The sequence below is a fragment of the Photobacterium sp. 1_MG-2023 genome, from assembly GCF_030547945.1.
GTDB lineage: Bacteria > Pseudomonadota > Gammaproteobacteria > Enterobacterales > Vibrionaceae > Photobacterium.
In genome coordinates this window covers 1-57671 of the sequence record NZ_JAUORR010000023.1, presented here as the reverse complement: position 1 = coordinate 57671, position 57671 = coordinate 1, and the positions used below count along the sequence as shown (strand labels likewise).

General features: G+C 52.1%; 53 protein-coding genes, 2 tRNA genes and 1 other RNA gene. 44 read left to right on the top strand and 12 right to left on the bottom strand.

Translation table 11 applies throughout. The annotated features are described in order from the left end of the window. The first annotated feature begins 657 nt into the window (after positions 1–657). The 4 genes from epd to mscS all read left to right on the top strand — a co-directional run bounded on the left by epd (position 658) and on the right by mscS (position 5418). Complete coding sequence (gene epd, locus Q4579_RS17620) at positions 658–1734, top strand: erythrose-4-phosphate dehydrogenase (protein WP_303565982.1); 1077 nt, start codon at positions 658–660, stop codon at positions 1732–1734. Between the two features lie 45 nt (positions 1735–1779). Then, on the top strand, positions 1780–2943 hold the full coding sequence (locus Q4579_RS17615) for a phosphoglycerate kinase (protein ID WP_303565981.1): 1164 nt from the start codon (positions 1780–1782) through the stop codon (positions 2941–2943). Positions 2944–3068: 125 nt separating this feature from the next. Next, positions 3069–4145, top strand: coding sequence for a class II fructose-bisphosphate aldolase (fbaA, locus tag Q4579_RS17610; protein ID WP_303565980.1), 1077 nt, complete (start codon positions 3069–3071; stop codon positions 4143–4145). A 388-nt stretch (positions 4146–4533) separates the two neighbouring features. Continuing rightward, the gene (gene mscS, locus Q4579_RS17605; protein WP_211646248.1) at positions 4534–5418 is read left to right on the top strand and encodes a small-conductance mechanosensitive channel MscS; all 885 of its coding nucleotides are present in this window, start codon (positions 4534–4536) and stop codon (positions 5416–5418) included. A 58-nt stretch (positions 5419–5476) separates the two neighbouring features. Here mscS and Q4579_RS17600 read toward each other — a convergent pair whose 3' ends face one another. Further along, on the bottom strand, positions 5477–6106 hold the full coding sequence (locus tag Q4579_RS17600; protein ID WP_303565979.1) for a LysE/ArgO family amino acid transporter: 630 nt from the start codon (positions 6104–6106) through the stop codon (positions 5477–5479). Between the two features lie 128 nt (positions 6107–6234). On the opposite strand from Q4579_RS17600, the gene Q4579_RS17595 reads away from it, so the two are divergent. Both Q4579_RS17595 and Q4579_RS17590 read left to right on the top strand, forming a co-directional pair. After that, positions 6235–7131: a LysR family transcriptional regulator ArgP gene (locus Q4579_RS17595; protein ID WP_303565977.1), complete on the top strand. Its 897-nt coding sequence runs from the start codon at positions 6235–6237 to the stop codon at positions 7129–7131. Positions 7132–7291: 160 nt separating this feature from the next. Beyond that, the gene (locus Q4579_RS17590; protein WP_303565975.1) at positions 7292–7987 is read left to right on the top strand and encodes an oxidative stress defense protein; all 696 of its coding nucleotides are present in this window, start codon (positions 7292–7294) and stop codon (positions 7985–7987) included. Positions 7988–8060: 73 nt separating this feature from the next. Here the strand turns inward: Q4579_RS17590 and serA are convergent, their stop codons facing one another. From serA to Q4579_RS17565, 5 genes are all read right to left on the bottom strand, one after another. Next, complete coding sequence (gene serA / locus Q4579_RS17585; RefSeq protein WP_303565974.1) at positions 8061–9290, bottom strand: phosphoglycerate dehydrogenase; 1230 nt, start codon at positions 9288–9290, stop codon at positions 8061–8063. 254 nt (positions 9291–9544) lie between these two features. Beyond that, the gene (rpiA, locus tag Q4579_RS17580) at positions 9545–10204 is read right to left on the bottom strand and encodes a ribose-5-phosphate isomerase RpiA (RefSeq protein ID WP_303565973.1); all 660 of its coding nucleotides are present in this window, start codon (positions 10202–10204) and stop codon (positions 9545–9547) included. Positions 10205–10320: 116 nt separating this feature from the next. Continuing rightward, entirely contained in the window at positions 10321–10935 is a 615-nt protein-coding gene (locus Q4579_RS17575; protein ID WP_303565972.1) for a 5-formyltetrahydrofolate cyclo-ligase, read from the bottom strand. A gap of 64 nt (positions 10936–10999) precedes the next feature. Continuing rightward, positions 11000–11181: non-coding RNA, 6S RNA (gene ssrS / locus Q4579_RS17570), on the bottom strand. Positions 11182–11188: 7 nt separating this feature from the next. Beyond that, on the bottom strand, positions 11189–11491 hold the full coding sequence (locus Q4579_RS17565; protein ID WP_303565970.1) for a cell division protein ZapA: 303 nt from the start codon (positions 11489–11491) through the stop codon (positions 11189–11191). Between the two features lie 329 nt (positions 11492–11820). Here Q4579_RS17565 and Q4579_RS17560 point away from each other — a divergent pair, with 329 nt between their 5' ends. From Q4579_RS17560 to gcvH, 4 genes are all read left to right on the top strand, one after another. Next, positions 11821–12396, top strand: a complete 576-nt coding sequence (locus Q4579_RS17560) for a YecA family protein (protein WP_303565969.1) — start codon at positions 11821–11823, stop codon at positions 12394–12396. A 13-nt stretch (positions 12397–12409) separates the two neighbouring features. Beyond that, positions 12410–13612, top strand: a complete 1203-nt coding sequence (gene ubiH, locus Q4579_RS17555) for a 2-octaprenyl-6-methoxyphenyl hydroxylase (RefSeq protein ID WP_303565968.1) — start codon at positions 12410–12412, stop codon at positions 13610–13612. A 2-nt stretch (positions 13613–13614) separates the two neighbouring features. Next, positions 13615–14823 carry an FAD-dependent 2-octaprenylphenol hydroxylase gene (locus tag Q4579_RS17550; RefSeq protein WP_303565967.1) on the top strand — a complete coding sequence of 403 codons (1209 nt, stop codon included), beginning with the start codon at positions 13615–13617 and terminating at the stop codon, positions 14821–14823. 207 nt (positions 14824–15030) lie between these two features. Beyond that, entirely contained in the window at positions 15031–15426 is a 396-nt protein-coding gene (gene gcvH, locus Q4579_RS17545) for a glycine cleavage system protein GcvH (RefSeq protein ID WP_303565966.1), read from the top strand. A gap of 54 nt (positions 15427–15480) precedes the next feature. On the opposite strand, the gene Q4579_RS17540 is transcribed toward gcvH, so the two are convergent. From Q4579_RS17540 to ygfZ, 3 genes are all read right to left on the bottom strand, one after another. Next, on the bottom strand, positions 15481–15684 hold the full coding sequence (locus Q4579_RS17540; RefSeq protein WP_211646237.1) for a DUF1107 domain-containing protein: 204 nt from the start codon (positions 15682–15684) through the stop codon (positions 15481–15483). Between the two features lie 480 nt (positions 15685–16164). Continuing rightward, positions 16165–16638 (bottom strand): aminoacyl-tRNA deacylase, encoded by a 474-nt coding sequence (locus tag Q4579_RS17535; protein ID WP_303566011.1) that lies wholly within the window; start codon positions 16636–16638, stop codon positions 16165–16167. Beyond that, entirely contained in the window at positions 16629–17615 is a 987-nt protein-coding gene (gene ygfZ, locus Q4579_RS17530) for a tRNA-modifying protein YgfZ (RefSeq protein ID WP_303565965.1), read from the bottom strand. Before ygfZ ends, Q4579_RS17535 begins: the two co-directional genes overlap by 10 nt. Before the next feature lie 242 nt (positions 17616–17857). On the opposite strand from ygfZ, the gene Q4579_RS17525 reads away from it, so the two are divergent. From Q4579_RS17525 to Q4579_RS17515, 3 genes are all read left to right on the top strand, one after another. Continuing rightward, the gene (locus tag Q4579_RS17525; protein WP_303565964.1) at positions 17858–18118 is read left to right on the top strand and encodes a succinate dehydrogenase assembly factor 2; all 261 of its coding nucleotides are present in this window, start codon (positions 17858–17860) and stop codon (positions 18116–18118) included. After that, positions 18090–18500: a protein YgfX gene (locus Q4579_RS17520; RefSeq protein ID WP_303565962.1), complete on the top strand. Its 411-nt coding sequence runs from the start codon at positions 18090–18092 to the stop codon at positions 18498–18500. Before Q4579_RS17525 ends, Q4579_RS17520 begins: the two co-directional genes overlap by 29 nt. Positions 18501–18715: 215 nt before the next feature. Beyond that, on the top strand, positions 18716–20542 hold the full coding sequence (locus Q4579_RS17515; RefSeq protein ID WP_303565960.1) for a methyl-accepting chemotaxis protein: 1827 nt from the start codon (positions 18716–18718) through the stop codon (positions 20540–20542). A gap of 66 nt (positions 20543–20608) precedes the next feature. Here the strand turns inward: Q4579_RS17515 and nadB are convergent, their stop codons facing one another. Beyond that, positions 20609–22228 (bottom strand): L-aspartate oxidase, encoded by a 1620-nt coding sequence (gene nadB / locus Q4579_RS17510; protein WP_303565958.1) that lies wholly within the window; start codon positions 22226–22228, stop codon positions 20609–20611. Positions 22229–22536: 308 nt separating this feature from the next. Here nadB and rpoE point away from each other — a divergent pair, with 308 nt between their 5' ends. The 11 genes from rpoE to acpS all read left to right on the top strand — a co-directional run bounded on the left by rpoE (position 22537) and on the right by acpS (position 31596). Next, the gene (gene rpoE / locus Q4579_RS17505) at positions 22537–23115 is read left to right on the top strand and encodes an RNA polymerase sigma factor RpoE (protein ID WP_211646231.1); all 579 of its coding nucleotides are present in this window, start codon (positions 22537–22539) and stop codon (positions 23113–23115) included. Between the two features lie 24 nt (positions 23116–23139). Beyond that, a complete protein-coding gene (locus Q4579_RS17500; RefSeq protein ID WP_303565957.1) occupies positions 23140–23793 on the top strand; it encodes an RseA family anti-sigma factor in 654 nt (217 codons plus the stop codon). A 14-nt stretch (positions 23794–23807) separates the two neighbouring features. Continuing rightward, positions 23808–24779 (top strand): sigma-E factor regulatory protein RseB, encoded by a 972-nt coding sequence (rseB, locus tag Q4579_RS17495; protein WP_303565956.1) that lies wholly within the window; start codon positions 23808–23810, stop codon positions 24777–24779. Continuing rightward, on the top strand, positions 24776–25288 hold the full coding sequence (locus tag Q4579_RS17490; protein ID WP_303565955.1) for a SoxR reducing system RseC family protein: 513 nt from the start codon (positions 24776–24778) through the stop codon (positions 25286–25288). Before rseB ends, Q4579_RS17490 begins: the two co-directional genes overlap by 4 nt. Positions 25289–25361: 73 nt before the next feature. Then, positions 25362–27158 (top strand): translation elongation factor 4, encoded by a 1797-nt coding sequence (gene lepA / locus Q4579_RS17485; protein ID WP_303565953.1) that lies wholly within the window; start codon positions 25362–25364, stop codon positions 27156–27158. Positions 27159–27273: 115 nt separating this feature from the next. Further along, positions 27274–28179: a signal peptidase I gene (lepB, locus tag Q4579_RS17480; RefSeq protein WP_303565951.1), complete on the top strand. Its 906-nt coding sequence runs from the start codon at positions 27274–27276 to the stop codon at positions 28177–28179. Between the two features lie 10 nt (positions 28180–28189). Continuing rightward, entirely contained in the window at positions 28190–28864 is a 675-nt protein-coding gene (gene rnc, locus Q4579_RS17475) for a ribonuclease III (RefSeq protein WP_303565950.1), read from the top strand. Beyond that, positions 28861–29766: a GTPase Era gene (era, locus tag Q4579_RS17470; protein WP_303565949.1), complete on the top strand. Its 906-nt coding sequence runs from the start codon at positions 28861–28863 to the stop codon at positions 29764–29766. The genes rnc and era overlap by 4 nt, the downstream gene beginning before the upstream one ends. Positions 29767–29774: 8 nt before the next feature. Then, complete coding sequence (recO, locus tag Q4579_RS17465; protein ID WP_211646223.1) at positions 29775–30485, top strand: DNA repair protein RecO; 711 nt, start codon at positions 29775–29777, stop codon at positions 30483–30485. Beyond that, complete coding sequence (pdxJ, locus tag Q4579_RS17460; RefSeq protein ID WP_303565947.1) at positions 30482–31213, top strand: pyridoxine 5'-phosphate synthase; 732 nt, start codon at positions 30482–30484, stop codon at positions 31211–31213. The genes recO and pdxJ overlap by 4 nt, the downstream gene beginning before the upstream one ends. Further along, positions 31213–31596, top strand: a complete 384-nt coding sequence (gene acpS, locus Q4579_RS17455; RefSeq protein WP_303565945.1) for a holo-ACP synthase — start codon at positions 31213–31215, stop codon at positions 31594–31596. The genes pdxJ and acpS overlap by 1 nt, the downstream gene beginning before the upstream one ends. Before the next feature lie 77 nt (positions 31597–31673). Here the strand turns inward: acpS and barA are convergent, their stop codons facing one another. Then, the gene (gene barA / locus Q4579_RS17450; protein WP_303565943.1) at positions 31674–34445 is read right to left on the bottom strand and encodes a two-component sensor histidine kinase BarA; all 2772 of its coding nucleotides are present in this window, start codon (positions 34443–34445) and stop codon (positions 31674–31676) included. A gap of 156 nt (positions 34446–34601) precedes the next feature. Here barA and rlmD point away from each other — a divergent pair, with 156 nt between their 5' ends. The 13 genes from rlmD to rpoS all read left to right on the top strand — a co-directional run bounded on the left by rlmD (position 34602) and on the right by rpoS (position 48572). Then, the gene (rlmD, locus tag Q4579_RS17445; RefSeq protein WP_303566010.1) at positions 34602–35939 is read left to right on the top strand and encodes a 23S rRNA (uracil(1939)-C(5))-methyltransferase RlmD; all 1338 of its coding nucleotides are present in this window, start codon (positions 34602–34604) and stop codon (positions 35937–35939) included. A gap of 64 nt (positions 35940–36003) precedes the next feature. Next, positions 36004–38229: a GTP diphosphokinase gene (relA, locus tag Q4579_RS17440; protein ID WP_303565940.1), complete on the top strand. Its 2226-nt coding sequence runs from the start codon at positions 36004–36006 to the stop codon at positions 38227–38229. A 74-nt stretch (positions 38230–38303) separates the two neighbouring features. Then, a complete protein-coding gene (gene mazG / locus Q4579_RS17435; RefSeq protein WP_303565939.1) occupies positions 38304–39125 on the top strand; it encodes a nucleoside triphosphate pyrophosphohydrolase in 822 nt (273 codons plus the stop codon). Between the two features lie 163 nt (positions 39126–39288). Beyond that, on the top strand, positions 39289–40935 hold the full coding sequence (locus Q4579_RS17430) for a CTP synthase (RefSeq protein WP_303565938.1): 1647 nt from the start codon (positions 39289–39291) through the stop codon (positions 40933–40935). A gap of 81 nt (positions 40936–41016) precedes the next feature. Continuing rightward, complete coding sequence (eno, locus tag Q4579_RS17425; protein WP_303565936.1) at positions 41017–42318, top strand: phosphopyruvate hydratase; 1302 nt, start codon at positions 41017–41019, stop codon at positions 42316–42318. Between the two features lie 186 nt (positions 42319–42504). Continuing rightward, the gene (gene ftsB, locus Q4579_RS17420) at positions 42505–42786 is read left to right on the top strand and encodes a cell division protein FtsB (protein WP_211646216.1); all 282 of its coding nucleotides are present in this window, start codon (positions 42505–42507) and stop codon (positions 42784–42786) included. Between the two features lie 39 nt (positions 42787–42825). Next, positions 42826–43521 (top strand): 2-C-methyl-D-erythritol 4-phosphate cytidylyltransferase, encoded by a 696-nt coding sequence (ispD, locus tag Q4579_RS17415; protein WP_303565935.1) that lies wholly within the window; start codon positions 42826–42828, stop codon positions 43519–43521. Next, the gene (gene ispF, locus Q4579_RS17410; RefSeq protein ID WP_211646214.1) at positions 43521–43994 is read left to right on the top strand and encodes a 2-C-methyl-D-erythritol 2,4-cyclodiphosphate synthase; all 474 of its coding nucleotides are present in this window, start codon (positions 43521–43523) and stop codon (positions 43992–43994) included. Before ispD ends, ispF begins: the two co-directional genes overlap by 1 nt. A gap of 30 nt (positions 43995–44024) precedes the next feature. Continuing rightward, positions 44025–45089 (top strand): tRNA pseudouridine(13) synthase TruD, encoded by a 1065-nt coding sequence (gene truD / locus Q4579_RS17405; RefSeq protein ID WP_303566009.1) that lies wholly within the window; start codon positions 44025–44027, stop codon positions 45087–45089. Beyond that, positions 45070–45822, top strand: coding sequence for a 5'/3'-nucleotidase SurE (gene surE / locus Q4579_RS17400; RefSeq protein WP_303565932.1), 753 nt, complete (start codon positions 45070–45072; stop codon positions 45820–45822). Before truD ends, surE begins: the two co-directional genes overlap by 20 nt. After that, positions 45822–46451: a protein-L-isoaspartate(D-aspartate) O-methyltransferase gene (locus tag Q4579_RS17395; RefSeq protein WP_303565929.1), complete on the top strand. Its 630-nt coding sequence runs from the start codon at positions 45822–45824 to the stop codon at positions 46449–46451. Before surE ends, Q4579_RS17395 begins: the two co-directional genes overlap by 1 nt. Positions 46452–46454: 3 nt before the next feature. Next, a complete protein-coding gene (locus tag Q4579_RS17390; RefSeq protein ID WP_303565928.1) occupies positions 46455–47516 on the top strand; it encodes a peptidoglycan DD-metalloendopeptidase family protein in 1062 nt (353 codons plus the stop codon). A 54-nt stretch (positions 47517–47570) separates the two neighbouring features. Next, positions 47571–48572: an RNA polymerase sigma factor RpoS gene (gene rpoS / locus Q4579_RS17385; protein ID WP_303565927.1), complete on the top strand. Its 1002-nt coding sequence runs from the start codon at positions 47571–47573 to the stop codon at positions 48570–48572. A gap of 300 nt (positions 48573–48872) precedes the next feature. Here the strand turns inward: rpoS and mutS are convergent, their stop codons facing one another. Further along, complete coding sequence (gene mutS / locus Q4579_RS17380; protein WP_303565925.1) at positions 48873–51443, bottom strand: DNA mismatch repair protein MutS; 2571 nt, start codon at positions 51441–51443, stop codon at positions 48873–48875. A gap of 152 nt (positions 51444–51595) precedes the next feature. Between mutS and pncC the strand changes: the two genes are divergently transcribed. The 7 genes from pncC to Q4579_RS17345 all read left to right on the top strand — a co-directional run bounded on the left by pncC (position 51596) and on the right by Q4579_RS17345 (position 57671). Then, positions 51596–52084, top strand: coding sequence for a nicotinamide-nucleotide amidase (pncC, locus tag Q4579_RS17375; RefSeq protein WP_303565924.1), 489 nt, complete (start codon positions 51596–51598; stop codon positions 52082–52084). Between the two features lie 129 nt (positions 52085–52213). Beyond that, on the top strand, positions 52214–53281 hold the full coding sequence (recA, locus tag Q4579_RS17370) for a recombinase RecA (RefSeq protein WP_211646208.1): 1068 nt from the start codon (positions 52214–52216) through the stop codon (positions 53279–53281). 159 nt (positions 53282–53440) lie between these two features. After that, positions 53441–53908, top strand: coding sequence for a recombination regulator RecX (gene recX / locus Q4579_RS17365; RefSeq protein ID WP_303565922.1), 468 nt, complete (start codon positions 53441–53443; stop codon positions 53906–53908). A 179-nt stretch (positions 53909–54087) separates the two neighbouring features. Beyond that, positions 54088–56712 carry an alanine--tRNA ligase gene (gene alaS, locus Q4579_RS17360; RefSeq protein WP_303565921.1) on the top strand — a complete coding sequence of 875 codons (2625 nt, stop codon included), beginning with the start codon at positions 54088–54090 and terminating at the stop codon, positions 56710–56712. A gap of 345 nt (positions 56713–57057) precedes the next feature. Then, complete coding sequence (gene csrA / locus Q4579_RS17355; RefSeq protein WP_211646207.1) at positions 57058–57255, top strand: carbon storage regulator CsrA; 198 nt, start codon at positions 57058–57060, stop codon at positions 57253–57255. A 217-nt stretch (positions 57256–57472) separates the two neighbouring features. Continuing rightward, positions 57473–57564 (top strand) — tRNA-Ser (locus Q4579_RS17350). A 33-nt stretch (positions 57565–57597) separates the two neighbouring features. Then, positions 57598–57671, top strand: a tRNA-Arg gene (locus Q4579_RS17345).

The following is a 57671-nucleotide window of genomic DNA, read 5'->3' as shown; positions in this document are numbered from 1 at the left end:
TATTCTCACTATCTGAAAAAACTGAAAGAGATTGGAGGTGGAAATTTAGTCAGTCTGGTTGAATATTTACCAGTCTGTATGTATAGAGCTACCTCCGTCTAGACGGCTATAATAACTTGTATGGGATCAAAATCAACCTTATCTGGAAATTAGATATAGATAACCTCAATGCTTCAGTGGATCCGGTGTTTTATTCAACTCTTGGTGCTTTATGCTGGGTTTAATTCCAAACTTGGCCTTAAATGCTGGTTATTGCCTTCATTTTCTTTGAGGGCGGTCTGTGAATAATTGCCGTCGCCAGGTGAAAGACAAATGACAGTGCGTAGACATGCGTTTTGCTTTTGTGTGTCAGCCGGGAATCGGGGTGTCTCCCGAACCGATGGTTTCAACGGGTGAAAAGCAATTGTTATGGTTCAGTTGCAGAAAAATTATTTCGAAGGTTGAAAAAAATGGCACAGATTGTCGCCCTGATCATTCTATATCCGTTCAAAACAGGCTGTTGATATCAGGGGGAATCCGCTTGGAGTGGGCGTATTTACTGGATTTGTGGCGAGTTCACAGATAATCATTCTGGAGGGTGAGGCGGGTCACAATTAAGATGATTCTCGTTAACGCATGGTATACACTAGGGCGGCTTTTCACTTTTGTAGCATGGATATGACAGTACGAGTCGCAATTAATGGATTTGGCCGTATTGGCCGCAGTGTTCTGCGGGCCTTATATGAAAGCGGCAAACATCGCCAGATTAAAGTCGTGGCGGTCAATGAACTGGCTCAGCCGGAATCAATGGCGCATCTGCTTCAGTATGATTCCAGCCATGGGCGCTTTGGCCGTAAGGTGACACATGATCAGGAGCATCTTTTTATTGCCGGTGATGAAGGCGAAGACGCCATTCGCATCCTTCATCTGAGCGATATTGAGCTCTTGCCCTGGCGTGATCTGGACGTAGATATCGTGCTGGATTGCACCGGTGTCTTTGGCTCCAGAGCTGACGGCGAAGCCCATATTCGCGCTGGTGCCCAGAAAGTCCTCTTCTCCCATCCTGCTGCAAACGATGTCGATAACACGATTATTTTCGGCGTAAACCACCAAAGCCTGTCACCACAAGACAAGATCGTGTCCAACGGGTCCTGTACCACCAACTGTATTGTCCCTGTGATTAAAGTGCTTGATGATGCGTTCGGCATTGAATCCGGGACCATCACGACGATCCATTCAGCAATGAATGATCAGCAGGTGATTGATGCTTATCATACGGATCTGCGACGCACCCGAGCGGCCAGTCAGTCGATTATTCCGGTGGATACCAAATTACATTTAGGAATCGGTCGCATCTTCCCGAAATTTGCCGACAAGTTTGAGGCGATTTCTGTCCGGGTTCCTACAATTAACGTCACCGCAATGGACTTGAGTGTCACGGTGAAAACTAATGTCTCGGTTGATGATGTAAATCAAGCTTTGTCTGAGGCAGCACGGTGTACATTGACCAACATTGTCGACTACACCACAGCACCACTTGTTTCTGTTGATTTCAATCATGACCCCCACAGCGCCATTGTTGATGGCACCCAAACCCGTGTCAGCAACCAGAATCTGCTCAAACTGCTGATCTGGTGTGATAACGAATGGGGATTTGCCAACCGGATGTTGGATACGGCACTGTCGATGTCGGTCGTTCATCAGCAGCACAGTGATGTGACAGAATTTCCCAGCCAGGCAAAATCGCAGGGCTGACAGTATTTATTATTTACACAGTAAGACTATTTGAGAGGGCAAACCATGTCTGTAATCAAGATGACTGATCTGGATCTGGCCGGTAAACGTGTGCTGATCCGTGCCGATCTGAACGTGCCGGTAAAAGAAGGCAAAGTAACTTCTGATGCACGTATTTTGGCATCGCTGCCAACGATTCAGCACTGCCTGGCGGCAGGTGCGAAGGTCATGGTGACCTCTCACCTGGGTCGTCCGACCGAAGGCGAATATGCAGAAGAATTTTCGCTGCAACCTGTTGTGAATTATTTGCAGGGCGCACTGGATTGCGACGTGAAACTGGCCAAAGACTATCTGAATGGCCTGGACTTGAATGCAGGCGAGCTGGTGGTTCTGGAAAACGTTCGTTTCAACGCGGGCGAGAAGAAGAACGATGAAGCGTTGTCGAAGAAATATGCGGCACTGTGCGACATCTTCGTGATGGATGCATTCGGTACGGCGCACCGTGCTCAAGCGTCGACCCATGGTGTGGGGATGTTTGCTGCGGTTGCCTGTGCTGGCCCGCTGCTGGCTGCTGAACTGGAAGCACTGGGTAAAGCACTGGATAACCCGGCTCGCCCGATGGTGGCGATTGTGGGTGGTTCGAAAGTGTCGACTAAGCTGACTGTACTGGAATCTCTGGCGAAGATCGCTGATCAGGTTGTTGTCGGTGGCGGTATCGCGAACACCTTTATCGCCGCGGAAGGCTACGGCGTTGGTAAGTCTCTGTATGAAGCCGATCTGGTTGATACGGCGAAAGCGCTGATGGCGCAAACGGATGTGCCTGTGGCCACCGATGTGGTGTGTGCGAAAGAATTCTCTGAGTCTGCGGAAGCGACCATCAAAGCTGCAAATGACATCGCAGAAGATGACATGGTTCTGGATATTGGTCCGGATTCAGCAGCAGAGCTGGCTCGTATCATCAAAGATGCAAAAACTATCCTGTGGAACGGCCCTGTGGGTGTCTTCGAAATTGAGCAATTCGGTAAAGGCACGGAAGTGGTTTCGAAAGCCATTGCTGAATCTGCTGGTTTCTCAATTGCAGGTGGCGGTGATACGCTGGCAGCAATTGATAAGTACGGTATCAAGGATAAAGTTTCTTACATTTCAACAGGTGGCGGTGCTTTCCTGGAGTTCGTGGAAGGTAAAAAACTGCCCGCAGTTGCTATGCTGGAAGAACGCGCGAAAGCCTGATTCCTGCGCCATGAATAAGCGGCATGTGGCCGAACTTGCGCATCAAACAGAGCGCTGCCGGCCACATGGATTTGCAAACGAGTTTATCTTTAAACCCAGACAACAAAGCTAATAGGACTATTGTTATGTCTAAGATCTTCGACTTCGTAAAACCTGGTGTGATTTCTGGCGATGACGTTCAGAAAGTGTTTGAAGTGGCAAAAGAAAACAAATTTGCCCTGCCAGCAGTAAACGTGGTTAACACTGACTCTATCAACGCTGTACTGGAAGCGGCTGCAAAAGTGAAAGCGCCGGTTGTTGTTCAGTTTTCTAACGGCGGTGCTGGGTTCTTCGCAGGTAAAGGCCTGAAACTGGAAGGCCAGCAGTGCCAGATCATCGGTGCGATCGCCGGTGCAAAATATGTTCATGCGGTTGCTGAAACTTATGGCGTGCCAGTGATTCTGCACACCGACCATGCAGCGAAGAAACTGCTGCCATGGATCGACGGTCTGCTGGATGCAGGTGAAAAGCACTTCGCTGAAACCGGTAAACCACTGTTCTCTTCTCACATGATCGACCTGTCTGAAGAGTCTCTGGAAGAGAACATCGCGATCTGTTCAGAATATCTGGCGCGCATGAGCAAGATGAACATGACGCTGGAAATCGAACTGGGTTGTACTGGTGGTGAAGAAGATGGTGTGGACAACTCTCACCTGGATCAGTCTTCTCTGTACACGCAGCCAGAAGACGTTGCTTACGCATACGAGAAGCTGAACGCAATCAGCCATCGTTTCACGATTGCTGCCTCTTTCGGTAATGTTCACGGTGTGTACAAGCCAGGTAACGTTGTGCTGACACCAACCATTCTGCGTGATTCTCAGGCGTACTGTGCAGAGAAATTTGGCATTGCACCAAATGCGCTGAACTTTGTTTTCCACGGTGGTTCAGGTTCTTCTCTGGAAGAAATCCGTGAGTCTATCGGTTACGGTGTGATCAAAATGAACATCGATACTGATACTCAGTGGGCAACCTGGAACGGCATCCGTGAGTACTACCTGGAGAACGAAGGTTATCTGCAGGGCCAGATCGGTAACCCGACTGGTGCCGACGCACCAAACAAGAAATACTACGACCCACGCGTATGGCTGCGTAAAGGTCAGGATTCTATGGTGAAGCGCCTGGAGCAAGCCTTCTCTGATCTGAACGCTGTTGACACGCTGTAATTTTTAATTGCTGCATGGTCACAATGAAAGCCCGCATGATGCGGGCTTTTTTTGCCTGGGCTTCAAGGGTTCGCGATTGATACCAATCGCACTCAATCATTGGTCATCCTAGCTTATTCAAATGCTCGATAACTGCGTTATATTTTTTGATTGTAGAATCACGACTTATCTAAAAAATCCGCCTTGTTCTCAAACATTTTTCCTACGCTATTTCTGATCACTGACTTACTTTGATTGGTATGAGAGGGAACTTTGACGACGTGAATTGAGTAAAACGTCTCATAATGTGAGACAAATTCAGTAAATGTTGCTAGCTTTATGACGGTCGATTGAATGATATACAGATGCGTGCCTGGCTGCCGCATCATTCAACAGTAGAGAGAGTGCTATGACAGAAAGCGTGACAGATAAAGTGGTGGATACCATTTCAAATAATGAGTTGGCCGATGGCGTGAAGCAGGCGGGCAGCTGGCTGGTGGATAATCAGGATCTGCTGATTCAATATGGGGTGAATCTGATCTCGGCCCTGCTGATTCTTTTTATCGGTAACCTGGTTGCGAAAGGCGTATCCAGTGGTTTCGGCAAAATGCTGCGCCGCAAACAGATGGATGAAGCGGTTGTAAAATTCCTGCAATCTTTGGTGCGTTATCTGCTGTTTGTGATTGTGCTGATTGCAGCGTTAAGCCGTGTTGGCGTTCAGACAGCATCTGTAGTGGCAGTGATCGGTGCTGCCGGCCTGGCGATTGGCCTGGCCTTACAGGGTTCTCTGTCAAACTTCGCTGCCGGTGTGTTGATTGTTGCGTTTCGTCCTTTTAAATCGGGTGATTATGTCGAAGTGTCTGGTGTGGCTGGTTCTGTTGAGTCGATTCAGGTGTTTCAGACCGTACTGAAAACACCGGACAACAAAATGGTTGTGGTGCCGAACTCTGCGGTGATTGGTGGCCCGATCACCAACTATTCCCGCCACGAAACCCGCCGGATTGATTATGTGATTGGCGTCTCTTATAAGTCTGATCTGAAAAAAACCAAGGAAGTGCTGAAGCGAGTGGTGGATGCTGAGCCACGTTTGCTGAAAGATCCGGCACCGACCATTGGTGTGGTTGCGCTGGCAGATTCTTCGGTGAACTTTGTTGTTCGTCCCTGGGTGAAAACATCTGATTATTGGGCAGTTTATTTTGATTTGCTGCAGGCAATCAAAGAAGAGCTGGACAAAGAAGGGATTGAGATTCCATTCCCACAAATGGATGTCCATCTCAACAAAGTCGAAGACTGATCTTTTCGATGAAAAACAAACAATGGAGCCCGGGGCTCCATTGTTTTATTGGGGAGAGTCAGAGGTGTTCAGCCAGTAATCCTTTTGCAAGATGTGCCGCAATCACGAACATCATCAGTGCGACACCCAAATCAATGCCACGTTTCACACGGGATTTAGACAGTGTCGGTGCCATTTTGGCTGCGGCAACCGACAGGCTGAAAAACCAGGTAAAGGAGGCGAGGATGGTGCCGACTGCAAAAGCAATGCGATCCTGCCCTTCAAACTGTCCTCCGATGGAACCCAGAATCACCACAGTGTCCAGATACAGGTGCGGGTTCAGCACAGTCACCGCCAGTGCCCCGGCAATGACGGCTCGCCGTCCGCGGGCCAGCACTTGTGCATTGGCTTCTTGTTCAGATGCCGGACTGAAGGCACTTTTCAACGACAGGCTGCCGTAAAACACCAGAAAGGCAATGCCACCCAGTGTGACTGCCATCAACACGGTCTCGTTGCTGGACAGCAGGGCGCCGCCGCCAAAAACACCAAGACTGATAAACAACATATCCAGCACACTGCACACCGTCGCTGTAGTGAGGTGATGCTGGCGTTTGATGCCTTGGTTCAGGACATAAGCATTCTGGGCACCAATCGGAATAATCATACTGGCTCCAAGACCAAAGCCTTGGAGTAACGGCCATAAACTCATGTGGGGTGTGTCCTTATCAAAATGTTCAGAGAGAGTTTCAACTGGCTAAAGCTTAACGGCCTCGCTATGATTTAGTACAACTAATAATTTTTATGATTTATTAGACTTACTAATGTTAAGGGAGCCGCATGGAAGGACTCGATTACCGCTGGTTACAGGCGCTGGACGCTGTAGTGTCTCAGCGGGGCTTTGAGCGGGCAGCTGAATTGCTGTGTATCACCCAATCTGCCGTGTCACAGCGGATTAAGCAGTTGGAAAAGCATATGGCACAGCCGCTGCTAGTCCGGGAGCAGCCACCGCGACCAACCCCTGCCGGCCAAAAATTACTGGGCTTATATCGTCGGGTACGCTTACTGGAGCAGGAGCTCTTGCCGGATATTCGTCCCGGCGAACAGAGTCAGCCTCTGCAGATGTCGATCGCGTCGAATGCCGACAGTCTGGCCACTTGGCTGCTGCCTGCACTCAGCCCGCTTCTGAAGCGGCGTCGCATTGAAATCAACCTGATGCTGGAAGATGAAAGCCGTACTCTGGACAGACTCCGCAGTGGCGAAGTTGTCGGTGCCATCAGCATGGAAGCGACACCGATGCCGGGCTGTGTCGCGGACTATCTGGGGCGGATGGATTATCTCTGTGTGGCCAGCCCTGAATTTCAAACCACTTACTTTACCGATGGCGTCAATCGGGACAGCTTGCTGGCCGCGCCGGCTGTGGCTTTCGATCAGTATGACGACATGCACGAAGTCTTCATTCAGCAGCATTTTAATCTGCCACGTGGCAGTGTGCTGACCCATCGGGTGCGATCATCGGAAGCATTCGTCAAACTGGCATTACAGGGCGTGGCTTATTGCCTGATCCCGAAAGTTCAGATCGAAGAAGATCTGTCGAGTGGTGCGCTGGTGAATTTGACGCCTGGCATCATGCTGACCCGGCGAATCTACTGGCATCACTGGGCATTGGAAAGCGGCGTCTTCAGTGAAGTGACGGCACAGTTGCTCGATCACGCCCGGAATAAACTGCCGCAATAATCTGAATTTGTCGCTATTGATAGTCGACTCATCAATAAAATATTGTGCAAAATCTTTGTCAGGCCGGGATAAATTTCTCTGGTGTGATGTCAAAATCCGCACACAGCCAAACAGACATGGTCTGTGGCTCTTGATTGAATCAACTGATTTGGATGGTGTTATGAAGAAAACCTTGCTTGCTGCTTGTTTCACAAGTGTTGCTCTGGCCAGTCCGCTGGCGATGGCTGAGGACAGTTTCCCACGTCTGGAAACCATTGGTGTTGGTGAAGTCACGGCGCAACCGGATATGGCAACTTTCTCTGTTGCGGTCGAGGAAACCCGTAAGACGGCACAGGAAGCAAAACAAGCCGCGGATAAGGCTGTCACTGCGTTTATGGACCGATTGCAGAAACAGGGCGTGAAGCGTGCTGATATTGAAAGCGCCAATATCTATTTGCATCCGCAGTATCATCACAGCAAAGATAATTCGCCGGAGCTCATGGGTTATCAGGCGACCCGCCAGATCACTGTGACTGTTCGGGATCTGGAGCAGCTGAATACCTATCTGGACAATGCACTGGGTGACGGGATTAACCGGATTAACAACATTGAGCTGAAAGTGACTGATGAAGCCAAGTATCAGGAACAGGCGCGTCAGGCTGCGATTCAGGATGCTCAGGAAAAAGCAAAATCTCTGGCCAAAGGCTTCCAAACTGAACTGGATGGGATCTGGAATATCCGCTATTACGATTCGACACCTCGTCCAGTGATGGGACGGATGGCGATGGATGCTGCCGTTCAAACCAAAGCGACGTACCAGGATGCGGAAATTACTTTCCAAGATCGGGTTGAAGTGGTTTTTCGTCTTGAAAAGTAATGCTTTTCCTGACTAACGGCCTAAAAAAGCTCACCGGATGGTGAGCTTTTGGGTTGAATCGGCGGCGTCTGAATTAATGCAGAATACGGGCGCGAATGGTGCCATCAATGGCTTTTAGTTTATTCAGCGCTTCTTCAGAACGCTCTGTCTCGACATCAATCACCACATAGCCCAGCTCTGGGGTGGTTTGCAGATATTGTGCGGCAATGTTGATGCCTTCTGAGGCGAAAATGGTCGTGATCTGATTCAGAACCCCCGGACGGTTTTCGTGAATGTGCAGCAAGCGAGAGCAACTGCGGTGCTCAGGCAGCGACACTTCCGGGAAACCGACGGCTGAAACGGTTGAACCGTTATCAGAGTACTTCACAATTTTACCGGCCACTTCAATCCCGATATTTTGCTGTGCTTCCTGCGTAGAGCCACCGATGTGCGGCGTCAGAATAACATTGTCAAAGCGGGTCAGCGGCGATTCAAACCGATCTTTGTTCGTTTTCGGCTCGACCGGGAAAACGTCAATGGCAGCACCGGCAAGGTGTTTGCTTTCCAGTGCGCTGCACAGGGCATCTATATCCACCACAGTACCGCGGGCTGCATTGATGAAGATCGCGCCAGGTTTCATGCGGGCAAACTCTTCAGCGCCCATCATATTTTGGGTGTCTGCGGTTTCAGGGACATGCAGACTGATGACATCGGCTTTGTTCAGCAGTTCGCTGAGCGTGTCGACTTGCTTGGCATTGCCCAGCGTCAGTTTGTTCTCAATATCATAGAAATAGACATCCATCCCCAGATTTTCGGCCAGAATGCTCAGCTGAGTTCCGATATGACCGTAACCGATGATGCCCAGTTTTTTACCGCGGGCTTCATAGGATACATCGGCTGTCTTCTGCCATTCACCGCGATGCGCTTTGGCGTTTTTCTCTGGAATGCCACGTAACAGTAGCAGGATTTCCCCCAGTACCAGTTCAGCGACACTTCGGGTATTGGAGAAGGGGGCGTTGAAAACGGGAATACCACGGCGGCTGGCTTCAAGTAAATCGACCTGATTGGTGCCAATGCAGAAGCAACCGACAGCGATCAGTTTTTTGGCCGCTTCGAAGACTTCAGCGGTTAACTGGGTACGAGAGCGAATGCCAATGAAGTGTGCGTCTTGAATGGCTTCCAGCAGTTCATCTCCGGCAAGCGATCCTTTATGGTATTCGATATTCTCATAACCCGCTTGCGTGAGAACTTCCAGCGCAGAAGGGTGAACGCCTTCCAGGAGCAGAATTTTTATTTTGTCTTTTTCCAGAGAAACTTTGGCCATAGGTTCTTTTCCTTAAAAACAACGGGTATTCCATTCAGCTTGTAAGCTGCCTCAGCGATGCAAACCACATCCTGTGACATCCCACGATAACGGGTGAGCACCCTGTGTTGCTGTCTGGTGGGCTTAAACGATTGCGTTCACACTAAAGTATCAAAAAATTTGGCGGCGTGGCGAGAATATTACGAAATGGATAAGAAAAAACGGCATATATTATGCCGTTTTTTCATCAAACCGTAGGAAAAGCGACAAAGCTGTTATTGAGTAACAGTTTTCACGCCTTCCGGAGAGCCAACCAGCAGGACGTCCGCACCGCGATGGGCGAACAGACCGACGGTCACCACACCGGGTAGTGCATTGATTTGATCTTCCAAAGCTTTCGGATCGGTGATTTTAAGGCTGTGCACATCCAGAATAATATTGCCGTTGTCTGTGATCACGCCTTCACGATAAACCGGATCGCCACCCAGTTTCACCAGTTCACGACCAATAAAAGAGCGGGCCATCGGAATCACTTCCACGGGCAGCGGGAACTGGCCCAGCACGTCTACTTCTTTGGTGTTATCCACGATGCAGATGAATTTTTGGGCGATGGCTGCGACGATTTTTTCGCGGGTCAGTGCGGCACCGCCACCTTTGATCATGTCAAATTGCGGGTTGATTTCGTCGGCACCGTCAACATAGATATCCAGCGAGGCAACTTCATTGGCATCAAATACCTCGATGCCCAGTTCTTTCAGGCGCTGAGTCGATGCTTCGGAGCTGGAGACCGCGCCTTTGATTTCTTCCTTGCGGGTCGCCAGTGCATCGATGAAGTGATTGACGGTGGAGCCGGTACCGACACCGACAATGCTGCCTTTGGTCACATAGTCCAGGGCTGCCCAGCCCGCCGCTTTTTTCATTTCATCTTGTGTCATGCCTTTCTCCTCGTGATGGCCAACGGAATGCGAGCGCTGATTATAGCGGAGAGCGCTGTGGCTGACATGACAAAAACTTGATGGAGATCGCCGTTTGAAGATCCGGGGCGGGATGTTCACCAATGATGGTATGCGGAAGGTGTGAGAATTGCCGGTAGCGGGACATCCCAGGCTTCAGACGGTAAATGCCGGACTTGCTGACAGTCGTGTGCCAGTCCAAGTGGCTGGGGACCCAAACCGAATTGATGCCACTGGCTGAGAGTGCGGTCGTAGTATCCTCCGCCCATGCCCAGTCGTTGTCCCTGATCGTCAAAGGCCACCAAAGGCGTGCAGACGATGTCCAGTTCATGGACAGGCTTGACCTGGCGTACATCCAGCGCGGGTTCCGCAATGCCGTAGCGGTTGCATCGCATCGGACTGTCCGGGCGATAATGCAAAAACAGCAGGTGTCCTTTGCTGAACGGATGGAGTACCGGCAGGTAGACGTCTTTTCCCTGACGCCAGAGCCAGTCAATCAGCGGGCCGGTATCCAGCTCACCATCATTACTCAGGTAAATCGCAATATGCCGGGCGTCACGAATCGTTTTGAGTTGAGTGAAACGGGCCAGAACGGCTTTACCTGCTTGTTCTTGCTGATGAGGCGTTAAAGCCTGACGTTGAAGCCGGATTTGCTGTCGCAGTTGCTGTCGGGTCGACTGCGTAGCCGGTCCGCTGTGGTGGAGTGCATCCATGTCATGCTACCTGTCATTGCCCGCTCAGAACGAGAACTGCCGGTAAATGAGCAGGATAAAAAGGGAGTGCCCCAAGGTGCCGTTGCGAATTGTTGCCCTTGAACCAGACGTTCAAGGTGGATCGGCAGCATCAACCGTAGGCTTCTCAGTCGTGCTGAGCATGCTCAGTAGCTGATAAAAGCAGATCCTGGTTTTTTGCTTATCGGCTCGGGGACGTCGATTCGCTGACGCACACCCCAGGGTCAATTCATTATCAACGCTGTGATTGATTTTGCAATGCCTCATTCAGGCTTTCTGTCAATTGACCGATCCGGTCGGACAGAGTTTGGGCATTGTTGTTAAAATCTTTTCGTTCTTTATGCAGTTCACTGCACAGATTCAGGCCGGTGAACATCAGCAGTTGCTCAGGATTCGAAATCTTAGTGCGCTCTGCCAGTTCATTGATCCGGTCGTCAAAATCTGCCGCTGCACTACGCAGTGCGGCTTCCTGACCTGCCGGACAATTGACTTTAATGGTACGGCCTAAAATTTCAATTTCAACTGCCTGCGAGTTCATAGCTGCCTTGTTTCCGTGTCAGTCACTGATATGTGTTGAACCAAGCAAATCTCGCTGAACTCAGCCGCTTGAAGAGACTTGGATAAAGCTGCGGCTAATATAGAAAAAGCCTATTTAACATGCAAGCGCGTGGCTTCGCCAGTGAGGTTGAAATCTGTCAGCCAGACAGAACTTCATCAGTTCGGTTGTTTTTCTGCCAGCCACGTGGAAGCAAGCTTCAAAAATGAAATCTGAATCCACCGTCTTCTGCAATAGGTTAGCCTGAAACCAGCCTTAGTGGTAGCATAACACAAACCCATCTGACACCAACTGATTAAGGTGAAAAGCCCATGAGCGAAGTAAAGTTGCCGGCCTATGAAGCGGTTGATGCAGCCCTGAAAATTCAGTCTTTGGCGGTCACGCCCTCGGAACTTCACGGACTCTTAACCGGGATGTTGTGTGGCGGATTACCCGCGACAGGTGAGCAGTGGATTGGCCCGATTGCCGATTATGCCAACAATGGCGAGTCGCTCGGGGGGGAAGCGAGAGCAATGACGCAATCATTGGTGGAAATGACCGCCAAAGAGCTGGCAGGCACCGGGTTTGAAGTCAGTTTACTGATGCCGGACGATGAGGCGGCATTGCTGGATCGGGCTGAAGCCTTGAGCGAATGGGTGAATTGTTTTCTGTCTGGTCTGGGCCTGATGGGGCTCAACCATGAAAAATTGCCGGCGAGTGTGCAGGAAGCTTTGGGCGATCTCCAGGACATCGCACAACTGGGCATTGATGAAGAAGACGATATGGAAGAGCAGGCGGCATTGTTTGAGCAGGTCATCGAACATGTTCGGATGTGCGCGTTGACTTGTTTTTTTGAACTGGTGGCTAAACATCAGGGCGAACAGACCGACAAACCGACGTTGCACTGATCTGCAGATTGCCATGAGGTCAAACAAGGTGAATCAGTATGATGTGGTCATTGTCGGTGGGGCAATGACAGGTGCCAGTCTAGCACTGGCGCTCGATCGCTTGAGTCTGGGAACGTTACGTATTGCTGTTGTCGAAGCTGTGTCTCCGGCACAGTCCGGTCATCCGGGTTATGATGCCCGCAGTATTGCGTTGTCGCTGGGCTCGGTGAAGTTGATGTCCCAGTTGGGACTCTGGTCTGCGCTGGTATCTGAAGCCACTGCGATTTCCCGGATTCATGTGTCGGATCGGGGCCATGCCGGTTTGGCACGAATAGCGGCCCATGAGTATGGGACGCAGGCCCTGGGTTATGTGATTGAACTGGCCCATGCGGGCGCCGTTTTCCATGAACAAATGGCACAAAGTGATCAGATCGATCTGATTTGTCCCGCACACATTACCGCGATTGAACGGAATTCCGATCGGGTCACATTGCAACTCTCGACGGGTGATTCATGTCAGGCGAGGCTGCTGGTGGCGGCTGATGGCGGTGCATCCACCTGTTGCTCGCTGCTTGGGATGACGTCCCGCGAAACCGATTTTGGTCAAGTGGCGGTCATTGCCAATGTCTCGAGCGCTTTGCCCCATCAGGGGGAAGCATTTGAACGTTTCACCCCTTCCGGCCCGCTGGCTTTATTGCCGATGAGCCAGGGACGCAGTTCGCTGGTGTGGTGTTTACCCCCGGAACAGCAGCAGGATGTGCTGGGCTGGAGCGATGAAGAATTTTTAGCAAACTTGCAGTCGGCATTTGGCTGGCGGTTGGGTAAGCTGACCAAAACCGGGCAGCGGTATGTCTATCCGCTGTCACTGCGTCAGGCTGAGCGGCGGATTTCTCACCGTGTTGCCGTGGTCGGAAATGCTGCGCAGACTTTACACCCCATTGCAGGCCAGGGCTTTAATCTGGGGCTGCGTGATGTGATGACACTGGCAGAAGAAGTGATCGCCGGTGCGCAGCAGGGTCAGGATATCGGGGGGGCGGCTGTATTGAGCCGATTCAGGCAGCGTCGCGATCCCGATCAGCAGGCGACCATCCAGATGACCACAGGCTTGGTGACGATGTTCGCCAATGAACACTGGCCAATGGTGGTCGGACGCAATGCCGGATTAATGGCCATGCATGCCATGGAAACATTGAAATCCCCGCTGGTGAAGCGGGCTATGGGACAGGTGGACAGATAAGCATGATGCAAAGTGTAGACGTTGCCATTATCGGCGGTGGTATGGTCGGGTTAACGCTGGCGGCAGCGCTGGCGGAAACTGATCTCAGAATCGCTGTGATTGAAGGTCGCCTCCCCAATTCAGAATTGTCGGTGCTGCCGGATGTTCGGGTTTCAGCCCTGAGTCGGGCCAGCGAGCGAATTTTACGCCGTGTGGGTGCCTGGTCGGGAATGGAAGAGCGCCGAATCAGTCCTTATCAGCAGATGGATGTGTGGGAACAGGACAGTTTTGCACAGATTTCGTTTGATGCGGAATCTCTGGCGCAGCCTAATCTGGGCCATATTGTCGAAAACCGGGTGATTCAGTTATCGTTGCTGGAGCAGGTGCAGCAGCAATCTAATGTTACCGTGATGGCACCTGTACAATGTCAGCAACTGGCATTTGGAGAGCAAGAAGCCTGGCTGAGTCTGGATAACGGACAGCACTTAACTGCCAAGCTGGTCGTCGGCGCAGATGGTGCGAACTCCTGGGTCCGCCGACAGTTGAGTATTCCGCTGACGCACTGGGACTATGGTCATCATGCGTTGGTTGCCAATATCCGCACTGCGGAGCCGCACGGGCAAACGGCGCGTCAGATTTTTACTCCGGATGGTCCGCTGGCTTTTCTGCCGCTGGCTGAGCCTGATTTGTGCTCTATCGTCTGGTCAATCCCGCCTGAAAAAGCCGAATCTTTGCTGTCACTGTCTCAGGAAGATTTCAGCCATGCGCTGACCGCCGCGTTCGATTGCCGTCTGGGAATGTGCCGTCTGGAAAGCGAGCGTCAGGTGGTCCCGCTGAAAATGCGCTATGCCCGAGACTTTGTTCGTGATCGCGTGGTTCTGGTGGGTGATGCTGCACATACTATTCATCCGCTGGCAGGCCAGGGGGTGAATCTGGGACTTCTCGATGCGGCCAGCCTTGCCGAAACCCTGAGCCAGCTTTGGCGACAGGATAAAGACATCGGTGCCCGTCAGCACTTACGCCATTTCGAGCGCTGGCGAAAAGCTGAGGCTGCAAAAATGATCGCTGCGATGCAAATCTTCAGGGAGTTATTTGAAGGGCAACACCCAGCCAAGAAACTCTTGCGGGATATGGGACTCCTGTTCGCGAATCATACACCTGGGGTCAAAGATCAGTTCATTCGCCGGGCACTGGGCCTCAGTGGCGAGTTGCCGGTGCTGGCGAAAGCCTGACGGCTTGCCACCCCCACCGCAGATAAAGCTTTTGTCAGAAACCGCCATTTATCAGGCGGTTTTTTTATGCGGTTCTTAGCTTTCATTCTCATTTTTTTCTCCTAAAGTAATAACAGTTGGGCGAGGTGATGCGTGCCTCTCATGATATCTGACTGTCAACTTTCTCCGGCATGATGAATACCGGACCGCTTTGGAAAGGATAAATATATGGCTGATACTCCATCTGATTTGAAATATGCGCATACCCATGAATGGATCCGGGCGGAAGGCGGCGGAGTTTATACGGTTGGCATCAGTGATCAGGCACAGCAACTTCTGGGAGACATGGTGTTTGTCGAGTTACCTGAGGTGGGCAGCACTTATAGTCTGGGAGATGCATGCGGCTCTGCAGAATCAGTCAAGGCGGTTTCTGAAGTCTATGCGCCCTTGTCCGGCGAAGTGGTTGCCATCAATGAAGAACTGGAGATGGAACCTGAACTCGTTAACAGTGATCCTTATGGGGATGGCTGGATGTTTCAGTTGAAAGCCGATGATGAAGCTGAGCTCGATGAACTCCTTGATGCAGAAGCTTATATTGCGGTTACCAACGAGGAAGACGACTGATCTAGCTTACGTGAATGATAAGGCCGGTTGGTACACCGGCCTTTTGCATCACTATCATGCCGCTTCTTTCATCCGGCGAATTTCCTGGTTCACTTCTTTCACCGTATCGTAATGGCGCTGTTGTGCGCGGGTTGGGATTTTGAGCAGCCCATTATCAAACTCATATCCCCCACGGCCATCAATATATATTCTTCCGCTGAATAATCGGCTCACGTGCTTGGCGACCAATTTTGGGATGTACTGTTTAAACATGCGCATAATGAAGAGCAACCTTGCCTTGTTTATTTTTTTAATGTGTTTGAACGCCGGGCATTATAGGGAATAGACCGTGATATATTTGTGACACTTACAGCATAATATTGAAGTAAAATGAGATCTTGATGTGAATAATGTTGTCATTATTCGATTGGAATAGAATTTTCTTCTGAGGTGCTGTGTGGATTGCCAGTGACCCGAAGGGTGAAAATGGCATCTGAGACTGGTGTTATTTTAGTATTTCCTTAATTTTTTGAATGTCTTATGGTGATTGGGGTGCGGGTAGTTGTTCGCATTCGACGATGAAAATGAAATACGGGGTTTGGTTGTTTTTTGTACTCGCTTGGCTGCGATCGCACCTCAGAAAGGATGATCTGCTGAGGAAGTAAACTGCTCTGACCACTGAAAATTTTCTCAGGCAATGTGCATAATTATGCTTTGGGTGCGGTTCGATGTGCAGCGGTCATGAACGGAAGCAAAGTGTTAACGGCAAATGTCGCCAAAGCATGGTTTACACAGCCCGGCTAAATCATCAAAAGCCAGTTCAATGCCTGCCATTTGGTTTCCGCTGCTGATGTTCACGCGAGTAAAATCTTTGAGAGATTCATCAAAAATGACAGGCAAGGGGTGTTTTAAGCCGACAGGGGCGACGGTGCCGATCTTCAAGCCGGTTACGGCTTCAACATCGATGGCATCTGCGCAAGTCATGCGGCGACACCCAAAGAGCCCCCGGACTTTCCTGGGATCGACCTGCCGGGTGCCGGGGACACAAGCCAGTACGTGTAAGCCACCCATGTCCCGCAGCAGAATGGATTTCACCATCAATTCCGGCGAGACGCCACGAGCCTGCGCGGCTTCTTCTATGGTGCGGGCTGGCTGATTGTGCGGTAACAGCAGAAAGGGGATACCTTCCTGCTGTAAAAACCGGGTGACGGGCGTATCGAGCATCACGCCGATTCGTCTTCCAGGCTGTAAGGCAGCGGATTGTATTGCCACAGGTGATCAGGATCAGTCGCCAGACGAAAAGCGGTGCCCTCATCCAGATCATTGGGCAGCACCACCAGTGCAATGGCCTGTTGATCCGAGAACTGATAACCGGCAATCACGGTGCCGCCCTTACGCCAGTTCTCGCCAACACTGCGCTCGAGCGCATCACCGGCTTTCGGACAGTCTGCTGCCGGGCCAGAGACGATATACATGGCGCGTTTGTTAATCCCCCGCCATTTTGCCCGGGCAACCGTTTCCTGGCCGGTATAGCAGCCTTTTTTGAAGCTGATCCCGCCCAGTGCCTGCAGGTTCATGGACTGTGGAATGAACTCGAGTTCAGTACTGGCGTCAATTCTCGGGATGCCTTGGCGAATATCATACAAATCCCATAATGTATCATCAGACAACACCGCTTTAGATTGAGCTCTCGCCGCAATGTCCTGAGCCGTGTTTTCATCAACGGCCAGCAGCCAGCGCTGTGCATCAATCCGAACCGCAGTGCCGGATGGCAGGGCACGAACATCCCCTTCTCCGCCAAAGCGCTGATCGATGACAGTGTCCGCTTGAGTGCCGGTCAGGCCCAGTAACACATCACTGCTGGCTTCAATTGTTGTTTTCGAAAAGATGGCGTACTTTTTCAGCTCCGGCAGCTGTGTCGCCATTACGCTTTTGCGCTGAAGCCAGCCCAGACCATCCCGATGGTGGAACAGGCGGAAAATGGTGCGCATTTTTCCTTTCGCGTCACAATGGGCGCCGAGAGTTGATTCTGTCTTTGCCAGCGACACCACATCGCAGGTGACTTGTCCCTGCAGATAGGAAACGCTGTCTTGGCCGACCAAAGTGACCAGTCCCCAATGGCTGAGATCAATCAGCGCCAGTGAAGGCATCGGGGCATCTGAGGCAAGGGAGAGATTGTCGAATTGCAAATTATCAGACCAGGTACTCATTGTCGTATCCATCGTTGAAACGAGGGTGGCAGGGCAGCCCTCAGAAAGGCATTCAGTGGCCACTATGTTATCGCCCCGACTGAGATTTGTCATGCCACAAGCGCAATCGTTGCGTGGTTTTCTCGGGTATTATTTTGCCCAGCTCTCATTTTCCTGAACCACCGCCGGATGTTGATGGTGGACAGCCGGGGAGGCTGGTAGTATTGCCGCCACACGGACACCAACAGGAGTAGAGGTTGGAAATGAACAGCACTGATGAGAAAGCACGAATTCGATGGGCCTGCCGTCGCGGGATGTTGGAACTGGATGTGATTATCATGCCCTTTTTTGAAGAGTGCTTTGATGAACTGAACCCCCAGGAGCGTCAGGATTTCGTCTCTCTGCTGACTTGTGATGATCCCGACCTGTTTAACTGGCTGATGGAGCACGGGAACAGCAGTAACCCGGCTCATGCCGCGATGGTGGACAAAATCGTTGCCCACAACAAGAGTAAGCTTCGCTAACCTGACGCTTTCCCCTTCTGATTTCTTGCTTGCCGCTTTAACCGGGGTCTACCTGACAGCGGCGAGCCTGTTTTTCTTTTTAACGCTGACGGATCTGAACTGGCTGCCTGTTTTTTGCCTGGCAGTGGAGTTTTTGCTGCCCGAATACATCCGTGCAGGTCATCGGCTCAGCCAACAGCACGGCCGGCTCATCCTCTTGACCGAGCGGGAGGTGGACTGGTATTGCCGCCGATGGCGTCTGGTTCACGCTCGGTTGCTGACCCCTTATCTGCTCATTCTGGATCTTGACTCTGCTGGCGACACACTGCGGTTAAGCGTGAGTCGGGATAGCTGTACAGATCAGGATTTTCGTTTGTTGAGTCTGTTCTGCCGCCACCAATAAAAAACCTCACTCAGCCTGAGTGTTCTTCCTTGCAAATTGGAACCAAGATCGACTCTTGACGCATTTTTCTGCTGTTGTTGCGTGAAATTTCCAGGACAGCTTTTGAGTCTGCTGCTCATGCTGTGTAATTACATTGTAAGAAATTTATAATCACAAGCTCTGCACCAGAGCCAATAACATCCTGAAAAAAACATCTCTTAAGGGAATGAAATGTCATGAAAGTTAGGCATAAATTGTTAGGGCTGGCCACACTGTCTGTCGCCGCAATTTTGCTTTTGCTCGGTGTCAATCTGTACAGCCATCAGCAGATTGTCACCATTGAATCGGCAAAGGGACAAATTGATAAGCTGGAAGTGACTTTGCTGAATTTACGACGCAATGAAAAAGATTTTCTGGCACGAATGGATGTGAAATACCTCAACACATTCAATCAGAATGTTCAGGCTTTCGGACGTCAGTTAGACGTTCTGACGACTGAGCTGGATGTCGTTTCGATTCAACTGCCTCAGGTAAAGACTTTACCGTCACAGATCGCCAGCTATCAACGGGGAATGCAAGCGGTCGTTGACGGATTTCAGATCCTGGGGCTGAAACCAACCGAAGGCTTATACCGAAATCTTTACCAGCATGGAGATGCACTGATCACTCAGGCATCGAACGGTGAGTTGGCGCTGGAAGCCTATCAGTTGGTTTTGACGGCTAAATTATTTGCCACGACCGATGAAAAAACGTTACTGGAAGCATTTCAACAGCATACCGCTTTGTACGGCGGGCGTTTGGCAATTGCTTATGGGGATGATTTTCAGCATTTTCAGCGTGCCTTTGAACAACTGGTCGCTCAGAAAACAAAGATTGGTTTGAGTCATCAGGATGGCCTGAGAGGACAAATTCGAAGCCAGTCGAATCAGGTGGAGGAAGAGTTTTCTCAGATGCAGCAACTGTTGGAAAAAGAAGCGGTTGCCGTACAGGCGACAATTAATCGCCTCACCGTTTTACTGGTCACAGGGATAATCGTCGGCTTACTGATCCTGACCTGGCGTCTCAGTATTTCGATTCTGCACCCGGTTGAGCGTTTAAGTCAGCTGATGAACCGAATCGCAACCAGTCATGATTTGACGTTGCTGGCGGATACCTCAGGTCGCGATGAACTGGCAGAAATGGGCGGCCATTTTAACTATTTACTCAACAGTCTGCGTCAGTTGGTGGATAATGTTCAGCGAGCTGTGTCTGAACTGGGCTCGGCCTCATTGCAGCTCCAGAATCGGAGTCAGGATGCGGAGCAGGCACTGGTTTTACAGCTAGCGGATAGTGATTCTGTTGCGGCGGCCAGTATTCAGATGCGAGCGACTATTTCAGAAGTCGCTCACAACACGCAGGAAGCGGCCACACAAACGGCCCGCAGCCATGATGAGGCTTCTCAGGGGCTGGCGGAAGTGGTGGAAACGCGTGCCCGGATTCATGCATTGTCTTCGGGGCTGGCGCAGAGCAGTCAGGAAGTTTCAAGCTTATCGGGTTTGTCGGACAACATTGGCTCTGTGGTCGACGTGATCAAAAATATTGCCGAACAGACCAATTTGCTGGCACTCAATGCTGCGATAGAAGCGGCGCGAGCCGGGGAGCAGGGGCGTGGTTTTGCCGTAGTGGCTGAAGAAGTGCGGTCGCTGGCGGTGCGGACACAGCAGTCGACTCAGGAAATCACCGCGATTATCAGTTCGCTGCAGCAGCAGACAGAGCAGGTGGTCAGCCATATTGAGCACTGCCGCACTCAGGGGGAAGCCAGCGTGACTCAGGCAGACAGTGCTGAAGCGAAGATCAACGCGATCATTGCAGACATGCAGTTGATTCTGGACACCAGCACTCAGATTGCTGCAGCCGTCGAACAGCAGAGTCAGGTCTCTGAAGATATCGGGGAGCGTGTGGTTTCCATCCGGGATTTGACCAATCGTAATGCGGTCATCGTACAGGAGAATGTGGAGGCCGCGCAGTCTGTGTCTCAACAGGCGTCGACATTGGCTGGGGCGATTCGGGCGTTTCAGGTGTAGCGAGTGCAAGGTGTGCTAAAAAACGGGAGCCATGTAGGATCCCGTTTTTGTGTGGTGTCAGGCCGGTTATTCCGGGTTGTTCGGGTCAAGCACTGTTGGAGACAAAGTTTCCAGCATGTCGGGATAATCCAGCGTGTAATGCAGGCCACGGCTCTCTTTCCGGGCCAGTGCGCAACGTACCATCAGTTCGGCAACCTGAACCAGATTCCGCAATTCCAGCAGGTTGTTGGAAACCCGGAAATTACTGTAATACTCGTCAATTTCCTGTTTCAACAACTGAATCCGGCGCATCGCGCGCTCCAGTCGTTTAGTGGTGCGAACAATGCCGACGTAATCCCACATAAACAGCCGCAGTTCATGCCAGTTATGCTGAATTACCACTTCCTCATCGGAGTTCGACACTTTACTTTCATCCCACAGCGGTAATGCGGCCGGTTGTCCGACGCTATCCATGTGCGAACTGATGTGATTGGCCGCAGACCAGGCGTAAACCACACACTCCAGCAAGGAATTGGACGCCATCCGGTTGGCGCCGTGCAGCCCTGTATAGCTGACTTCGCCAATGGCGTAGAGCCCGGCGAGATCTGTCTGGCCCTGTTTGTCGACCATCACGCCGCCACAGGTGTAGTGGGCAGCAGGCACGACGGGGATCGGATCCGTTGTAATATCGATACCGTAGGTCAGCAGCTTCTCATAAATGGTTGGGAAGTGTTTGGTGACGAAGTCCGCCGGCTTATGGCTGATATCCAGATACATGCAATCGGCACCCAAGCGTTTCATCTCATAGTCGATGGCCCGGGCGACCACATCGCGGGGCGCCAGCTCGGCACGCGCATCAAAGTCCGGCATAAAGCGGGATCCATCCGGACGACGCAGGTAAGCGCCTTCACCACGCAGGGCTTCGGTCAGCAGAAAATTGCGGGCTTCCGGATGGAACAGACAGGTCGGATGGAACTGATTGAATTCCAGATTGGCCACCCGGCATCCGGCCCGCCAGGCCATTGCAATGCCGTCTCCGGAAGAGACGTCCGGGTTCGAGGTGTATTGATACACTTTCGAAGCGCCACCGGTGGCCAGCACCACAAACTTGGCGCGCACGGTTTCGACAGACTCACGCTGACGATTCCAGATGTAGGCGCCCAAAACTCGGTTTGGCTGATCTTTCTCGCCCAGTTTGTGGCTGGTAATCAAGTCCAGCGCGTTGTGACGCTCCAGAACCTGAATATTCGGATGATTATGGACATTGTCCTGCAGCGACATTTGCATCGCCATCCCGGTTGCATCGGCGGCATGTAAAATGCGGCGGTGGCTGTGACCGCCTTCGCGGGTCAGATGGTAGCGGGGTTGATCGTCGGTACTGTTATCTTCCTGATCAAACGGCACACCGCTGTCAATCAGCCATTGCACACAATCCCGGGCATTTTCAGCGATAAAGCGAACCACATCTTCATCGCATAAATGGGCACCGGCAATCTGAGTATCTTCAACATGAGAGTCCACACTGTCGGTTTCATCAAAGACCGCTGCAATCCCGCCCTGGGCATAATAAGTTGAGCCTTCACTCCGCGGTCCCTTGCTCAGGACCAGTACTTGACACATCGGAGCAAGACGCAGCGCCAGAGAAAGGCCGGCAGCGCCACTACCGATGACCAGAACGTCGCAGTTGTGTTCTCGGTTCTCTTTCATATTGATCTCATATCCCTGTGGTAAGGGCGCTATCTTATCAAAAATCCGTTTCGGTGGGACTTTTTTGGTGTATCGCAGACTTTCGCTTGCTTCAACGTCATGATCTGTCACGCTGAACGGACAGAGTTGCACAGACACGGATGTGCCAGTAAGGTGATGGGGGAACTTTGTGCTTTTTTTGAGGTCATTTATTCTTTAGGCTTCTATGTCTATAGTGCAACTTCGGATTTCTGATGGGCGAAACGGCTGCATCTTTTGAGATCTCAAGGAATAATAACCTTGTCACAGACAGAGGAGTACACGCTCGAATGAGCGAGCAGTTAACTGACCAGGTACTGATAGAGCGAGTACAACGAGGGGACAAACAAGCCTTTAATTTGCTGGTTGTGAAATACCAGAATAAGGTTTGTAACTTGATTGCCCGGTATGTCGGCAATTCCGGTGATGTGCCGGATGTTGCACAGGAAGCTTTTATTAAAGCATACCGAGCCTTGCCGTCTTTTCGTGGGGAAAGTGCGTTTTACACTTGGCTGTATCGAATTGCTGTCAACACAGCGAAGAATCATTTAGTTGCCCAGGGTCGACGGCCGCCTGCCACAGATGTAGATGCGGAAGAGGCAGAATATTATGAAAATGGCGGTGCGCTAAAAGAAATATCGAACCCTGAGAACCAAATGTTGTCTGATGAATTGAAGCGGGTGGTCTTCGGTACCATAGAAAGCCTCCCGGATGATTTGAAGACCGCAATTACACTCCGTGAACTTGAGGGATTAAGTTACGAAGAAATTGCTGAGGTCATGGGCTGTCCGGTCGGTACGGTACGTTCGCGTATTTTCCGGGCTCGGGAAGCGGTCGAAAAACGTATCGCTCCCCTGATGCAGCGCTAATATTTGGGCCAAACGGTGACAAAGATGGCTGATAAAGAAAAAATTTCGGCTTTGCTAGATGGCGAAGACGTTGATCAGAGTACGATTAATCGGTTACTCGTTGATGAAGATGCACAACAAAGCTGGCAGACCTATCATCTGGTCAGCGATGTCATGCATGGCGAGGCTCCAGGGCAACCGCAATGGGATATTGCCGGTCAAGTGGCAATGGCGCTTGAGCATGAACCAGCCCATCAGTTGGGTCATGACATGGCCGCTGAGGAAGCCTTGCCTTCGAATGTGGTGTCTTTGCCTCAGGCAGAACAGCCTGCGCCTCAGGTAGTGCGCCGGACGATGCCAGCCTGGCTGACCCAGATGGGTCAGGTTGCGGTTGCAGCCGGTGTGTCTTTGGCAGTGATTGTCGGTGTTCAACAATATAACGGTGGTGAAGAGGCCTCTTTCGCAAGTGATGTGAAATCGGATGTGCCTGTTTTGCAAACCATACCTTTTGCCGGCACTGCTGAACCTGTGAGCCTGACCCGCGATTCTGTCCGTACCCGTGCTGAAACTTCTCCGAGTGAAGCACAGCTGATGGAGCAGCGGCGTCGGATCAACGCAATGTTGCAGGATTATGAGTTACAACTGCGTCTGAACGCAGAAGACGGCACACTGGATAAAACTCTGTTGGGATCACACTGATTCGTGGCGGTGATATGAAAAAAGTTCTGGTCGGTGTACTCACACTGGTCAGCCTGGCGATGCCTTGGCAAGCCTCTGCGGAAGAAGAGACGACAACTTCTGCAGAGGCTTTGTTACATGAAATGGATCATGCGACCAGGCACTTGAGTTATGAGGTGTCTTACATCCTCATTAAGAAAAACAGCATCGAGCCTTTGCGTTATCGCCATGCCATTGAAAATGGTCAGACTTACGCACACCTGATTTACCTCAGCGGGCCACCGCGGGAAGTGATTCAGCGCGGGAAAGAAGTCAGCTACTTCGAACCGGGTCTGGATCCGTTCACCATCGACAGTAATCGCATGGTGGCGCCGTTACCGCCCATTATGCGAAATAATGTAACTGAACTGTCGCAATTCTACGATTTCATTCCCATGGGACGGTCGCGGGAAGCGGGGACGGCCTGTGATGTCGTGCGGATTGCGCCGAAAGATGGGGCCCGGTATTCCTATTTATTGTGGATGGATACCCGCACGCATCTGGTACTGCGAGCTGACTTACTGGACCGCGACGGGGAACCTCTGGAGCAATACCGTGCGGTTTCCTTTGTGGTCAATGATAAAGTCGGGGACGTGCTGGAAACGCTTAAATCGGTACAGTTGCCTGAAGTGGTTCAATTACCCCCGCAACCTCAGGTACAGCTGTCCTGGCAAGTCAATTGGTTGCCTCAGGGGTTTGAAAGTATTGCGAATAACCGGCACCGGCTGATTCTGACCGAGCGTCCGGTCGAGAGTCAGATGTATACCGATGGCTTGTTCAGTTTCTCAATTTATGTCGCTGCTGCGGATGGATTCAGTGTTCGCGAACAATTGGTACGGCAAGGGCGACGAACCCTGCACAGCCAGTTGTTACATGATAAAGAGGTGACTGTGGTCGGGGATATCCCACCAGCCACCGCACGTCGCGTTGCTGAATCAGTCACCTTTGATGGAGGCAGTCAGCCATGATGCAGTCACTGGCGACTGTGGTTGCGGTTGAAAAGCATCACATCACAGTCAGTTGTCAGCAACAAACCAGTTGTGGTTCCTGTGCTTCTCAGAACAGCTGCGGCACAGGCGTGGTCAGCAAAGTGTTGCCGGGGCGGCAGCATCTGCTGAAAGTCTCCACCCGGCATCTTCAAGACTCGGTTGCTGTCGGGCAATGGGTTGAAATCGGTTTGTCTGAGCGCAGTGTCCTGCAATCTGCTTTGTTGGTCTATGTCCTGCCGCTGATTTGCATGCTGCTGGGAACCTTGCTGGGCCAGTGGTGGTTTGTGATTCTGGCTGGCGGTGGAGAGCTTGGCGTGATTGCCTGCGCACTGGCTGGCGGAGCGTTTGGCCTCGGCATTGCGAAATGGCGCGCGAAACACTTATCAGTCCAGGGAGACTATCAGCCGAGCTTATTGCGGGTACTGGGACAGCCTGTTGCTGATGGCCTGACGATAAATGCATTATCGAAAGATAGCAGCAGCCGTTGAAATTCGGTAGAATCGGCCAACTTGATCGTTAGATCCCATTCACCTTTTAATCACGAGTTAGTCACGCCAATTCATGAAGCACATTCGTAACTTTTCGATTATTGCACATATCGACCATGGTAAGTCGACGTTATCTGACCGCCTGATTCAAGTCTGCGGCGGCCTTTCCGATCGTGAAATGGCTGCGCAAGTACTTGACTCGATGGATCTGGAACGTGAACGTGGTATCACCATCAAGGCCCAGAGCGTGACGCTCAATTACACGGCAAAAGATGGTGAAACTTATCAACTGAACTTTATCGACACCCCGGGACACGTGGATTTTTCCTACGAAGTTTCCCGCTCGCTGGCTGCCTGTGAAGGTGCCTTATTGGTGGTCGACGCCGGCCAGGGTGTAGAAGCCCAGACACTGGCCAACTGTTATACCGCGATTGAGATGGATCTGGAAGTTGTGCCGATCCTCAACAAGATCGATCTGCCTGCAGCCGATCCGGATCGGGTTGCCGAAGAAATCGAAGAGATCGTTGGTATCGACGCGATGGAAGCCACCCGCTGCTCCGCCAAAACTGGCTTGGGCGTAGACGAGGTGCTGGAAAACATCGTGCGTTCTATCCCTGCGCCGGAAGGTGACCCGGATGCGCCACCGCAAGCACTGATCATTGATTCCTGGTTTGATAATTACCTGGGTGTTGTGTCTTTGGTTCGGATCAAAAATGGTTCTCTGAAAAAGAACGATAAGATCAAGGTCATGAGCACAGGTCTGAACTGGAACATTGATCGCATCGGTATTTTTACACCCAAGCAGGTGGATACCGATGTGCTGAGAACCGGCGAAGTTGGCTGGGTGGTCTGTGGCATTAAAGACATTCTGGGCGCCCCTGTGGGCGATACCCTGACGCTGGCGAAAAATGGTTGTGAAAAGCCACTGCCGGGCTTTAAGAAAGTGAAGCCTCAGGTTTACGCGGGTCTGTTCCCGGTTTCGTCTGACGATTACGAGAACTTCCGTGATGCGCTGGGCAAGCTGAGCCTGAACGATGCGTCCCTCTTCTATGAGCCGGAAAACTCTGCGGCACTGGGCTTTGGTTTCCGTTGTGGTTTCCTTGGCATGCTGCATATGGAAATCATTCAGGAGCGTCTGGAGCGTGAATACGATCTGGATCTGATCACCACAGCACCAACCGTGGTGTATGAGGTGAAGAAGAACAACGGCGAATTGCTGTATGTCGACAGCCCTGCAAAACTGCCACCTGTGAATGATGTGGAAATCATCGGTGAGCCGATTGCGCGCTGTAACATTCTGGTTCCCAGTGAATACCTCGGGAACGTGATCACCCTGTGTGTGGAAAAACGTGGTTCTCAGGTAGATATGGTCTACCACGGCAATCAGGTTGCGCTGACTTACGATATTCCGATGTCTGAAGTCGTTCTGGATTTCTTCGACCGTCTGAAATCAACCTCTCGCGGTTATGCGTCTCTGGACTATAGTTTCCATCGCTATGAAGAATCAGACATGGTTCGTGTGGATATCCTGCTCAATGGCGATCGTGTTGATGCCCTGGCGATTATTACCCACAAAGATCATGCACAGTCCCGCGGCCGTGATCTGGTCGAGAAAATGAAAGAGTTCATTCCTCGTCAGATGTTTGATATCGCAATTCAGGCGGCCATTGGGAACCACATCATTGCCCGTGCAACGGTGAAACAGCTGCGCAAGAACGTTATCGCCAAGTGTTACGGCGGTGACGTGAGCCGGAAGAAGAAACTGCTGCAGAAACAGAAAGAAGGCAAGAAGCGAATGAAGCAGATTGGCAACGTCGAACTGCCGCAGGAAGCCTTCCTTGCTATTCTGCATGTAGGCAAAGATAAATAACTTGAGTCAACCTTCCGCCGCAGTCCTGCGGCGGAATGGTTAGGATCTGTGGAATTTTTGGGAAGCAGATCCGGTTCACCATGAAAAATTCATCATAGGGACATTAGGAACAGCAATGGCAAATCTGTTTTCACTCATTCTGGTGCTGGCCACACTGGTGACCGGGATTATCTGGGCACTGGACCGATTCGTTTGGGCGCCAAAGCGTCAACTTAAAATTGATGCTGCAGCGGCCAATGCCGGCGGGCAGGTTGATGAAAAAACACTGGCAGCTGTTGCGCCCCAACCGGGCTGGGTAGAATCGACCAGTTCGATGTTCCCGGTGATTGCAATCATCATGGTGTTTCGCTCATTTATCTATGAGCCGTTCCAGATCCCATCCGGATCGATGATGCCAACACTGCTGGTTGGTGATTTTATTCTGGTTGAAAAGTATGCATACGGCCTGCGTGATCCCGTGTTTCGCCATAAACTGGTCGAAACGGGTGAACCAGAGCGTGGCGACATTGTGGTTTTTAAATTTCCGCCACAACCGAATATTGATTACATCAAACGTGTGATCGGCCTTCCCGGCGATACGGTCAGGTACGATAACAACAAAAAGCTGTGCGTGATTCCGAAAGGTGGCCGTGAATGTGAGCCTGTACCACAGACGAACGAGCAACCAAGTCTCTTCTCAGAACCGGGTCAGGATCTGATTCGCTTTACGGAAGATTTGGGTCAGGTATCGCATGATGTTCTTGTCAATATCAATCAGCCAAATCAGACCCGAAGATACCGCTACAATTCCTTCGAGGGGCGGAAAGAGTGGGTCGTGCCGGCAGGACAGTATTTTGTGATGGGAGATAACCGTGACAACAGTGCAGACAGCCGTTACTGGGGGTTTGTACCGGAAGCGAATCTCGTTGGCAAGGCGGTCGGGATCTGGATCAGCTTTGAATTTGAACGAAGTGCGGACAGCGTACTTCCATCTTTTATTCCTACCGGTGTGCGGTTGAACCGCATCGGTGGCATAGACTGATCGGGAAAAAATGACATCTCCTGTACAAAGACTTCAGCGCAAGCTGGGGCATGAATTTAATAACAGTGAATTACTCACCCTGGCGCTGACGCATCGTAGTGCCAACGGGACGCATAATGAGCGTCTGGAGTTTCTGGGTGACTCCATTTTGAGTTTTGTAATTGCTGATGCTCTCTATCACCGCTTCCCGAAAGTGGATGAGGGCGACATGAGCCGGATGCGTGCAACGCTGGTCCGCGGTAAAACTCTGGCCGAACTGGGCCGGGAATTTGAGCTGGGCGATCACCTGCTGCTGGGGCCGGGCGAGCTGAAGAGCGGCGGCTATCGCCGTGACTCGATTCTGGCCGACTGCGTGGAAGCGATTATTGGCGCGATTTATCTGGACAGTGATATTGAGCATGTTCGCCACATTGTGCTGAGCTGGTATCAGAGCCGACTGGAAACAATCAAACCTGGCATTAACCAGAAAGACCCGAAAACCCGTTTACAGGAATGTCTTCAGGGGCGCCGTTTGCCGCTGCCTGCGTATACTGTAACTAAGGTACAGGGTGAAGCACATAATCAGGAATTCACTGTACAGTGCGAAGTAACAGGCCTGGAAAAGCCTGTGATCGGTAAAGGCGGTAGTCGGCGCAAGGCTGAGCAGGCTGCAGCAGAACTGGCATTGAAGCAGTTAGAATCATGACAGATAAAACACATTGTGGCTTTATTGCCATCGTTGGCCGTCCGAATGTCGGCAAATCCACGCTGTTGAACCGTCTGGTAGGACAGAAACTGTCGATTACCTCACGTAAACCGCAGACGACGCGTCACCGGATCATGGGTGTGGACACCCGAGACGGCTATCAGGCGGTGTATGTGGATACACCCGGGCTGCATATTGAGGAAAAACGGACCATCAACCGGTTGATGAACCGTGCTGCAAGCAGCTCACTGACCGATGTTGAACTGGTACTCTTTCTGGTCGACGGCACCCTGTGGACACCTGATGATGAAATGGTGCTCAACAAGCTGGCGAAAAGTGGCCTGCCAACGGTACTGGTGGTTAACAAGGTCGACAACGTCAAAATGAAATATGATCTCTTCCCGCATATGGAAGAGCTCGCGAAAAAGATGGATTTCAAAGCCATTGTGCCGATTGCTGCCAAGCACGGAACGGGCGTTGACGTGGTTGAAAAGATCGTCCGTGACAGTTTGCCGGAAGGTGAATATTACTTCCCGGAAGAGTATGTGACCGACCGTTCTCAGCGGTTCATGGCCTCTGAAATTATCCGTGAAAAACTGATGCGTTTCACCGGTGAAGAGCTGCCTTATTCCGTGACGGTGGAAATCGAGCGATTTGATTACAATCCGGATACGGATGGCTTTGATATCAATGGCTTGATTCTGGTTGAACGTAAAGGTCAGAAGAAAATGGTCATCGGTAAAGGTGGCGATAAAATCAAAACCATTGGCCGTGAGGCCCGTCTGGACATGGAAGAGCTTTTCGAGCGCAAGGTTTACCTTGAGCTTTGGGTAAAAGTGAAATCCGGCTGGGCAGATGACGAGCGCGCCCTGCGCAGTCTTGGCTATATCGACGATCTTTAAGGGCAGCGATGGAAGGGTTGCAGCGCTGCTTTGTACTGCACTCTCGTCCCTACAGCGAGACGAGTCTGATTCTGGATGTCTTCAGTGAAGAAACCGGACGCATCAGCTTGCTCGCCAAAGGTGCCCGCCGCAAGCGCTCCAATCTAAAAGGAGCGCTTCAACCTTTTACCCCACTTTTCATGAAATGGTCTGGCCGCGGTAGTATGCCGGTGCTGACTCAGGCTGAACCGATCAGTATCGGGCTGCCCATGCGCAGTTACATTCTCTATTCCGCCTTGTATGTGAATGAAATTCTGGCACGGGTGCTGGAAGCTCAGACCCCTTATCCGGCGTTGTTTCTGGATTATCTCAATGCCTTACGAGAACTGGCACAGGCCGAGAATCCGGAACCTGCTTTGCGTCGTTTTGAACTGGCACTGCTGGATCATCTCGGGTACGGAGTCGACTTTCTGCATTGTGCGGGCAGCGGGTTGCCGGTTGATGATGTTATGACTTACAACTATCGTGAGCAGCGGGGCTTTATTGCTTCTGTCGTTGCTGGCCAGCTCACGTTTACCGGGCTGCAATTGAAAGCCATTGCGGCCCGACGTTTTGAAACTCAGGATCAGCTCAGGGCAGCAAAGCGCTTTACACGGATGGCCCTGAAGCCGTATCTTGGCAGCAAACCATTAAAAAGCAGGGAATTATTTGTCCCTAGAGGAAGGAGTACCGCTACATGAAGAATATACTGCTCGGCGTGAACATTGACCACGTTGCCACCTTACGAAATGCTCGCGGGACACGTTACCCGGATCCCGTACATGCGGCGGAAGTGGCAGAACGCGCAGGCGCCGATGGTATTACCATTCATTTACGCGAAGATCGCCGCCACATTACGGATCGGGATGTCCGGATCCTGCGGGAAACCATTCAGACCCGGATGAATCTGGAAATGGCGGTGACGGAAGAAATGGTTCAGATTGCACTGGACACCCAACCTGAGTTTGTTTGTCTGGTTCCTGAAAAACGTGAAGAACTGACCACAGAAGGCGGCCTGGATGTGGTAGGTCAGCTGGACAAAGTGAAATCAGCGACCGAAAAACTGTCTGCCGCGGGCATTCTGGTGTCCCTTTTTATTGATGCTGACCGTGCGCAGATCGATGCCGCAGTGGCCTGTGGTGCCCCTTACATTGAGCTGCATACCGGTCACTACGCCGATGCGACCTCAGAAAGCGAACAACAGGCTGAGCTGAAGAAAATCGCGGCTGCTGCTAGCTATGCCAGTGATCAGGGCATCAAAGTGAATGCGGGCCACGGCCTGACCTATCACAATGTGAAGCCAATTGCGGCTCTGCCGGAAATCTACGAGCTGAACATTGGCCACGCGATTGTCGGTCGTGCCGTATTTGACGGCCTGCACAAAGCCGTTGCCGATATGAAAGCGGTGATGCTGGAAGCGCGCTGGTAATGGCGATTGTCGGTCTGGGAACAGATATTGCAGAAATTGCCCGTGTGGAGCAGGTGCTGACCCGGAGTGGAGAAGCCTTCGCACGACGGGTACTCAGTCCGGATGAGCTGGTGATTTTCTGCCAGCACAAACAGGCGGGGCGCTATCTGGCCAAACGTTTTGCTGCTAAAGAAGCGGCTGCGAAAGCGTTAGGGACTGGCATTGCCTGTGGTGTATCTTTTCAGGATTTTACCGTGACCAACAATGCTCAGGGAAAACCTGAGCTTGCGCTGAGCGGTAAGGCGGCTGAGCTGGCAGGGCAAATGGCGGTGTCTCATGTTCATCTCACCATTGCAGATGAAAAGCACTATGCGGTTGCGACGGTGATTCTGGAAACGGTTTAACCGGATTATATTTGCACCGCCACAAATACAAAAGGCCAGACAACTGTCTGGCCTTTTTGCGATAGAGATAACGGTCATTACTGGCGGTAGGCTTGTGATGATTTGACGACATTGTTCATTTCATCAATCAGCTCGAACAGTTCCGGTTCCAGATCAGAGACGGAAGCCCCGGCTTTGAGCTGGGTTTCCAGCGTGTAGCAAAGGTTCTTGAGTCGGGGAACACCACTGTAGGCACAGCTGCCGTGCAGCTTGTGAATAGAAGGCCACAGATCGAATTCATTCCCGTCCAGCACTTCATTCACCAGCATCTCGACCTCGGGCATGAAGTCGAGCAGCATCTGCAGCATATCCCGGGCCAGATCTTCTTTTCCGGCAGCTTGCTTGAGTGCCAGATCCCAGTCCCAGCTGACATTCGGGTTGGCAGGTTCTGGTTGGATGGCAGAGATGACAGGCTCTGCCATCTCCGGAGATGACGCTGTGCTGTGCTGCTGTGGGATCCATTTGGCCAGCATCTGCTGCAGAATCTGTTCTTCAATCGGCTTGGTCAGGTAATCATCCATTCCGGCACGTAGTAAGCGCTCACGTTCACCAGCCATTGCATGTGCGGTGACCGCAATTACGGGTGTGTGATGATTCAGATCGGTTTCGTGAATGGCCTGACAGGCGCTGACGCCGTCCATCTCCGGCATCTGAATATCCATGAAAATCAAATCAAAGGCTTTCTGCTGGGCGTACTCGACTGCTTTGCGGCCGCCGGTGGCGGTGATCACGGTTTCCACCCGTTCACTGAGCAGTGCTGCAATCAGTTTCAGGTTGGCTGGGTTATCATCCACCGCCATCACAGTCAGTGGCAGCAGATCATCCGTTGGGGATGGGAGAGGTAATGGTTCCGGTTCTTCCAGCTGATCCGGTTGTCCAATCAGGGCATCAAAGAGTTTGCGCTGCGCCAGTGGTTTACCCAGACAGGCGATTACTCCCGCATTGAGTAGTCGTTCCGACAGGGCCAGCTCTGTGGTGGGCAGGCACACCAGAACTTTGTCTGCCAGTTGCTCGGCTTTGAAAACCATATCCAGAATCGTGGCCAGCGGTGGCTGTTCTCCCGGCGACAGGCAGAGCAGGGCAAAATCGTGATGTTCCACATCATCTTCCGGCATATCAGCTCGGTAAGTCACATCCAGACCGGCATGCAGTAAGCGTTGCTGCAGGACATTCGCAGCCTGAAGATTCGGCTCGATCAGGAGCAGGTGACGACCCTGCAGATCGGTGGTATCGATTGGCTGGGAAACCGGCAGATCGGTTTTGTTCAGCCGCAGGGTAAACCAGAAAGTCGAACCTTGGTGTAATCGGCTGGTCAGGCTGATTTCGCCGCCCATCTGGGTCACCAGTTTTTGGGTGATGACCAGACCCAGCCCGGTACCGCCGTAACGGCGTGAAATACTGGCATCTGCCTGACTGAAGGCTTGGAACAGCTGGGCCTGCTGACGTTCGGAAATCCCGATCCCGGTATCGCGCACCATGAATTGCAGCTCCAGATTCTCGTCGCGATCGGCTTTGAGCTCCACGGCAATGTCAATGTTGCCCCGCTCAGTAAATTTCACCGAGTTCCCGATGAGATTGGTCAGTACCTGCTGGATTCGTAACGGGTCACCAATCAGGCCGGTCGGAATACGCTGGTCGACACGAAGGGTGAGTTCCAGCCCTTTTTCGTGTGCGCTGGGCGCCAGCAGTCGCATCACTTCATCGAGCGAATCGGTAAAGTCGAACGGAATGTTTTCCAGCAGCAGCTTCCCGGCTTCCAGCTTAGAGAAATCGAGGATGTCGTTGATGATGGTCAGCAGGTTATTGGCCGACTTTTCTATTGTCAGTAGGTAATCATGCTGGCTGGCACTGAGGCGGGTTTTCAGCATCTGGCGGGTAAAGCCAATGACGCCGTTCAGTGGGGTACGCAGTTCGTGGGACATATTGGCCAGAAACTCAGACTTCACTCTAGCGGCTTCCTGAGCCCGCTTCTTGGCGATATCCAGTTCTACGTTCTGGATCTCCAGCTGTTCTAAAGTCTCACGTAAATCGGACGTCGCCTGATCAATGCTCTGTTGCATTTCAATGTGATAGTCGGACAACGAAATGGCCATGGCATTGATGCCGTTTTTCAGGTTATCCAGTTCACCCAGTAATTCTCCCTCAATTCGGATATCCAGATGCCCGCGCCGGATTCGGTCCACTACACTGATCATGTGTGAAATCGGGCGGGTGACATCTCGCATCAGCCGGTAAGCAAAGAGACCGGAAAGGATGAGCCCCAGCAACAATACCATCAGTGCGGTAAAAACTTCCTGATATTGCTGCAGGCGCAATGGACTCATGTCCATTTCGATGGCGATATAGCCCAGTGCTTTGGCCTGAAATCCGGGTGCAGACAGATTACTTTGCTGTGCTTCGGTCAGAATCGGCGCCCGCATGATCATGGTGCTGTCATGGATCACGATCTCCGGCAAAAAGGGGATCTGCCGGTCATCCGGAAACATCAGGGCTTCAAAATTGCGGTGGAAGTTTGAGGTAACGAAAAGTTCATTGTTGCTGTCGAACACGGCAATGCTGCGCACAATATCGGAATGCTTGCGATGGGCATAGCTGATGGTCCGGCGGACGGCCTCGCGGTTATGATCCGCCATACCGTATTCAGTGGCGATTGCCAGCGGTTCAATAATGCTGGTGCCGGTTTCGACCAGTTGCTGTTCCAGATCCCGGTAGCGGCTCAGGGTAAAAAAAGCGCTCAAGAGCAGGCCGATGATCAGGGTTGGTGCTAATGTCAGGGTGAAAACCCGGGCGCGAAGTCCGTATTTGGTCATGGTTACAAGAATTCGATTCTGTGGGAGAATTGCTGTCTTTGCTGGCCACGTTTTGGTGCGCCAGCCCCTAGCTTAATGAATCTTTACCGTAGCGACAATTGATGTTGCTATGGCATCGCCTTGAAAAGGCGACAAAACACCGTGAGTTACAACATTATGGCACGCTTTTTTAAGCCGACGAAACGAACTGTCAGCGACACCAAACATAAAGAGGTGACGGTGACCCGTCTGGACCACTTGGGTGCAGGCATAGCCCATCTTGACCGCAAACCTGTGTTCATCCCCGGATTGCTCCCGGATGAACGTGCGCTGGTGCAACTGACTGAAAGTAAAAAGCAGTATGCCAGAGCCAAAGTCATCAAGCGTTTGTCAGACAGTCCGGAACGCATTACACCGCAGTGCCCGGTTTATGACCAGTGTGGTGGCTGTAACTTGCAACACCTCTCTCATTCTGCCCAGATTGCAGCCAAGCAGCAGTCTCTGGGGGAATTGATCACGAAATTTGCGCTGGCTGGTGAAACGGCAACAACAGATGTGTTGACGCAGGATCAGCCGGTCACCGGCGAATCCTGGCAGTATCGGCGTAGTGCCCGCTTTAGTTTGAAAGTCGAATCGGAGAAGACGCTGACGTTTGGTTTCCGCAAGGAGCAGAGCAAAGCGATCGTCGATATTACCGATTGTCCGGTGCTGGCACGGCCACTGAACGCACTCTTGTTACCGTTACGTGAATTACTGAGCCGGTTGCAGGGACGACGGAACTTAGGGCATGTTGAACTGGTCGAAGCGGACAACGGGCCTGTGGTGCTGATTCGTCATATCAAGCCGTTTTCTGACCCGGATATGACGCAAATTCAGCAATTTGCTGACAAGCATCATGTTATGCTTTTCCTGGCGCCGGATCCCGAGGAACTGGTGCAGATCAGTGGCGAAGCGCCCTATTACGAAGTCGAAGGAATGAAGCTGAATTTTTCTCCGAAAGACTTTATTCAGGTCAATCGCCGGGTGAACGAACAGATGGTGGCACAGGCCTTATCATGGCTGGACATTCAGCCGGAAGACCGGGTGCTTGATTTGTTCTGTGGCCTGGGGAATTTCAGTTTGCCGCTGGCGGCAAACGCCCGGGAAGTGGTTGGGGTGGAAGGGGTTGACCCCATGGTACAGCGGGCAAGTGACAATGCAGCCCGCAATCAGCTTACCAATGCAGCTTTTTATCAGGGCAATCTGGAAGACGGGATTGTGTCGTTCAGCTGGGCCAAAGAAGGATTTGATAAAGTCTTGCTCGATCCGGCCCGAGCCGGTGCAGCAGGGGTGATGGCTCAGGTGGCAGCGTTGTCACCGAGCCGGATTTTATACGTGTCCTGCAATCCGGCAACGCTGGCGCGGGACAGTCAGGTGCTGTTGCAACAGGGCTATCAGTTGCAACGGCTGGGAATGCTGGATATGTTTCCCCATACCGGACATTTGGAATCAATGGCGCTGTTTACCCGAGCCTGAATGTCAGGCACTGCCTTGTCGGGAATAGGCTGCCATCCGTAATTAAGAAATACAGGACAGAATCATGGTCGCAGTTCGCGGTGCGCATCTAAAGGAAAACGCTACATTTGAATTGGAATCCTGGGCAGAGAGTTTATTGCAGGACATCACGACCTCGAACCGTCTGATCCAGACCTATCAGCGTTGTGAAGCGCATCTGGACAAGAAAGAAGCCTCCGGCCAGCTGTTATGGCGTGGCCGGGAAATGGTCGAAATTCTGGTGATGCTCAGCATGGACGCCGATACGCTGGTGGCTGCCTTGCTGTTCCCACTGGTCGAAGCCGGACTGTACAAAAGCGACGAAATCAAAGAAGAGTACGGCCAGCACATTTTGCAACTGGTCAAAGGCGTCAAGCAGATGGCTGCGATCAGCCAGCTGAATGCCATCAAAGAAGGGGCGGCGCAGTCGGCTCAGGTCGATAATATCCGCCGGATGTTGTTGTCCATGGTGGATGATTTTCGTTGTGTGGTTATCAAGCTGGCGGAGCGGATCTGTCATCTGCGCGAAGTGAAGGATGAACCGGATGCCGTGCGCCGTGCAGCTGCACGGGAATGTGCCAACATTTACGCGCCGCTGGCGAATCGTCTGGGGATTGGTCAGCTCAAGTGGGAAATCGAAGATTACGCCTTCCGCTACAAGCACCCGGAAACCTATAAGCAGATTGCCAAACAACTGGCGGAACGCCGCATCGACCGGGAACAATACATTGATCGATTCGTCGCCGATCTGGACGACTCGATGAAAGCCTCACATATCAAAGCCGAGGTGCATGGCCGTCCGAAGCATATCTATAGCATCTGGCGCAAGATGCAAAAGAAGAGCCTGGCATTTGATGAGCTGTTTGATGTGCGTGCCGTGCGGATTATCGCGGACCAGCTGCAAGACTGCTATGCAGCGCTCGGGGTGGTGCACACCAAGTATCGCCATCTGCCGAAAGAATTTGACGACTATGTTGCCAATCCCAAACCCAATGGATATCAGTCGATCCATACCGTGGTGATTGGCCCGGAAGGAAAAACGATTGAGATCCAAATCCGAACCAAGCAGATGCATGAAGAGTCGGAGCTGGGGGTGGCGGCGCACTGGAAATACAAAGAATCCGGGACCTCTTCCGGTGCCCATTCTGCCTACGACGAGAAAATCAACTGGCTGCGTAAACTGCTGGCCTGGCAGGAAGAAATGTCCGATTCGGGCGAAATGCTCGAAGAGCTGCGCAGTCAGGTCTTTGATGATCGTGTCTATGCGTTCACGCCGAAAGGCGATGTGGTGGATTTGCCACTGAATGCCACCCCGCTGGATTTCGCCTACCATATTCACTCCGAGGTCGGACACCGTTGTATTGGCGCCAAAGTGGAAGGCCGAATCGTTCCCTTCACTTATCAGCTGCACATGGGCGATCAGGTCGAAATCATCACGCAGAAAGAGCCGAACCCGTCCCGGGACTGGCTCAATCCGAATTTAGGCTTTGTGAATTCCAGCCGGGCGCGGGCCAAAGTGCATGCCTGGTTCCGCAAACAGGACCGGGATAAAAACATCGCTGCGGGCCGGGAAATTCTGGAGCAGGAGCTGCAGAAAATCGGCGCGACCATGAAAGATGCTGAAGCCTATGCCCTGAAGCGATTCAACGTGAATTCCACGGATGAGCTCTTTGCCGGGATTGGCAGCGGTGATTTGCGCATCAATCAGGTGATCAACCATATTAATGCGCTGGTGAACAAGCCGACGGCAGAAGAAGAAGATCAGCAGTTGCTGGAACGTCTGACGGAAGCCAGCACCAAAAGCAGCCAGAAAAAGCCACAGCGGGATGCCGTGGTGGTGGAAGGGGTGGATAACCTGATGACCCATCTGGCGCGCTGCTGCCAGCCGATCCCGGGGGATGATATCGTTGGGTTTGTCACCCAGGGGCGCGGCATTTCAGTGCACCGAAGCGATTGTGAGCAGCTTGAAGAGCTGCGTCATGTGGCACCGCAGCGGATTATTCATACCGTTTGGGGTGGCAGCTTTGCCGGACGTTATGCGTTGACCGTGCGGGTCACAGCCTCCGAGCGGAATGGTCTGATTAAAGATCTCACCAACACCATGCACAACGAAAAAGTGAAGGTGGCCGGGGTGAAAAGCCGGATTGATTTCAAAAAACAGATGTCCATCATGGACTTTGAAATCGAGCTGACGGATCTCGATAGTCTGGGCCGGTTACTGCTCCGTCTGGAACAGGTGAAGGATGTTTTTGAAGCCAGACGGCTTCACTGAGAACCACGCAACAGGTAACAGAAAGCGGGCCAGCGCCCGCTTTTCTTTGATGACAGAAACAGGAAAATGCACACATGAGTCACAACACCCCTATCAATCAGCTGCTGTCGATCATGGCGCAATTGCGGGATCCGGACGGCGGATGTCCCTGGGATCTGCAGCAGGACTTCGCATCCATTGTGCCGCATACGCTGGAAGAAGCGTATGAAGTCGCCGATGCGATCGCAGAAGAAAACTGGGATGAGGTGAAAGAAGAGTTGGGCGATCTGCTGTTTCAAGTCATTTTCTACAGCCAGCTCGGCAAGGAAAAAGGACTGTTTGATTTTGAGGATGTGGTCAGCGGGATCAATCATAAACTGATTCGGCGACATCCGCATGTTTTCTCCGGGGCTGAATTTGACAATGAAGCGGCAATTCATGCCAACTGGGAAGCAGAAAAAGCCAAAGAACGCTCTGAAAAAGGGCAGGACAACAGCATTCTGGCGAATATTCCCAAAGCGCTGCCGGCACTCAGCCGGGCGGATAAAATTCAGAAACGCTGTGCCCGCTATGGATTTGACTGGCCGACGCTGGGACCTGTGGTTGAGAAGGTGCAGGAAGAAATCGAAGAAGTGATGGAAGAAGCGCTTCAAGCCGTGCCGAATCAGGACAGAATCGAAGAAGAACTGGGCGATCTGCTTTTTGCGGTGGTGAATCTCACCCGGCATCTGAACGTTAAACCGGAAACCGCGCTTCAGAAAGCGAACCGGAAGTTTGAACGTCGTTTCCGTGAGGTGGAGCAGGCGGTTGCCGAACAGGGCAAGTCGGTTGAACATTGTTCGCTGGATGAACTCGATGCCGAATGGGAACAGGTAAAAAAACGTGAGAAATCGGGTGGCCCGGCAGCTCAGGACTGATTGCTCAGGGATTTCTTCGTCAAGAATTCCGGGCTTGATTTGGAACAAGAAGCAACTCGCTTTACTGTGATAGTTTTCACGTTGTGGCAATAAAATGTGTCTGGTATACTAATTTCCCGTCCAGATACTTTTTATCCTCTACACCAAATCTTCCAGGTTAAACATGACAACGAATTACATTTTTGTGACGGGCGGTGTTGTATCCTCCCTAGGTAAAGGTATTGCTGCAGCATCACTGGCGGCCATCTTAGAGGCCCGTGGTCTGAAAGTGACCATGATGAAGCTAGACCCTTACATCAACGTTGATCCAGGGACAATGAGCCCGATTCAGCACGGTGAAGTATTCGTTACGGAAGACGGTGCAGAGACCGACCTTGACCTCGGTCACTACGAGCGTTTCATTCGTACCAAGATGACCAAACGCAACAACTTTACCGCCGGCCGTGTCTATGAAGAGGTTCTGCGTAAAGAGCGTCGCGGTGACTATCTGGGTGCAACCATTCAGGTTATCCCGCACATCACTAACGCGATCAAAGAGCGTGTGATTGCCGGTGCCGAAGGCCACGACATTGCGATTGTTGAAGTGGGCGGTACTGTGGGTGATATCGAATCCCTGCCATTCATGGAAGCGCTCCGTCAGCTGGCTGTTGAGCTGGGCCGCGAGCGTGCCATCTTTACGCACCTGACACTGGTGCCTTACCTGGCAGCCGCTGGTGAAGTGAAAACCAAACCAACACAGCATTCAGTGAAAGAACTGCTGTCGATCGGGATTCAGCCAGACGTGCTGATCTGTCGTTCAGACCGCATGATCCCGGCAAACGAACGTGCCAAGATTGCACTGTTCTGTAACGTGCCAGAGAAAGCTGTCATTTCAATGAAAGACGTCGACTCCATCTACAAGATCCCGCAACTGATCAAGTCTCAGGGTCTGGATGAACTGGTTTGTCAGCGTTTCGGAATTACGGCACCAGAAGCCGATCTGAGTGAGTGGGAACGCGTGATCTATGAAGAAGCGAACCCAACCAGCGAAGTAACGATTGGTATGGTCGGTAAATACACCGAACTGCCAGATGCATACAAGTCTGTGAACGAAGCCCTGAAACACGCTGGCCTGAAAAACCGCCTGTCTGTGACCATCAAGTATGTGGATTCACAGGACGTGGAGTCAAAAGGCGTTGAAATGCTGGAAGGTCTGGATGCAATTCTGGTCCCGGGCGGTTTCGGTGGTCGTGGTGTTGAAGGCAAGATCATGACGGCGCAGTATGCGCGTGAAAACAAAATTCCATACCTGGGCATCTGTCTGGGCATGCAAGTCGCACTGATCGAATTTGCGCGAAATGTGGCAGGTCTGAGCGGTGCACACTCAACCGAGTTCGATGCCAAATCGCCTTATCCGGTTGTAGGTCTGATCACGGAGTGGGTCGACAGCGAAGGTAACGTGGAAGAGCGGACTGAAGCGTCTGATCTGGGCGGTACCATGCGTCTGGGTTCACAGCTGTGTCATCTGGAAGATGGCAGCAAAGCCCGCGAACTTTACGGCAGCGCGACCATCCACGAGCGTCACCGTCACCGTTACGAAGTGAACAACAACCTGTTGCCTCAGCTGAAGGAAGCTGGCCTGAAGGTGTCTGGTTTGTCAGCCGATAAGAAGCTGGTTGAGATTATTGAGGTGCCAAATCACCCATGGTTCGTTGCGGCTCAGTTCCACCCTGAGTTCACATCAACCCCGCGTGATGGCCATCCACTGTTTGAAGGCTTCGTCAAAGCCGCTGGTCAGCATCAGCGCGGCGAGCTGGAAGAGAACAAATAAGAGTTACGAATAGCTGTTGCACAGGAGTGCGGCAGCTTTTTTTTCGCTTTTTTAAATCAAAATAAAGCAAGAGGAAACACAATGTCTAAGATCGTTAAAGTTCTGGGTCGTGAAATCATCGACTCACGCGGTAACCCAACTGTAGAAGCTGAAGTTCATCTGGAAGGCGGTTTTGTTGGTATGGCTGCTGCGCCATCAGGTGCATCTACGGGCTCTCGTGAAGCTCTGGAGCTGCGTGACGGTGACAAAGCACGTTTTCTTGGCAAAGGTGTTCTGAAAGCCGTTGATGCAGTCAATGGCCCGATTGCTCAGGCGCTGCTGGGTCAAGATGCGAAAGCTCAGGCTGACATCGACCAAATCATGATCGACCTGGACGGTACAGACAACAAATCTAAGTTCGGTGCAAACGCAATTCTGGCGGTTTCTCTGGCGAACGCAAAAGCAGCTGCTGCGGCGAAAGGCATGCCTCTGTACGAGCACATTGCTGAGCTGAACGGCACACCGGGCAAATTCTCTATGCCACTGCCAATGATGAACATCATCAACGGTGGTGAGCACGCAGACAACAACGTCGACATTCAGGAATTCATGATTCAGCCTGTTGGCGCGAAAACCCTGAAAGAAGGCCTGCGTATCGGTGCAGAAGTTTTCCATAACCTGGCAAAAGTTCTGAAAGCGAAAGGCATGAGCACGGCTGTGGGTGACGAAGGTGGCTTCGCACCAAACCTGGAATCAAACGCTGCTGCACTGGCTGCAATCAAAGAAGCTGTTGAGCTGGCAGGCTACGAGCTGGGTAAAGACGTGACTCTGGCGATGGACTGTGCTGCATCTGAGTTCTACGACAAAGAAGCAGGCAACTACAACATGAAAGGTGAAGGCAAAGTCTTCACTTCTGAAGAATTCAACCACTATCTGGCTGGCCTGGTTGCACAGTACCCAATCGTGTCGATCGAAGACGGTCTGGACGAGTCTGACTGGGATGGCTTCAAGCACCAGACAGAACTGCTGGGCGACAAAATCCAGCTGGTGGGTGACGATCTGTTTGTCACCAACACCAAGATCCTGAAAGAAGGGATTGATAAAGGTATCGCGAACTCTATCCTGATCAAGTTCAACCAGATCGGTTCTCTGACCGAAACACTGGCTGCGATCAAGATGGCGAAAGATGCAGGTTATACCGCTGTCATCTCTCACCGTTCAGGTGAAACTGAAGATGCAACCATCGCTGATCTGGCGGTCGGTACTGCAGCTGGCCAGATCAAGACAGGTTCTATGAGCCGTTCTGACCGTGTTGCGAAATACAACCAGCTGATTCGTATCGAAGAAGCACTGGGTGAAAAAGCACCTTACAACGGTCTGAAAGAAGTGAAAGGTCAGGCATAAGTCTGAAACAACACTTTGTCCGTCTGACGGATAAAAGATGGATAAGCCGCTCATCAGAGCGGCTTTTTTATGCCCGAATGGCTGCACCGGAACTGGTCACACCGGGCGCTTTATGGGATTATTACCGCTTCCCGGGCGGTAAATCCGGCCTGTCGCTTGAACGAATCAACCGAGAATGAGGCTTGCATGCGAGTATTCAGTGCCGTGTTGCTATTGGTATTATCCTGGCTGCAGTACGAGTTCTGGTTTGGCAAAAATGGGATGTCTGATTACGTGGCGCTGAAAGACAACGTCGCGCTTCAGCAGAAAGCCAACGCGGAACTGGTGCAGCGAAATCAGCAGATGTACGCAGAAATTCATGACCTGCATCAGGGGCTGGAAGCCGTTGAAGAGCGGGCCCGGCATGAACTTGGTATGATCAAACCCGGAGAAACTTTTTTTCGCATTGTGGGTGACAATACTCCCTAGGAGAGCACCCGCAGGCGTTTATTTGGCAGTAAACCCATCATGACTCAAACCTTAACTGCTGTTGTGCCAGCCGCCGGTATCGGCAGCCGTATGCAGGCTGATCGGCCCAAGCAGTACCTGCTGATTGCAGGAAAAACAATTTTAGAACATACCGTTGACTGTCTGCTGCAACACCCCGCGATCGGTCGTGTGGTGATTGCGATTAGCGACAGCGACCCCTATTTTCAGCATCTCCCACTCTCTGCTCGTCCTGAAGTGACTGTGGTTGAGGGGGGCGCGGAACGTGCTGATTCCGTGTTCGCCGGTTTGGCAGATTTATCGGATGAAGACTGGGTGCTGGTTCACGATGCGGCCCGTCCTTGCCTGCATCAGGATGATATTTCACGCTTGATCGAACAGGCACAACAAAGCGAGTGTGGCGCAATCCTGGCCGCACCAGTGCGGGATACCATGAAGCGTGGCAATGGCCGCCAGGCGATCGCCATGACAGTAGAACGCACGGATCTCTGGCATGCTCTCACGCCACAGATGTTTCGGGCAGGTCAGCTCCGTGACGCCATGACCAAGTCACTTGCAGACGGCGCTGTCGTCACCGATGAAGCTTCAGCCCTGGAGCATTGCGGTTATGCACCGCGCCTGGTGACCGGACGGGCCGATAATTTGAAAATTACACAGCCGGAAGATCTGGCACTGGCCGAATTTTACCTGCAGCAACGACAAAAGGAGCAGGCATAATGCGAATTGGACATGGTTTTGACGTACATAAATTTGGCGGTGAAGGCCCGGTGATCATCGGTGGCGTGGCCGTCCCGTATGAATTTGGTCTGGTGGCGCATTCAGATGGTGATGTTGCACTCCATGCGGTTTGTGATGCTTTACTGGGGGCGATTGGTGCCGGTGATATTGGTCGTCATTTCCCGGACACAGATGCTGAGTGGAAAGGTGCAGACAGCCGGATGTTGCTGCGCGATGTCTATTCCAAAGTGAAAGCGAAAGGCTATTGTCTAGGGAATCTGGATGTCACCATTATTGCCCAGGCGCCCAAGATGGCACCTTATATCGACGAAATGTGTCAGCGAATTGCCGACGATCTTGAAACCACGGTCGATAATATTAATGTAAAGGCAACCACTTCCGAGCGTTTGGGCTTTACGGGCCGCAAAGAAGGCATTGCCTGCGAAGCGGTTGTGTTACTGCGTTCCCTGTAACCGGACTCCTTTCTGGAAACTGTAAACATGATGACAATTGAAATGGACAGCCTGAGCTGGCTGTATGGTAAGCCGGTTTGCCGCGGGCGCAGCAAAGTTCGCCCGGAAGACTTTATCGTCAAAGAACAACTGGGATTTGATTTTGCCGGTAGCGGTGAACACTTCATGGTGAAAATCCGTAAAACCGGTGAAAACACCAAGTATGTTGTCAATGAGCTGGCCAAAGCCTGTGGCGTAAAATCCCGGGATGTCAGCTGGGCGGGATTGAAAGACCGCCATGCCGTGACCGAGCAATGGCTCAGTGTGCACCTGCCTGGGAAACCGGATCCGGATCTCACGCAGTTTGTCGCAGAGCACCCGGGGGTTGAGGTGATCGCCACAGATCGCCATGATAAAAAACTGCGTCCAGGCGATCTGGCCGGCAATGCATTTGAGCTGCGACTGAGCGAACTGGACCAGCCCGCGGATGTCGTCTCCCGCCTGAAACAGATCGAGCAGCACGGTGTGCCGAACTACTTTGGTGCGCAGCGATTCGGCCACGATGGTAATAACGTGATCAAAGCTCGTGCCTGGGGGAACGATGAGTTTCGGGTTCGGGATAAGAGCAAACGCAGTTTTTATCTGTCTGCGGCACGTTCCTGGCTGTTTAATCTCGTCCTGTCCCAGCGGATCGCGGCGGGTAAGGCAGCGACTCTGATGGCCGGTGACTGTGTTCAGGACAAAGAGACGGATAGCTGGACGCTGGTCGAGCAGGTTACCCCGGCGCTGCAGGCGCAGGTTGAGCAGGGCAGTGTGCTGATTACGGCTCCGATGATGGGTGACAATGCGCTGCCGACGCAGGGAGAGGTTGCCGACTTCGAAATGCAGATCATTGAACAGGAACCTTTGCTGCTCAAACTGATCCGCGATAACCGTATGCGTCATGAGCGCCGTGCGCTGATGTTGCGACCAGGCGATATGCACTGGTCGCAGGAAGCTGATCAACTGGTGGTTCAGTTCTCCCTGCCAGCGGGCTGCTTTGCAACGGCCGTGTTGCGAGAGATGATTGATGAGCCAGAACAAAAGGATGGCAGATATGCGAATTTTGATCAGTAATGATGATGGTATCTTTGCTGAAGGAATCAATACATTGGCCGATACCCTGAAGGAACTGGGGGAGGTCTATGTGGTGGCACCGGACCGTAATCGCAGTGGGGCGTCAAATTCTCTGACGCTGGAAACACCGCTGCGGATCCGTGAAGAAGGCATTCGTCGGATTTCGGTGGAAGGGACACCAACCGACTGTGTTCATTTTGCGCTCAATGAGTGGATGACTGAAAAGCCGGATATTGTTGTTGCCGGGATTAATCATGGCGCAAATCTGGGCGATGATGTGCTGTATTCGGGCACCGTCGCCGCAGCCACCGAAGGACATTTTTTAGGTGTACCTGCCATTGCTGTCTCTCTGGTGGGACGTGAGCACTTTGCCACAGCGGCTCAGGTCGTCAAGGAAGTCGTTGGCCGTTTGAAAGTTCAGCCTTTACCCAGCAATAAAATTTTAAATATCAATGTTCCGGATGTCCCCTTGTCCGAGCTGGGTGAATGGCAGGTAACACGATTGGGCGCACGGCACCGGGCTGAAAAAATGATTAAAGATACCGACCCGCGCGGGAAAACGATTTATTGGCTTGGCCCTCCCGGCAGCTGCCAGGATGCGGGGCCGGGCACTGATTTTTATGCGATTGAGCACAAGCAGGTCTCAATGACCCCGCTTCAGGTTGATTTAACCGCGCATGATGCGTTAGATGACCTGTCGCAGTGGATGAAACAAGTGGAGAACAACGGATAATGCGCTATGCGGAACAACGCCATAGCCTGATGGAATATTTGAGTCAGCTGGGCATTGCTGACCGGCAAGTGCTGCAAGTGATGGACAAAGTTCCCCGCGAGCATTTTATTGATGAAGCCTTGTCTCATAAAGCTTATGAAAACAATGCTTTGCCGATTGGCAGTGGGCAGACAATCTCTCAACCTTACATCGTTGCACGCATGACTGAACTGCTGGCATTGTCACCGAGCTCCCGGGTGCTTGAAATCGGCACCGGCTCGGGCTACCAAACGGCGATTCTGTCTCATCTGGTCGACCGGGTTTACTCCGTTGAGCGGATTAAAAAGCTGCAGTGGCAGGCAAAGCGTCGTTTCAAGCAACTGGATTTACATAACATTTCCACCAAGCATGGTGACGGCTGGCAGGGATGGTCAGGCAAAGGTCCTTTTGATGCCATCATTGTGACGGCTGCGGCGGATATTGTTCCGCCGGCGTTGCTGGCCCAGCTGGCTGAAGGCGGGCGTTTGGTGATTCCGGTTGGTGAGATGAATCAAGTGCTCAAGTGTATCCGCTGTCTGGATGGTCACTATGTGACGGAAGAAATTACACCGGTACGCTTTGTTCCGCTCGTGTCAGGGGAGCTGGCTTAACCGATGAAAGGGTGGCAGGGAAAAAAGCGTCAATTATTCGCGGTACTGGCAGCAGGTCATCTGCTGACTGCTTGCGCGACTTATCCGCCCCAAGGGGCCAATTATAACAACACGGAGCGTGGTAGTTACCGTGGCAGTTATTATGAGGTTCAAAAGGGGGACACCCTTTATTTCATTGCTTATCTTTCCGGGCGTGATGTCAATGAGTTGATTGATATTAACCAGTTATCACCACCCTATACGATTTTTCCGGGTCAGAAACTCTTTCTCTGGAAACCGAAATATGTTGCCCCACAATTTGGTCAGAAAGTCGCATCGCGACCTTCACAGCCCATTGTGAAGAAACCATCTGTGCCACCGAAGCGGGAAGCGATCCCTTATCAGCCACCCGTTGTGGTCGGTCCAGTTGCGGCGACAACCGTGGCGACAGGCACGGCTGCGGCAGCAACGACGGTGGCCGCAGCGAAACCACCCGTAATATCAACTCAGCTAAGTAAGCCTGCACAAACGACAACGGCGGCAAAACCTGTGCCGGTGAAATCTTCGACTAAAGACGTACAAAAAAGCGCCAACAAAGGTGTTGATCGTCCTTCCACAAAAGAGTACTCTCAAGACTCAAAAAGTAACAAAGTTGTTACAACTCAGGCAAAACCGAAGGAAAACACAGCGAAGACTTCAAAGTCTGACGATGGCAAAGTTGACACTTGGAGATGGCCGACTAAAGGACGAGTGGTTGCCGGATTCTCGAGCCGGGACAACGGCAATAAAGGCATTGATATCGCGGGTCAGCGTGGACAAGATGTCAACGCAACCGCTGCCGGAAAAGTTGTCTACGCAGGCAATGCACTCCGGGGTTATGGCAACTTGGTCATCATCAAACATAATGACGACTACCTGAGTGCCTATGCGCACAATGAGAAGGTACTTGTCACGGAGCAAGATACGGTGACTGCGGGGCAGAAAATTGCCGCGATGGGCAGCTCAGGAACCAACAGTGTCCGGCTGCACTTTGAGATCCGTTATAAAGGCAAGTCAGTGAATCCGCTCAAGTACCTGCCAGACTGACAGACGGCTCGGGCGTGATGAACCGGATTTGCGAGACGCTATCTGGGAGGCGCTATGAGCAGAAGTAATGCAGCTACTGATATCGAAAACTACGATGAGTTTGAAGACGATATAGAGCTTGAGGTTGAAGAGCAAGAAGCTGACATCTCAGCAAAATCCGAGGTTGAAGAGACGGAAGACGAGCTGGAAATCTCGTCTTATAGTGTCACTCAGAAAGCATTGGATGCAACGCAGCTTTACCTTGGTGAAATTGGTTTTTCCCCACTTTTAACCGCTGAGGAAGAAGTTCTTTATGCGCGTCGTGCCTTACGTGGAGATGAGGTCGCCCGTAAGCGGATGATTGAAAGTAACCTGCGTCTGGTGGTTAAAATTTCCCGCCGTTACAGCAATCGTGGTCTGGCGCTGTTAGATCTGGTTGAAGAAGGTAACCTGGGGCTGATCCGTGCGGTTGAAAAATTCGACCCTGAGCGTGGTTTCCGCTTCTCAACTTACGCGACCTGGTGGATCCGTCAAACCATTGAGCGGGCCATCATGAACCAAACCCGGACGATTCGTCTGCCCATTCATGTAGTGAAAGAGCTGAACGTCTATTTGCGGACGGCCCGTGAGCTGGCCCAAAAGCTGGATCATGAACCGACCGCTGAAGACATTGCCCTGCAACTCGATAAATCTGTGGATGATGTGAATCGGATGCTGCGCCTCAACGAGCGTGTCGGCTCAGTCGATAATCCGATTGGTGGGGATACCGAGAAAGCTTTGCTGGATATTATTCCGGATGAGCGTTGCGGTGGCCCGGAAACATCAACGCAGGATGACGACATGAAAAATTCTATCGTCACCTGGCTGCAAGAGCTGAATCCGAAACAACGTGAAGTGCTTGCCCGCCGTTTTGGTCTGCTGGGTTATGAAGCATCGACGCTTGAAGATGTGGGCCGTGAGATTGGTCTGACCCGCGAGCGAGTACGTCAGATTCAGGTTGAAGGTCTGCGCCGCCTGCGGGATATGCTGACCCATCAGGGTCTGAACATTGAATCTCTGTTCAATCAGGAAATGTAAGGACTGAGCGAAGAGAACTGACTCCGAGAGTCATTGCTCACAGGTTCATTGCACAAAGATATTACGGAAAGAAAAACCATTGAAAAAGGACGCCTGCCCGGCGTCCTTTTTTTGTGTGTTGCAAACAGGATTGGCTTTTATACCAATCGCAGTCAATCACTGGTCATCCTAGCTTGTTAAAATGTTCGATAACTGCGTTAGATTTTTTGATTGTAGAACAACTACTTATATAAAAAATCCGCCTTGTTCTCAAACATTATTCCTGCGCTATTTTTGATCACTGACTTGCTTTGATTGGTATTACAGCAAAGCCTTGAGGCGATAGAGTTCATCTAATGCCTGCCGTGGCGACAGCTCATCCGGGTTCAGACGTGCTAACGCTTCTTCAACTTCGCTAGGTTCAGGGATCAGTGACAGTTGCTGAGTATCGCTGCTGTTCTGACTCGGCTGCTCAATCGCCTGCTGGTGGCCGCTGGCCTCCAGTTGCTGCAGTTTTTGCTTGGCGCGCTTAATCACAGATTTCGGAACACCAGCCAGACTGGCAACGGCCAGGCCGAAAGACTTACTGGCCGCACCTTCCTGGACGGCGTGCATGAAGGCAATTTCATCGCCATGCTCGATTGCGTCCAGGTGAACATTCGCCAGCCCTGGCAACAGTGAAGGCAGTTCGGTCAGTTCAAAGTAGTGGGTGGCGAATAAGGTCATGGCGGCAATTTTCTCAGCCAGCCATTCTGCACTGGCCCAGGCCAGAGACAGACCATCATACGTGCTGGTGCCGCGACCAATTTCATCCATCAACACCAAACTGTTTTCAGTGGCATTGTGGAGGATATTGGCGGTTTCAGTCATTTCGACCATGAAGGTCGAACGGCCGGATGCCAGATCATCCGACGCACCAATTCGGGTGAAAATCCGGTCCAGCGGGCCGATGGTTGCAGTATCCGCCGGAACATAAGACCCAACATGAGCCAGCAGAGCAATGAGTGCGGTCTGGCGCATGTAGGTGGACTTACCGCCCATGTTTGGACCCGTGATGATCAGCATTCGCCGGTCCTGATGCAGTGAAATCGGGTTGGCGATGAATGGGTCATCCAGCACTTGCTCAACCACCGGGTGACGACCGGCACTGATTTCAACGCCCGGTTTGTCCGTCAGGTGCGGACGGCAGTAGTTCAGCGTGTCGGCACGCTCTGCCAGATTCGCCAGCACATCCAGTTCAGAGAGCGCCGCGGCAGTCTGCTGCAACTGTGCCAGATGAGGCAGCAAGAGATCGAAGAGTTCTTCCCACAGCTTTTTCTCCAGTGCCAGCGCTTTGGACTTGGAATTCAGCACTTTATCTTCATGTGCTTTCAGCTCGGGAATGATATAGCGCTCGGCATTTTTCAGCGTCTGGCGGCGTACATAATGGCTGGGCACTTTATGACTCTGGCCACGGCTGATCTGAATATAGAAACCGTGCACCTGATTGAACCCGACTTTCAGGCTGTCGATATCATGTCGTTCGCGTTCGCTGGCTTCCAGCTCCTCGAGGAATTTCGTGGCACCATCGGCCAGATCGCGCCATTCATCCAGCTCGGCATTGTATCCGGGTGCCAGGACGCCACCATCACGGATCACCACGGGCGGGTTTTCGATCACCGCGCGTTCCAGCAGCGCACACAGCTCATCCATGGGCTGGCTGTACTCGGCAAGCTGACGCAGATGATCGCTGCTGAACTCAGTCATGAGTCCAGCCAGTTCAGGCAGATACTGTAGTGCGGTCCGCATCCGGGCCAGATCGCGCGGCCGGGCAGAACGCAGTGCCAGACGGGCCAGAATGCGTTCCAGATCGCCCATATGACGCAGAACATCGGCCAGTTCGGCAAACATGCCGCTGTCTTTCAGATTGCCGATGGCATCCAGTCGCTGATTCAGTTGCTGGTGGTTTCGCACCGGCTGATGCAGCCAGCGTTTGAGTAAACGACTGCCCATAGGCGTCGCGGTCTGATCCAGTACTGAAGCCAGTGTGTTGTCGGTGCCCCCGGCCAGGTTTTGGGTCAGTTCCAGATTGCGGCGGGTTGCTGCATCCAGAATCACGGACTGCTCTTGTGTATCCCGGGTAATCGCTCGGATATGGGGCAGGGCCGTGCGCTGCGTATCTTTCACATATTGAAGCAGACAGCCAGCGGCACACAGACCAAACTCAGCGTTCTCAACGCCAAAGCCCACCAGATCACGGGTCCCGAATTGCAGAGTCAGTTGCTGGCGGGCGGTTTCCAGAGCAAATTCCCACACCGGACGGCGTCGCGCTCCTTTGAGGTGACTGAACAGGCCCGGCAGCGGGAAATCTTCCGGGTACAGCAGTTCAACAGGGCTGGTGCGCTGCAGCTCGGCCTGCATCGCTTCTTCGGTTTCAGGCTCGGTTAGCATAAAGCGGCCGGAGGTGATATCCAGCGTGGCGTAACCGAAGCGGCCGTTCTGGCAGAAAATAGCGGCAATCAGGTTGTCGCGCCGTTCATGCAGCAGCGCTTCATCACTGACGGTTCCTGGAGTCACAATACGCACGACCTGGCGTTCAACCGGTCCTTTGCTGGTGGCCGGATCGCCGATCTGTTCGCAAATTGCAACCGATACGCCTAACTGAACCAGTTTCGCCAGATAGGCTTCTACGGCGTGATATGGCACACCGGCCATGGGGATCGGCTGGCCATTGGACGCCCCCCGTTTGGTCAGCGAAATATCGAGCAGTTGTGAGGCTTGCTTGGCATCGTCAAAGAAGAGTTCGTAGAAATCGCCCATCCGGTAAAACAGCAGCACATCAGGGTTTTCTGCCTTGATTCTGAGATATTGCTGCATCATGGGAGTGTGTTTTTCTAAACCTTGTACTGTCACGCTGTCGCCCGCTTCAAACCGAGAAAAATCAGGCTGACTAGGATACGTGAAAGGTGTGGACGGGCAAAGAGGGCCGGAAGAATTTCTATGGCTTGATGCCGGTGGCGCAACCGAGTAAGGTGGCTGAATCGACTGCGCGCGGAGGAAAGCAGATGGTAGAGACCTTACTCGCCGCCCAACTGGGAAATGCCCTGGTTGCACGTCAATGGCTGGCCACAACAGCAGAATCCTGTACGGGCGGGGGTGTTTCCGCAGCTATCACGGATATTGCCGGAAGCTCAGCCTGGTTTGACCGGGCATTTGTGACCTACAGCAATGAGGCAAAGCAGGAAATGCTGGCGGTTCAGGCGGCAACACTGGCACAGTATGGTGCCGTCAGCGAGCCCGTCGTGCTGGAAATGGCTGCGGGGGCACTGGCTCATTCCCGTGCTCAGATGAGTGTTGCGATCAGTGGCATTGCCGGACCGGATGGCGGCACCCCGCAAAAGCCGGTTGGCACCGTGTGTTTTGCCTGGGCGGATACAACCGGCTGGCAGCATGTGACGACCTGTCTGTTTGACGGGGACAGGCAGGCCGTTCGTGAGCAGGCGGTCGCGTACGCTTTGCAAGGTTTTCTGGATCGCTTGCAGGCGATGCAGTGAAGATCACACTCTGCTCCGGTTAGCGGGCTGGAGCGGAAAAAAATCGCATCCAGTGCTAGACACTGTATGAATAGACAGTATACTAACCCGTAAATTGAATTCTTGAATTAGCATCCGTTGGAGAGTCGAATGGACGACAACAAACAGAAGGCTCTTGCCGCTGCCCTGGGTCAGATCGAAAAGCAGTTCGGTAAAGGCTCCATCATGAAGCTGGGTGACAACCGTACGATGGATATCGAAACCATCTCAACCGGTTCTCTGTCACTGGATATCGCACTGGGCGCTGGCGGCCTGCCAATGGGTCGTATCGTAGAAATCTATGGTCCGGAATCTTCAGGTAAAACCACGCTGACACTGGAAACCATTGCTGCAGCACAGCGTAAAGGCAAGACTTGTGCCTTCATCGATGCTGAGCACGCACTGGATCCGATTTATGCGAAGAAGCTGGGCGTGAACATCGACGAGCTGCTGGTTTCTCAGCCGGATACCGGTGAGCAGGCGCTCGAAATCTGTGACGCGCTGGCACGCTCTGGTGCTGTTGATCTGATTGTTGTCGACTCCGTTGCCGCCCTGACCCCGAAAGCTGAAATTGAAGGCGAAATGGGTGACTCTCACATGGGTCTGCAAGCCCGGATGCTTTCTCAGGCGATGCGTAAGCTGACCGGTAACCTGAAACAGTCAAACTGTATGTGTATCTTCATCAACCAGATCCGAATGAAGATTGGTGTGATGTTTGGGAACCCGGAAACAACAACGGGTGGTAACGCCCTGAAATTCTATGCTTCTGTTCGTCTGGACATCCGCCGTACCGGCGCGATCAAAGAAGGCGACGAAGTGGTGGGGAACGAAACCCGCATTAAAGTTGTGAAAAACAAAATTGCAGCGCCGTTTAAGCAAGCGGATACGCAGATTCTTTACGGACAGGGCTTTAACCGCAATGGCGAGCTGATTGACCTGGGCGTAAAGCAAAAGCTGATTGAAAAAGCCGGTGCCTGGTACAGCTATCAGGGTGACAAGATTGGTCAGGGTAAGGCGAATGCCTGTAAGTACCTGTCTGAGAATCCGGAAATTGCACAAACCATTGACAAGCTGTTGCGTGAGCAATTGCTGACGCCTGCAAATCTGAGCGATGAAGATGCTGAGCTGGCGAGTGCAGATGCAGAAAAGATTGATGCTCAGGAAGGCGAAGCTTTTTAAGCTGACCGCTGATCGAGCTTAAAACAGCACAGGATCAGAACTGGAACAACGGGCGCTGTACGGCGGTGATTTCACCAACGTCAGTGCCCGTTGTGTTTTGGGGCGTTCAGCCACGGACAAATGACACAGATGCAGGACAACTGAAAACAGGGGATATCCGTGAGACGACAACCACCTAAAATTTCGGCAAAAGAAGCGGCGGTCGGGTATCTGTCGCGTCGTGATCATGCAGAGCGGGAACTGCAACAGAAACTGAAAATGCGCGGATACAGCGAGCAGGATGTTCAGGAAGCCATTGCTTTTTGTCAGGACTATCAATGGCTTGATGATGCCCGGTATGCCGCCATGGCTGTGCGGAATGGCGTTGCCAAAGGTTGGGGGAAGCTGCGTATTCAGCAGGAAATGAAAATGAAAGGGGTACACGAACTGTGTATCAAGCAGGCTTTGACCAATGCTGAGGTGGACTGGTTTGAACAGGCAAAATCAGTCGCGCAGCGTAAATTTGGCAATCAACCGATGGATACTCCGAAAGAGAAAGCGCGCAGGCTGCGCTTCATGCAGTCCCGCGGATTTGACTTTGAACAAATCCGCTATGCCTTATCGGTTGATGACGAATACGAAGGCTGATTTTTCTCCTGTGTTCACAGAACATTTCCCGTCAAACCCGCGTTGTTTTACAATAGTCAGCAAACCTTTTATCTTAGTCTGATTAAACCTGCATCTGGGCCGAATTTGGGTTCGAGCTCAGACAACTGGATGGCAGTTGCCGGCAGGGGGATTAACACAGCATTATTCAGGATTTTCAAATGTACATGAGCACTGATGAGATTCGCCGTGCGTTTCTTACGTTTTTTGAAAGCAAAGGTCACCAGATTGTCGACAGTTCGTCACTGGTTCCGGCCAATGACCCGACCCTGCTGTTTACGAACGCGGGGATGAACCAGTTTAAAGATACCTTCCTGGGTCTGGAAAAGCGTAATTACACCCGAGCGACCACGGCACAGCGCTGTGTACGTGCTGGTGGTAAGCACAATGACCTGGAAAATGTTGGCTTTACTGCACGTCACCATACTTTCTTCGAAATGCTGGGGAACTTCAGCTTCGGGGACTATTTCAAAGAAGATGCGATTCAGTATGGCTGGGAATTCCTGACTGGTGTCCTGAAACTGCCAAAAGAGCGCCTGCTGGTCACGGTTTATCAGACCGATGATGAAGCCTTTGATATTTGGCATAAAGTCATTGGCCTGCCGGAAGACCGGATTATCCGCATTGGCGATAAGCAAGGCGGGAAGGCATTCGAATCTGATAACTTCTGGCAAATGGGTGACACAGGCCCGTGTGGTCCATGTACCGAAATTTTTTATGACCACGGTGATCACATCTGGGGTGGTCCTCCGGGGTCACCAGAAGAAGACGGTGACCGTTTCATCGAAATCTGGAACATCGTCTTCATGCAGTTCAACCGTCAGGCTGACGGTCAAATGGACCCGCTGCCAAAACCATCGGTTGATACCGGCATGGGGATTGAGCGTCTGGCTGCGATTTTGCAGCACGTTCACTCAAATTATGAAATTGATATCTTTCAGGCGCTGATCAAAGAAGCGGCGTCTGTGATTGGCTACGACGACCTGTCGAACCAGTCGCTGCGTGTGGTTGCTGACCATATCCGTTCCTGCGCCTATCTGATCGTAGATGGTGTGATGCCGTCGAACGAAGGCCGTGGCTATGTGTTGCGCCGGATCATTCGTCGTGCTGTGCGTCACGGCAATAAACTGGGTGCCAATGGTGCATTCTTCTTCAAACTGGTGGGTCCGCTGGCAGAAGTCATGGGCACCGCAGGAGAAGCGCTGAAGCAACAGCAGGCGATGGTCGAGAAGGTGCTGAAGATCGAAGAAGAGAACTTCGGTCGTACACTGGATCGTGGCATGGCAATTCTGAATGATGCATTGGATGCGCTGGATGGCAAGGTGCTGGACGGCGAGACCGTATTTAAATTGTACGACACTTATGGTTTCCCGGCTGACCTGACTAATGATGTCGCGCGTGAGCGTGGTTTCAGCATTGACGAAGAAGGTTTTAACAATGCCATGGAAGCCCAGCGTCAGCGCGCGCGTGAAGCCGGCCAGTTCGGTGTTGACTACAACGACAGCGTGAAAGTGGATGCGGAAACTGAGTTCTGCGGCTATGACGGCACTCAGGGTGAAGGTCAGGTGGTCGCACTGTTCCGGGACGGTGAAGCGGTTGAAGCCATCGCTGCGGGTGAAAAAGCGCTGGTCATTCTGGATCACACACCGTTTTACGCCGAGTCAGGCGGTCAGTGTGGCGATACTGGTGTGCTGACGGCAAACGGTGTTGCATTCCAGGTTGAAGATACACAAAAATTCGGAGATGCGATTGGCCACCAGGGCGTGATGAACGAAGGTGCTCTGAAAGTTGGGGACCGTTTATCTGCTGCGGTGGATGCTGCGCGCCGTGCGGCAATCAGCCTGAACCACTCAGCCACCCACTTGCTGCACGCTGCATTGCGTCAGGAACTGGGTGAACACGTCACGCAGAAAGGCTCTCTGGTGAAGCCAGACAGTCTGCGTTTTGACTTTTCACATCTGGAATCGGTGAAGCCGGAACAACTGCGTAAAATTGAGCGAATAGTGAATGAGCAGATTCGCCTGAACCATGCCGTTGAAACCAATGTCATGGACATCGAAGCCGCCAAAGTGAAAGGTGCAATGGCACTGTTTGGCGAGAAATACGACGATGAAGTTCGCGTTCTGACCATGGGTGAATTCTCGACCGAACTCTGTGGTGGCATTCACGCCCGCCGGACCGGTGATATTGGTTTGTTCAAGATTGTTTCTGAAGGCGGGATTGCCGCGGGTATCCGCCGGATTGAAGCCGTGACCGGTGAAGGTGCAATTGCAGCACTGCATGCACAAGACAATCTGCTGGCAGAAACGGCGGGTCTGGTGAAGTCAGACGCTGCTTCCATCACCAGTAAAGTCAGCGCGCTGGTTTCGCAGAACAAGCAGCTGGAGAAAGAGCTCCAACAGTTGAAAGATAAACTGGCGGCGCAGGAAAGCGCAGGTCTAATCAATCAGGTTCAGGATATCAATGGGACTAAGGTCTTGATTGCCAAGCTTGATGGTGCCGATAACAAAGCCTTGCGTGGTATGGTTGACGAGCTGAAAAACCAGATGGGAAGTGGTGTTGTGATTCTGGGTAACGTCAGCGAGGGTAAAGTTGGCCTGATTGCCGGTGTCACGAAGGACATGACGTCGAAAGTGAAGGCTGGCGAGCTGGTGAACATGGTTGCTCAGCAGGTTGGCGGTAAAGGGGGCGGTCGTCCGGACATGGCTCAGGCTGGTGGGACGGATGCAAGCGCGTTACCGGCTGCCCTGGAAAGCGTATCACCTTGGCTCAGTGAGCGTCTCTGACGGACGTTTCTGCTGATCATCACTGAATGCGGCAACGGTCACTTAAGTGTTTGATGTCGGCTGTGGTACAGTCGACATCAATGGTTAAGAAAGTGCTACAATGACAAGCAGTTGAGGCGTAAAAACGATCCATGAGAAATCTGTGCATGGTTCTTGCCATGAAAACGGAACGGATCGCTGTTGTACGCCGAATGCAGAAAATGTTTGTGGTTGATTGTCAAAGTCTGGATAATCGCCCACTTCTCGCTGTTTCTTGAGCAGTGACCATGAACTCCGGGCCATCTAGCAATGGAAAATGGCCTGATAAACACTAATTAAAAGTAAGATTACTCAAGGAGCAATCGAATGCTAATTTTGACTCGTCGCGTAGGTGAGACGCTAATGATCGGTGACGAAGTAACCGTAACCGTGCTTGGCGTGAAGGGAAATCAGGTTCGCATCGGTGTCAATGCGCCGAAAGAAGTGTCTGTTCACCGTGAAGAAATCTACATGCGTATACAGGCAGAGAAAGATACCGGATCGCAAAGCTCGGGTAACTACTAATTTCTGTTTTACAAAAGAGGTCGGCTGTGAAGCTGGCCTTTTTTGTCTGTGCCGGAATCCGGTACCGAACCAGCCTTTCGGATTGAAAAAACAAGCTTCAGGGAGCTTTTGCTAGCGGTTTGGCGATTAAGTGTTCAGGTGCATCTGGAATGGCACTTTTTCTCAATAAAGTGTTTGACTTATTTTTGCCTGACAGTAATATGAGCGACCGCAAGACGGTGAGGTGGCCGAGAGGCTGAAGGCGCTCCCCTGCTAAGGGAGTATACGGTTTATCCCGTATCGAGGGTTCGAATCCCTCCTTCACCGCCATTTCTTTTCGAAAGAAATATCGCTTGCAATTGCGCGTCCGTAGCTCAGCTGGATAGAGTACCTGGCTACGAACCAGGCGGTCGGAGGTTCGAATCCTCCCGGACGCG

Excerpts from the sequence above, each read along its gene's own strand:
- epd (WP_303565982.1), top strand. The coding sequence starts at position 658 with ATGACAGTACGAGTCGCAATTAATGGATTTGGCCGTATTGGCCGCAGT.
- Q4579_RS17615 (WP_303565981.1), top strand. The coding sequence starts at position 1,780 with ATGTCTGTAATCAAGATGACTGATCTGGATCTGGCCGGTAAACGTGTG.
- fbaA (WP_303565980.1), top strand. The coding sequence starts at position 3,069 with ATGTCTAAGATCTTCGACTTCGTAAAACCTGGTGTGATTTCTGGCGAT.
- mscS (WP_211646248.1), top strand. The coding sequence starts at position 4,534 with ATGACAGAAAGCGTGACAGATAAAGTGGTGGATACCATTTCAAATAAT.
- Q4579_RS17600 (WP_303565979.1), bottom strand. The coding sequence starts at position 6,106 with ATGAGTTTATGGCCGTTACTCCAAGGCTTTGGTCTTGGAGCCAGTATG.
- Q4579_RS17595 (WP_303565977.1), top strand. The coding sequence starts at position 6,235 with ATGGAAGGACTCGATTACCGCTGGTTACAGGCGCTGGACGCTGTAGTG.
- Q4579_RS17590 (WP_303565975.1), top strand. The coding sequence starts at position 7,292 with ATGAAGAAAACCTTGCTTGCTGCTTGTTTCACAAGTGTTGCTCTGGCC.
- serA (WP_303565974.1), bottom strand. The coding sequence starts at position 9,290 with ATGGCCAAAGTTTCTCTGGAAAAAGACAAAATAAAAATTCTGCTCCTG.
- rpiA (WP_303565973.1), bottom strand. The coding sequence starts at position 10,204 with ATGACACAAGATGAAATGAAAAAAGCGGCGGGCTGGGCAGCCCTGGAC.
- Q4579_RS17575 (WP_303565972.1), bottom strand. The coding sequence starts at position 10,935 with ATGGATGCACTCCACCACAGCGGACCGGCTACGCAGTCGACCCGACAG.
- Q4579_RS17565 (WP_303565970.1), bottom strand. The coding sequence starts at position 11,491 with ATGAACTCGCAGGCAGTTGAAATTGAAATTTTAGGCCGTACCATTAAA.
- Q4579_RS17560 (WP_303565969.1), top strand. The coding sequence starts at position 11,821 with ATGAGCGAAGTAAAGTTGCCGGCCTATGAAGCGGTTGATGCAGCCCTG.
- ubiH (WP_303565968.1), top strand. The coding sequence starts at position 12,410 with ATGAGGTCAAACAAGGTGAATCAGTATGATGTGGTCATTGTCGGTGGG.
- Q4579_RS17550 (WP_303565967.1), top strand. The coding sequence starts at position 13,615 with ATGATGCAAAGTGTAGACGTTGCCATTATCGGCGGTGGTATGGTCGGG.
- gcvH (WP_303565966.1), top strand. The coding sequence starts at position 15,031 with ATGGCTGATACTCCATCTGATTTGAAATATGCGCATACCCATGAATGG.
- Q4579_RS17540 (WP_211646237.1), bottom strand. The coding sequence starts at position 15,684 with ATGCGCATGTTTAAACAGTACATCCCAAAATTGGTCGCCAAGCACGTG.
- ygfZ (WP_303565965.1), bottom strand. The coding sequence starts at position 17,615 with ATGAGTACCTGGTCTGATAATTTGCAATTCGACAATCTCTCCCTTGCC.
- Q4579_RS17525 (WP_303565964.1), top strand. The coding sequence starts at position 17,858 with ATGAACAGCACTGATGAGAAAGCACGAATTCGATGGGCCTGCCGTCGC.
- Q4579_RS17515 (WP_303565960.1), top strand. The coding sequence starts at position 18,716 with ATGAAAGTTAGGCATAAATTGTTAGGGCTGGCCACACTGTCTGTCGCC.
- nadB (WP_303565958.1), bottom strand. The coding sequence starts at position 22,228 with ATGAAAGAGAACCGAGAACACAACTGCGACGTTCTGGTCATCGGTAGT.
- rpoE (WP_211646231.1), top strand. The coding sequence starts at position 22,537 with ATGAGCGAGCAGTTAACTGACCAGGTACTGATAGAGCGAGTACAACGA.
- Q4579_RS17500 (WP_303565957.1), top strand. The coding sequence starts at position 23,140 with ATGGCTGATAAAGAAAAAATTTCGGCTTTGCTAGATGGCGAAGACGTT.
- rseB (WP_303565956.1), top strand. The coding sequence starts at position 23,808 with ATGAAAAAAGTTCTGGTCGGTGTACTCACACTGGTCAGCCTGGCGATG.
- Q4579_RS17490 (WP_303565955.1), top strand. The coding sequence starts at position 24,776 with ATGATGCAGTCACTGGCGACTGTGGTTGCGGTTGAAAAGCATCACATC.
- lepA (WP_303565953.1), top strand. The coding sequence starts at position 25,362 with ATGAAGCACATTCGTAACTTTTCGATTATTGCACATATCGACCATGGT.
- lepB (WP_303565951.1), top strand. The coding sequence starts at position 27,274 with ATGGCAAATCTGTTTTCACTCATTCTGGTGCTGGCCACACTGGTGACC.
- rnc (WP_303565950.1), top strand. The coding sequence starts at position 28,190 with ATGACATCTCCTGTACAAAGACTTCAGCGCAAGCTGGGGCATGAATTT.
- era (WP_303565949.1), top strand. The coding sequence starts at position 28,861 with ATGACAGATAAAACACATTGTGGCTTTATTGCCATCGTTGGCCGTCCG.
- recO (WP_211646223.1), top strand. The coding sequence starts at position 29,775 with ATGGAAGGGTTGCAGCGCTGCTTTGTACTGCACTCTCGTCCCTACAGC.
- pdxJ (WP_303565947.1), top strand. The coding sequence starts at position 30,482 with ATGAAGAATATACTGCTCGGCGTGAACATTGACCACGTTGCCACCTTA.
- acpS (WP_303565945.1), top strand. The coding sequence starts at position 31,213 with ATGGCGATTGTCGGTCTGGGAACAGATATTGCAGAAATTGCCCGTGTG.
- barA (WP_303565943.1), bottom strand. The coding sequence starts at position 34,445 with ATGACCAAATACGGACTTCGCGCCCGGGTTTTCACCCTGACATTAGCA.
- rlmD (WP_303566010.1), top strand. The coding sequence starts at position 34,602 with ATGGCACGCTTTTTTAAGCCGACGAAACGAACTGTCAGCGACACCAAA.
- relA (WP_303565940.1), top strand. The coding sequence starts at position 36,004 with ATGGTCGCAGTTCGCGGTGCGCATCTAAAGGAAAACGCTACATTTGAA.
- mazG (WP_303565939.1), top strand. The coding sequence starts at position 38,304 with ATGAGTCACAACACCCCTATCAATCAGCTGCTGTCGATCATGGCGCAA.
- Q4579_RS17430 (WP_303565938.1), top strand. The coding sequence starts at position 39,289 with ATGACAACGAATTACATTTTTGTGACGGGCGGTGTTGTATCCTCCCTA.
- eno (WP_303565936.1), top strand. The coding sequence starts at position 41,017 with ATGTCTAAGATCGTTAAAGTTCTGGGTCGTGAAATCATCGACTCACGC.
- ftsB (WP_211646216.1), top strand. The coding sequence starts at position 42,505 with ATGCGAGTATTCAGTGCCGTGTTGCTATTGGTATTATCCTGGCTGCAG.
- ispD (WP_303565935.1), top strand. The coding sequence starts at position 42,826 with ATGACTCAAACCTTAACTGCTGTTGTGCCAGCCGCCGGTATCGGCAGC.
- ispF (WP_211646214.1), top strand. The coding sequence starts at position 43,521 with ATGCGAATTGGACATGGTTTTGACGTACATAAATTTGGCGGTGAAGGC.
- truD (WP_303566009.1), top strand. The coding sequence starts at position 44,025 with ATGACAATTGAAATGGACAGCCTGAGCTGGCTGTATGGTAAGCCGGTT.
- surE (WP_303565932.1), top strand. The coding sequence starts at position 45,070 with ATGCGAATTTTGATCAGTAATGATGATGGTATCTTTGCTGAAGGAATC.
- Q4579_RS17395 (WP_303565929.1), top strand. The coding sequence starts at position 45,822 with ATGCGCTATGCGGAACAACGCCATAGCCTGATGGAATATTTGAGTCAG.
- Q4579_RS17390 (WP_303565928.1), top strand. The coding sequence starts at position 46,455 with ATGAAAGGGTGGCAGGGAAAAAAGCGTCAATTATTCGCGGTACTGGCA.
- rpoS (WP_303565927.1), top strand. The coding sequence starts at position 47,571 with ATGAGCAGAAGTAATGCAGCTACTGATATCGAAAACTACGATGAGTTT.
- pncC (WP_303565924.1), top strand. The coding sequence starts at position 51,596 with ATGGTAGAGACCTTACTCGCCGCCCAACTGGGAAATGCCCTGGTTGCA.
- recA (WP_211646208.1), top strand. The coding sequence starts at position 52,214 with ATGGACGACAACAAACAGAAGGCTCTTGCCGCTGCCCTGGGTCAGATC.
- alaS (WP_303565921.1), top strand. The coding sequence starts at position 54,088 with ATGTACATGAGCACTGATGAGATTCGCCGTGCGTTTCTTACGTTTTTT.
- csrA (WP_211646207.1), top strand. The coding sequence starts at position 57,058 with ATGCTAATTTTGACTCGTCGCGTAGGTGAGACGCTAATGATCGGTGAC.